We start from the raw sequence: 56,469 nt of genomic DNA, 5'->3' as shown, positions 1-56,469 counted from the left end.
CCATCGAACTCAACGAACAAAACCTGACCGCACTCTTCAATAACGCGTTGTGATCCCAATAGGCCCGGCAGATTGTCTGCCGGACCGAACTTCAGTAGAACAGAGGGCGTCCATCGCATGACCGGATTTATTGGAAAACAATAATAATTCACAAAAAATCAAATATTGTCACAAAACATTCATAATTTTTGTGGCTTTTTAAATGAAACTGTGTTGGGATTCTAAAATGGATCACGATAGCGATAACATCCCCCATCGGGGTCGCGAATTGCTGGATGTGCTGGCAAGGCTGGGCGGTTCGGCGCGCAATACCCAGATCGCGCAGGTCATGGATGTTTCCGAGGAAACTGTGCGCCGACTGGTTAAAGCACTGGCGCAGAAAAACATGGTAGAGCGGGTACATGGGGGAACGTTTCTTTCCCGTGCGCAGGACACGCCGATGTTTTCCGGCGCGTTAGAGCAAAACGCCGAAGAAAAAACGCTTATCGCAAATAAAGTCAGCCAGATGATCGAAGATGGCATGGTGCTGTTCATTACGGTGGGCTCGACAACGACGCATATTGCCGAACAGTTGCGCGATCTGAAGAACCTGACTGTGGTCAGCAATTCGTTGTCAGTTGTCGCCTCGTTGGCCGATCACAACGGAACACGGGCGATCCTTGCCGGGGGCGAGGTCATTCGATCCGAGCGCGGCAGTTTCGGTCGAGCTGCCGAGGAACTTGCCTGTCAGTACAGCTATGACGCCGTGATATGCGGGGCTGATGCGCTGTCGCTTTCGGGCGGCGTGTTGGCCTCAAACCCGCGTGAGGCTGAACTGACGCGCGCGTTGCGTCACAATACCCGGCGCATGATTGTCGCCACCGATCACACGAAGTTCGGTGAAAGAGCAGCCAACGTGTCCTGCCGATTTGATCAGATTACCGATTTGGTGACCGATATTGCCCCGCCTGAAACCTTCACCACTGCATTGAAGGATGCTGGGGTCACAGTCCATGTCGCCGCGCGGCGTGGCGATAAAAAGAATAAGAAAACCGACGTTGCCGCAGTCAGCTAATCGGTTTCACAAACAAAAAAACGAAATTGACGTTACCGTAGGGAGAAAACATGAAACAGCTTCTGATGTCAGGTGTGGCCTTGGTCACTCTGGGGGGAACTGCCTGGGCGAATTGTCCGGCAGCGACAGTTGCAGATATGCAGGGTGTATCTGACGGCGCTTATCCGCAGCAATTCGATCTGGCAGAATTTCAGTCGGCAGCGGGCTGTACACTGAGTTTTGCCGAGAACCCGGGAATCGCGGATCTGAATGGAAAAATCCGCGGCAATGGCGACTTGCCCGCGCTGGCGGATCGCCTGCCAGCCGAGCCTCTGATCATCGTACCCTATGACTCGATCGGCCAATACGGTGGGGTTCTGGATGCACTGTCCAATGCCACCGAAAGCGGAACGTCCGATTTTCTGTCCGTGCGCCATGTGAACCTGTTCCGCTATTCCGACGACCTTCAGACCCTGGTGCCGAACGTTGCCAAGTCCTGGGAATGGAACGATGATTTCACCCAATTGACTGTCCATTTGCGCGCGGGTCACAAGTGGTCGGATGGCGCGCCGTTCACCGCGGCGGATGTTGTGTTCTGGTACGACAACCTGATGATGGACACCAATGTCATTGCCGAAGCCAAGGATTACGCATTGGCTGGTGGTCAGCCGATGACGGTTGAGGCGCTGGATGATACCACGGTACAGTTCACTCTGGCCGCGCCCAAGCCGGGCCTGACCGAGACGTTCTCGTTCACCTATGTGCAGCCCTACCAGCCCAAGCATTTCTTTGAAAAGTTCCACCCGGCTCTGGATGAAAATGCGGACGCCAATGCGCAGGCTTTGGGTTATGAAAACGGTTATGAGCTGATAAAGGCCTATTATGGCAACTCGGACTGGATGGATACTCCGTCACCGATGCTGACAGCAGGAGACAAGTTGGCCGGTCTGCCCAAAGACGCCATGCCAACCCTTGAAAGCCACATCCTGGTGAAAGAAAGCACCGAAGGGCGCCACTATGTCGCCAATCCCTATTTCTTCCAGGTCGACACGCAGGGTAACCAACTGCCCTACATCTCGGAAATGGATGAAACATATGTTCCGGATGAAGAAGTGCGTAACCTCAAGCTGCTGAATGGCGAGGTGGACTACAAATCTCAGGGTGTGAACCTGACATCGGCTCCGGTTCTTTTGGAAGGTCAGGAAAGCGGCAACTACACGTTAGAAGTGAAGCCCGCGATCGGTTATCCGGTACTGACCTTCAACGTGACTGCCGAGGATGAGGCCAAAAGGGCGCTATTCAATGACATCCGTTTCAGAACGGCCATGTCGGTTGCGATGGACCGCAATCAGTTGAACGAAGTTACTGCCTTTGGATTGGGTGAACCGACACAGTATATCGGCTTCTCGCCGCGGCCGGACTTCATTGATGCAAAATGGGCAGAGTACGAGGCTGGTTTCGATCAGGATCGTGCCAATGCTTTGCTGGACGAGGCCGGTCTTGTCGATCAAAACGGTGACGGTTTCCGCGATCTGCCAAACGGTGACCCGCTCGTGCTGGACTGGCAGTTCTCGACGCAATCCGCATCCGCTCAGCTGGTGGAACTGATCGCTCAGAACTGGAAAGATGTGGGCGTCAACACCGCGATCAAGGAAGTTACCTCGGATGAATTCCGCGCAGCGCAGTCGGCCAACACGCTGGACATGGGGATGTGGCTCAAGAGCCAGCCCGCCGGTTCGGTTCTGGGCGACGGTGAAATCTGGGTGCCGCCATTCGACGGCTACTTCGATGTTCGTACCGGGATGCTCTGGGCTGAATACCTCAGCTCGAACGGTGAAAACGGTGTGGAACCGCCCGCATGGGTTGCTGATCTGAAAGCTGCTCTGGACACATACCAATCCAGCGCGCCTGGGTCAGAAGCATCCGTCGCGGCTGCTCAGAAAATGGTTGAGATCATGACCAGCGAACTGCTGTTCATTGGCACGGTCAACTCACCTGCGCCGATCTACCACTCGAACAATCTGCAGAACTTCACCGAGTTCAAGACGCAGTCTTACGAGTTCTATCGGACCTATCCGTACCGCCCCGCGCAGTGGTGGCTGTCGGAATAAGCCGATCCTCGATCTGAGACGACGGAATGGGGCGTTCGCGCCCCGTTCCAAATGCTAGCCAGGAACAAAGACATGCTCCAATTCGCTCGCTTTGCCGCCACGCGTGCGGTGATGGCTGTGGTCACTCTTGTATTGGTATCACTCATCGTATTTTCGCTGATGGAGCTTGTACCGGGCGATTGTGCCGAACGCTATCTCGCCTACAAAAACACCCAAGGTTCGGCCATCACTCTGGCGGACATCGAGGCAGAACGGGCCCGCCTGGGTCTGGATCGCCCGTTCCTGACACGCTGGGCCAGCTGGCTAAGCGGCGCGTTCCGCGGGGATTTCGGCGAAAGCTGTATCCTGCGCGTAAATATCGCGCAGCTTTTGGGCGACAAGTTCTGGATTTCACTTTGGATTTGCCTTGGGTCGTTGACGCTGGCGTATATGATCGCGCTGCCTGTGGGCATTATCTCGGCTGCTTCCAAGAATGCAGTTCTCAACAATTCGCTGCGCCTGATCAGCTATCTGGGTCTGGCCATGCCCAACTTTCTGCTGGCGCTGATGGTGATGCTGTTTTCCACCATCTATTTCGGTGAGACACTCACCGGCCTGTTCAGCCCGGAATATCGCGAGGCCCCCTGGTCATGGGCCAAATTCGTGGACCTTCTGAAACATGCCTGGCTGCCCATTTTCATTCTAGGCTGGTCAGCGACTGCCTTCGCCTTGCAGACTGTCCGCGCGCTGATGTCGGATGAGATCGGTAAGCTGTATGTCACCGCTGCTGCGGCGCGCGGCATCTATGGCCGCCGCCTTTTGTGGCGCTATCCTGCCCGTCATGCGCTTGGACCAATCGTCAATTCACTGGGCTTTGACCTGAACCGCATCTTTAACGAGCTGCCCATTGTCGCCCTGATCCTGACCCTAACCGAGGCGGGATCGCTGCTGCTGGAGGCTTTGGCACGATCAAACGACCAGCAATTGGCTGGCGCCATAATCTTCCTGCTGACAGCCGCCATCGTCACGCTGAACTTCGCCACAGATATTCTGTTGGCCGTGATTGATCCGCGCGTGCGCAAAAGCATTCTGAGGTAAGATCCATGTCTGCAAAAACCGCCACGAAAATCGACGATCAAAAGGCCAAGGAAGCGTATTTCACGGCGTCGCAAAGACAGCTGATCTGGGCCAGGTTCAAAAAACAACGCGCCGCGATGATTGCCGCCACCGTATTGGTGGTGCTTATCTTGTCGGGCCTTTTTGCGCCGTTCCTGTCGCCTTACGATCCAACTGTCGCAGGCCGGGATAAGGACTATCTGAACGGGGCACCTCAGATTCCGAAGTTCTGCGACAAGAACGGCTGTTCGATTCGTCCGTTCTTGCACACGGTTACCCGCGAACGGTCCATTGCGACCAACTTTCGCTGGGTCGAAAAGATAAACGAGGATGAGCGCCGCTATATGCAGTTCTTCGTGCGGGGCGACAGTTACAAACTATTCGGGTTCATTCCGGGCAACATCCACCTGTTCGGCATGGATCAGGGTTACGTCCATCTTTTCGGCACCGACAGTGCGGGTAAGGATATCTTCTCACGCACGCTGCACGCGGTCTGGACGTCGCTTCAAGTGGGGACGTTGGGTGTGGTGATCTCGTTTGTGTTGGCTTTGATCATTGGTGGGGTGGCTGGCTACTATGGCGGGGCCATAGACAGCGTGATCCAGATGATTACCGATGCGGTCAGAACTGTGCCATCCATCCCGCTTTTCATGGCGATTGCCGCATTTATCCCACCCGAATGGTCAGCCGAGACCCGGTTCTTTGTTATAACCCTAATCCTCGGGCTGGTGGGGTGGCCAACCTTGGCCCGGCGGGTGCGGACCCATCTGCTGACCGAGCGCAATCAGGAATACGTTTTAGCCGCCCAATTGTGCGGCGCACCCGCCAGTCACGTCATAAGACGGCATCTTCTGCCAAGCTTTACCAGCTATATCATCGTCGATCTGGTCATCTCATTCCCTTATGTGGTTCTGTCGGAAACGGCTCTCAGCTTTATCGGGTTGGGCCTCAAGGACCCGGTGAATTCATTGGGTGTCATGCTGCAGAATGTGACCAAAGCGGATGTTTTGCTGAATTATCATTGGTATTTCATCCCGGTTCTTTTCTTCATCGCGCTTGTCATGGCCTTCGTCTTTGTGGGCGACGGGCTGCGTGATGCGGCCGATCCCTATTCGGAGACCCGTAAATGAGCCTGATCGACGTCGAAAACCTGACGCTGCAATTCAAAACCGACGAAGGGCTGATCACCGCAGTCGACAACGTGTCATTCTCGCTGGCACCGGGCGAAGTCATGGGCCTTGTGGGTGAAAGCGGCTCGGGCAAATCCGTGACGGCGAAATCGCTGATGAAGCTTAATCCGGGCAATGCAGTCTATGCTCCGGAAAGCCGCATCACGCTTCATCTGGACAGCGGGCCGGTGGATGTCCTTGCCCTGCAACGCCCGCGAGATATGGAAGTCGTGCGCGGTGGTGCGATCAGCATGATCTTTCAGGAACCGATGGCCAGTTTTGCACCTGCGATGACCATTGGCAGCCAGATGGTCGAGCAGCTGTTGATTCATACCGATATGTCCAAAAAACAGGCCCGTGAACTGTCGATCGAAATGCTGGACCGAGTCGGTATTTCCGATGCGTCCACCCGGTTCGGGCAATACGCATTCGAAATGTCGGGCGGCATGCGTCAGCGGGCGATGATAGCCATGGCTCTATCGACCAAACCGAAACTGCTGATCGCGGACGAACCCACAACAGCATTGGACGTGACGATCCAGGCGCAGGTCATCGACCTGATGAAAGATTTGGTGGACGAATTTGGCATGGGAATCATCTTTATCACCCACGACCTTGGCGTGGTTGCCCAGACGGCGGACAAGGTGGCGGTGATGTATCTGGGCAAGATGATTGAACAAGGCCCGGTCCGCGAAGTAATCCGCAACCCCTATCACCCATATACCCAGGGGCTAATCGACGCGTTGCCACAGCTTGACGATCTGGACAAGCCGCTGATGCCGGTGCCCGGGGACATTCCATCACCTCTGGAACGCCCCGAAGGTTGCGTTTTCCATACCCGTTGCAGCAAGATCGTTGGCGATGTCTGTAAAACGATCGTTCCGGGCTGGTCAGACACTGGCGAAGACCATCGCACAGCCTGCCACCTTTGTGACCAGGGACAATCCGCATGAGCAACGACAATCTGATCGAAACCCAAGACCTGTCGGTTGGATTTCCTGTTGGCGGGAAGATCTTCAACAAAAGCACCCTAATGGCAGTGAACGAAGTTTCCCTTTCTATCCCCCGCGGCTCGTTCTTTGGAGTCGTGGGCGAGAGCGGCTCGGGCAAGACAACCTTTGGTCGCGCTCTTTTGAATGCGGCACCAATCACCAGTGGCTCTGCCCATTATGATGACGGAGAGGTCAACTATAATCTGGGCAAGCTGGCCGGGGCCGACCTGAAGGAATACCGCCGCCGCGCGCAGCTGATATTTCAGGACCCTTATGCGGCTCTGTCACCGCGCATGACAGTGCGCGACATCATTGCTGAACCGCTTGAAGTTATGGGTCTGTGCAACTCGCGCGATGAGGTGGACGAGCGTGTGCGTGAAATCGCCGGATTGTGCCGACTTAATCTGGAGCATTTGCGCAGGTTCCCGCATGCGTTCTCCGGCGGTCAGCGTCAGCGTATTTCCATTGCCCGCGCGCTGGTGTCCAAACCCCGGTTTGTGGTGGCAGATGAAAGCGTTGCGGCGCTGGATGTATCCATTCAGGCCGACATCCTGAACCTGTTGAAGTCACTACAGGATGAGATGGGGCTGACCTATCTGTTTATCAGCCATGATCTGTCGGTGGTCGCCCACACCTGCGATCATGTCGCCGTGATGTATCTGGGTCAGATCATGGAAAGTGCTCCGACGCGCCAACTGTTCCAGTCGCCGCGCCACCCTTACACCAAAGCCCTTTTTTCAGCGATCCCCTCTCTGGACCCGGATGATCGGGGCAAAGCGCAAAAACTCGAAGGTGAGATTCCTTCGCCTACCAATCGCCCCAGCGGCTGTCAGTTTCATACCCGTTGTCCCTTTGCCACCGACCAGTGCCGGCGCGAAGAGCCGCATCTGGAGACCTTCGAGGCTGGCCACGCGGTAAGCTGCCACCGATGGCGTGAGTTAGAAATGGCGGATTAACCCTGATCAAAGGATATGAATCCCCGATTTCAGTCCGCAAAATCGCTGAACCTGTTGTGTCAGTTGGATTACAAAACCGCGTTCAGGAATTGTTGCGTGCGCTCTCGTTGCGGATTTTCATACAACTCTTTTGGCGATGCCTGTTCTACAATCGCTCCGCTGAGGAAAAAACAGGCCCGGTCGGAGATGTCTTTCGCAAATCCCATCTGGTGAGTCACCATCAACATCGTCAAATTGTGCGCATCCAGCAGTTTGCGGATACCGTTGGTCACTTCGCCGATCACCTCGGGATCCAGCGCCGAAGTCACCCCGTCAAACAACATGACCTTGGGACGCATGGCCTGAGCACGTGCAATGGCAACGCGTTGCTGTTGGCCACTAGACAGGCGCGAGGGATGTTGATCGCGCTATTGCGCCATTCCCACTGTCTGCAGCAGCTCCATCGACTGCTCTTCTGCTTCTTGTTTCGGCAAGCTAAGAACCTGAACCGGCCCTTCCATGCAATTTTGCAGCACCGTCATCTGCGGGAACGAGTTAAAGCGTTGAAAACACGTCCCACTCTAGCTAGGAATTCTTCTGATATCAGCAGGGTTTAACGACACCAGGACGCCACCCTTTTCCATATGGGTCAACGGTTCGCCGTCCAAATAGATGACTCCGCCATTGATGGCTTCCAGCGTCATCAGCATCCGTAAGACTGTGGTTTTGCCTGACCCGGACGGCCCGATGATTGTCACTGTCTCGCCTGCGTCGATATCCACGTTCAGATTATCGAGCACAATCGGACTGCCATAGCTTTTGCGCATGTTCTGAAACCGAACCATCGGGATACTGTTGCCCTCCGGACGCAACGGGTGTTAGCCCATGTCTTCGGTCATTTTTCTCATTCCTATCTTATGGCGCACCCATTTTTTCGAACAGGGTGATCAAGTATGCGGTGAGCATCAGTTTGGCCACACCGATCACGGACAGTATGGGCGTGTCCCTGAAAGTACCCACCAGATAATTCCCCATGCTTGAAATCGCCGGCGGCAGCTCGTGGGGTATGGTGATACGGCGATAGGTTTGCATAAACGGCATGTTGATAGCCGTTACTGACTCCCACTGGCCTTTTGGCATGCTTTCAATACCGTCCGATAAACTTGGGACAGGTAGGCGGCATAGTGAATGCCTATGGCGATCAAGCCCAATGTCCAGGGGGACAGGTTGATACCGAACTGCGGCCCCACGTAGAAGAAAAAAACACCTGCAGCAGAAGCGGTGTAGAGCGGACAAACTCGACCACTTCACGCAGATTGTCACGGTCCAGTTAAGGTGTGCGTTCGCCAGCACCAGCAAAAACCCAAGCACGACTGCAATTGCGCACTCTCACCCCGCTGCAAGCAGTGTTTTTCCTGTCGCATCAATGAAACGCGGCAGCAGTTCCCAGGTCCAATCCCAACGCCATTCCACGGGTCAGGCCCTCCCGATCTTGTTGGGCATGGTCCGCTCGAAATACCGCATGAAGGGTGTGATTAGGAACCGGGCGAATACGTAGTAGATGATCAGGGCGGTGCTGAAACTCTGAACCGACAAGAAGGTTGAATTTTTGATCTGGCGAACCTCAAACATAAGGTCTGTCACCGAAATCAGCGCGACCAGCGACCCTTCCAGCCGTCGCCCACCATAGGTCTCGAGGAATTCGAGATAAGGCAAGCGCCGCTCGCTTCGTTTCAATTCACGGGGTGAAAGTTACAAAAGCCAACGCCCTGCCCGACAAGGCGCCGGTGTTTCGCAATCAGCTAGACCGCTGTCTGGGGTCACCTGTTAGAGCAGGCCCAGTCGGCAGTTGTATCATCGGGAATGTTGAAGGCTGCGTAATCGAATTCTTCCAGGCCCTGCATCATGTCATCGCTGCCGGGGTAACCGCTTGGCTCGGGCTACGTTAAATTCCGCGCGGAAAGCATCATCGTCAGGATGGAAGCCAATTCCAACGCAGTTGAAGATTGCCTTGGGCAGGGCGTTCTGATCAGTTGCGTCGATGCCTTCGTTCTTTTTGGACAATTCCAGAGCTTCGAGCGACGTAATCACCCCGGCCGATACCCGTCCGGATTTAACAGCCGCCGGGACTTCGGTGATGCCCGGCAATTGCATGATCTTGTCGTCCGGTATGCTAGCGGCCTGCGCCCGCGCCACCTTGGCATAGCTCGCAACGGCGGCCATTGTGACACCGGCATCGCGAATGGCATCATAGGTATCCAGGCCCTCAGGATTGCCTTCGAGGACAATGAAGGCGACGCCAAACTCACCGATCGGCTCCGAAAAGTCGATATTGGCGCAACGTTCATCCAGAATATGCATACCTCTGGTAATTACATCGACCCGTCCAGCCATCCGGCTTGGGATCAGTCCGGCCCAGTCGGTGACCACAGGTTCGATTTCATTTTTGGGTTTCCTTACTGTTGGATTGACTGGTCAGACAAAACGATCCGCCTTTGGATACGTCTGCCCGCCTGACGCGCAGTGATCTGCGTTCTTAGGCCGTGCCGGGCGCCGTATTGCACCGCCTATATGGCTCGCAGGTCTGCAATCCCGGCGATGTCGTGCAATTTCAACTTAGTGCTTCAATCTTCTTCCATATCGACCGGCATGGTGTTGAATGTGTCGATCCGGCAGGAACCGCGTTACGGGCGATAACCTCGGCGACATGCCCTGGTAGGCTCAGCTTGGCTTCTTGGTCCATGTCCATTCCTTTCGGCATGAGGACCTTCGACAGTGTGGCGCGTCTGATTCGAGTGATTTGTCCAATCATGAAAGGATCGTAATTCTGATTTGCGCAGCATCTTCGCTAAGTAAGTAAAAATTTGGCGCAAGCTTCTCTCATCTGATTACGAATTTCGCACTTCAATTCTGAACTGCAATGATGCCCTCGTATTCCCAAAGGCCCGGTCAACCCCAATTGCTTTTCAGAAGGAACTGATTTTTGAAGTTCATTAATCCAGTCATAACTTCAGCCGACCCGATATCTTCCTGACCATAAATATGCCTGGACAGCATGCTAAGAAATGTACGCCGATCGTCAGCCACAATCTCGATCAGCAGGTCATAGTTTCCACTAACCCATACGACATAGACAATTTCTTCCAGTGCAGACAACCGCGCGGCAACGTCTTCGGGTCGATGTCCTGCCGCGATACGAATACCGACCATGGCTTCGGTCCGGTACTCGGACGCACCGGAATCTGTCACAGCTATAATGCGCAAGCTTCCACTGGCTTTCATCGCGTTGACCCGGTTTCGGATCGTACCTTCGGACACGTTGAGGTTCTGAGCAATTTCCGCGAAGGGGGTTCGGCCATCTTTTTGAAGTTGCCGTACAATATCCTGATTTAGCCGGTCATTCAGAGATGCCGCCTCTCTTTGTCGAAGACCAGTACTGGTGGTTTGATCGGACTTTGGCTTCTTGTCACTTTCCCGTGCCATCAGGTGCTCCACTTTTCTACTTATTTCACAATTTACTACGAATTTCGTAATTATTGCAGCAAAAATTATCGTTGACGTAGATTATTTCGCAATCAAAGTTCGAATTATGCCGAGTCGCAATTCTGCGACCCGGGAAGCTCCAGCGCCTGACCAAACGGGAGGAAGCCAAACATGTCATCCGTAGCAGTGAAACCGCAGGTCAAAATCTTTGCAGGGAATTTCAAAGGATATTCACAATCCAATCCGGCCGCGATCGACGAGGAAATCGCACGCGTTGGTCCGGGTACTCCGGCTGGGGAATATCTTCGCCGCTTCTGGCATCCGGTGCATGTTACCAACGATCTGGGAGATCTGCCCAAGGCCATCACAATCCTGGGCGAAGAACTGGTTCTTTTCCGCTATGGCGAAGACAAGCAACAGATCGGCCTGGTACACAAATACTGCCCACATCGCCGCGCATCCCTGGAATATGGTAAATGCGAAGACCGGGGCATTCGTTGTTGCTATCATGGCTGGCTGTTTGCGCCGGACGGTGAAATTCTTGAGGCCCCGGCCGAGGATCAGACCGCCCGCGCGGTCGAGATGGTCAAGGAACGCACACGTCTGGGAGCCTATCCGGTCGTCGAGTATCGCGGCCTGGTCTTTGCCTATATGGGCCCTCCCGAAAAGCAGCCCGATTTCCCGATCTACGACGCCTTCGAACACGAAGGCATGACCAGCGCTCCTTACAAAGCACCTTATATCTGCAACTGGATTCAAGTGCAGGATGCGATCATGGATCCGACCCATACGACATTTCTGCACAGCCAAAACAGCCATCCGCAGTTTTCCGAAGGGATGATGGCCTCGGGCGAGTTGAAGTTCTATGAGCGATACGAAAACCACTTTCTGGGGACGTCTACGCGCCGTATCGGGGAAAACGCCTGGGTCCGAGCGAACGAACTGGTCCTGCCAAACTTCACCCAAGCTGGATCGGCTTATGCCGCCGACGGCACGGAACAGCGCTATTTCGGGCGATCCTGTTTCACCCGCTGGGTCGTGCCGGTGGATGACGAAAACACTATCGTCTACGCTTGGGCAAATTTTGGCGACCGCTGGGATCCGCATGAATACAACACCAAGGAAGGTCACGAGATGATCGAACAGGGTGAGGTTCTGGATCGCACGCCGGAAGAGAAACAGCGTTATCCGGCGGATTCCGAAGCTGTTGAAGGGATGGGGCCTATATCAACCCATAAGGGCGAGAACCTGATGCCCACGGACCGCGGTATCTCGCTGTATCGCCGCCGGGTACGCAAAGCGATCCGTGATCTGGAAAACGACGGGATCGAGCCGCCCCAGCCCCTGCGTCACGGTCCCAATTCAGTGCGCACCTACGGGCAGGACACCGTGCTGCATCTGCCCCCTATCCAAGGGCAGGATGACAGCGCGTACCTGCTGAAGATCGGTGAAGCGGTGATGGAGATGCAATTCGAGCACGAAGACTGGTGCGACGAAAACCGCGATACAGCGATCGTCGAAAGACTAAAGAAAATGGAAGCCAACGGTATTGGGTGAACTCCCCGTGCTTCCTCCGCGTGCCTGGTGATCTTTGGGCCGTAGAGGTTTTTTTACTAACTCTGAACAAGGGACGTACCATGACAGTGAAAGTTCACGTCAAAAACAACCGTTGGGCCGAAGGATCGTTTCCGAACACGCCGGAAGGCGAAGAGGTGTTTACAATTACGCGCGAACGCTTTGACACCGCTCAGACGCAACACCCTGACGTGGTCGGCAAGCTTGATCCGTTCATCGACTGGGATACGGACAATTGGCAAAACTCAATGGCAGATGCCGAGGTTCTGCTAACCTGGAATATGCCAACCGAAAATCTGACGCAGGTCGCGCCCAACCTGAAATGGATTCACTGTATTGGTGCCGGGGTCGAGCACATGTTGCCTATGGACTGGCTGCCTGACAGCGTCACCCTGACCAACAACAAAGGCGTTCATGCGGCCAAAGCCGGTGAGTTTGGGTTGATGGCGATCCTGATGCTGCATTCGCATATGCCCGCCATCGTCACCAATCAGCGCAAGGGGCTTTATGAATCGCTCTATTGCTCACCCATTGCGGGGAAAACTGTGGTTGTTCTGGGCACCGGATCTCTGGGCGGGTCGGGCGCGAAGATGATCAAGCCTCTGGGGGTCAATGTCATTGGCGTCAATCGCTCAGGCCGCGATGTCGAGGGTTGCGATCGTTGCGTACCGACAGCTCAACTGGACGAAGTTCTGCCGCTGGCGGATTACCTGCTGATCGCCACGCCCGACACACCGGAAACGCGCGGTTTGCTGGACCGTCGGAGGCTGGATCTGATGAAGCCCACGGCAGGTATTATCAATATCGGCCGCGAGGCGGTGATGGACTATGACGCGCTTTGCGACAAGCTGGACGCAGGCAGTTTGGGCGGCGCTATCCTTGACGTGTTCGATCCCGAACCCATCGCAGCAGACTCGCGGCTTTGGGATACGAAAAACCTGATCATAACGCCGCACGTGTCGGCGGATGACGGGGACGCTTATATCCCCCTGACCCTGGGGTTGTTCTTTCAGAACATGGAACTCTTCCTTGCCGGCAAGCCGTTGCTGAATCCCATTGATCCCAAACTTGGATATTGAGGAGCGCATAATGAATATCGGATTCATCGGAATGGGAGTCATGGGTGCGCCGATGGCAGGGCATCTGGCAGATGCGGGCCATAATATCTTTACTTGTCTTAACCGCTCCCCCTTACCCCAAACGTTGTCAGGCAAAAGTGTCGAGGTGGTGAACACACCCGCCGAGGTTGCCGCGCATTGCGATACCGTGATCATCATGGTCCCGGACACACCGGACGTTGAACGTGTGATCACCGGGGAAAACGGTGTCCTGATCAACGTGCACAAGGGGTCGTTGATCATCGACATGTCGTCGATCAGCCCAATTGCAACCGCAGCCTTGGCACGGGCAGTTAATGAACAGGACAGCCTTTATGTGGATGCGCCAGTTTCGGGCGGCGAAGTGGGGGCCAAGGCTGCCAGCCTGACCATCATGTGCGGTGGACCACAAGAAGCGTTTGACCGGGCCAAGCCTCTGTTTGAGCTGATGGGCAAGAACATCACTCTGATCGGCGAACACAACGGCGCGGGCCAGACCTGCAAAATCGCCAATCAGATCATCGTTGCCCTCAACATCGAAGCCGTGGCCGAGGCGCTTGTCTTTGCCTCCAAGGCGGGGTGCGATCCGGCAACCGTGCGCGAGGCGCTGATGGGCGGGTTTGCCTCATCCAAAATCCTCGAAGTTCATGGGGAACGTATGATCAAGCGGACGATGGATCCCGGCTTTCGCATCGAGTTGCATCAAAAGGACCTCAATCTGGCCTTGGCATCTGCGCGTGCTTTGGGTGTATCGCTGCCGAACACGGCTACGGCACAAGAGCTGTTCAATTCCTGCAGCGCCAATGGCGGCGCGCAAGATGACCATTCCGGCATGGTCAAAGCGCTGGAGCGATTGGCCAATCATCCGGTCGCAAGCTGACGGTTGTTCAAGATTTAGAACCTTGCCAGAGTCCAATCGACATGGTGTCTGGATCGCGCATTTTCCCGATGCTTGGGTGTCAGAGGTTGGGTTTCATGCCGCCGCCATGGCGTTGTCGCTGGTTCGGCATCTTATGGTTTATGACCGCTCCGTCCGCGAAAAGCGCTGGAATGACGGAGAACCCGGCCTCCTGCACCACACACATGATATGACCTTTGGTCTGTTGGGCTGTTGCCGCATCGTTTAGCAGCCGCTCGCAAGGCAGCGGCCCGTTTTTGCAAAATGATTGCCTATGATCCCTGTATGACCGCCGAGGCCTTCCCCGACTGGATTGGTCGGGTCGACAGCAAAGAGGCGCTGATTGAATGGGTTAAGAAACGTGATCACCTATGCGAATTTTGGTCGACCGTATCTTTGTCGTCGAAGGAACGAAACAGCCATGAGAGATCTTGATACATCCGTCAGGTCACCACGCGGCACGAACAAGGCTCGGCCTATAGCGCGCCCGACGAATTCCGGGATCGAGGCCTGGCCCCTGCCCCTAAACCCGGGCCAGACCCCAATGCAGTGAACAAGATCGCCGGAAAGCTACGAACAGCACGTTCACCATGATCGTGGTGGGCGGCGGTGCAATCCCTGCCTCGAAACAGGTACTGGACCTGGCCAAGCGGTTGGACGCACCCGTCATCAACTCTCGCGCGGGTAAGGGTGTAATCCCGGAAGACCACCCTTTGTGTTTGGGCTTTACTCAGGCCTTCGACCCGGTGCGCGAGCTGTTACGCGACGCGGATGCCGTGCTGGCCATCGGCACCGAATTCGCCTAGCCTAACCGGTATTTCACCGAAGATTGCCCGATCTACGGAAGGCTGATCCGCATTGATATCGATCCCGGGCAGATCATGCATTATTCCAAACCATCCGCTGCTTTGCTGAGCGATTCAACGCTGGCGGTCGAAGCTATTCTGAAAGCGTTGGAAAACCATAATGGTCCGCAGCACGACCAACTGGCTGCGGAACTGGTGGCCGACACAAATGCCAAAATCCGCAGTGACTTGTGCATGGAATCTCCAAACCACAAAAAGGCGCAGCAGATCATTCATGATGTTTGACCAGAAGTCACAATTATCAGCGCCAACGCCTCACAGGTCTGCTATTCAGGCCTGTACCACTATCCCATGAAACATCCGAACCTATTTCACTTCTCCGATGGCTACGCCGCCATGGGGTTTGGTGTTCCCGTCACCATCGGCGTGAAAGTCGGTGCGGGCGATAAGCCCGTGGGTTGCATTACCGGCGACGGGTCGTTTCAGATGACCTATGAAGAACTGGCCGCTGCGGTCGAACAGAAACTGTCCAAGCCCACCATTGGCTGCACAATCTACTACCCGGAATTCAAAAAGATCGCCGAAGCCTTCGGGGCCCATGGACGCCGCCCGCAAAGTGCCAACGAACTGCGCGAAGCGCTGGAATTTGCCCTGCAGGCAGAGAGGTCCACCATCATAGAAATCAACGAAAAAGACGCCTGGTTACAATAATCGACCGGGTTCGGGATTTTGGAGTTTAGGTAGGATCACGAACGCAAAGACATCCAACATCAGTCTGTACAAGAAAGCGCTGATGCGCCGCAGCGATCGGCCCGGGTTGATTTATCTTGGTTGCTGGCTTGGCCTGCTGGCCATAACCGGCACGCTGGTGATGCTATCGATGGGAACATGGCGGATGATCCCGGCCCTTCTGATTTATTCCGGACTCTTTGCGGTCTCTGCCTATGCGCTGTCCCACGAGTGCGCTCATGAAACAGCCTTTCAGACCCGCTGCATCGCCGCTATTCCCATGCCAGTCATCACACCCATACGCGGATCGAAGGTGAAGACAATCAGATGCATTATGCCCCGATTCCGCTGACATTTCTGGGTTGGGCCGAAGAAATCCTTGGGCTGGGGCTGTATTGGCATCAGGCAAGAATGTTTGTCCTTCTTTCCCTGAGGAAACTCTCTGAGGACAAAAAGCGCGTCACACCCGAAAGCGAGCCGCCGTGGAAGCAACGCAACACGCAAATCTATGTTTCGATTTACCTCGGTTTTGTTGCCATCAGTATTCGGTTCGGCTGGCTGTGACCCCATTGGCTGTTCGTGATCCCCCGCGTTCTGGACGGACCTATCATGAACGCATTCATCCTGATGCAGCATGTTGAAATAGCCTAAAATCAGCCCAACAACCTGCAATCCACGCGATCCTTTCAGACCAACTGGTTCTTTCAGTTCCTGTACTTCAACATGAACAACCAGATCGAGCATCACCATTACCCAACCGTTTCCTTCCCCGCGTTGCCAGACCTGAGTGAGGCCATCGCTGGCCAACAGCCCAACCCGGATGCCGGCTTTCTCAGCACCCAGTGGGAGGTTCTGAAGATCACCATCCGTCGTTCACTCGGACGCGATGATCGCTCGACCATAATCCGTTAGACCTTTGCGGACAGCCCAGCAGAAGAAGACAAGGCAGAGCAATGGCTTGACGCCTGCGCAACCGATGACATCGACGACGAGGGCCTGATCACACTTGATCTGGATGGACAGTTCCTCGCCACCTACAACACTCCCGATGAGTTCTTTGCCACCGGCGGAATGTGCACATACGAAGACAAGCCATTGGGCGATGGGCTGGTGATGGACGGAGTGATCGACCGGTGGGTCAACCAGATCGCGCCATCAAATCCGTAAAGGAAATTCTGTGTATGAACTACGCCGTGGCCGAAGACGGCATGTGGCGAATACGCGAAGCGCTGCGACCCAGAATAACCGAAATCGAACTGTGATCGCATCTGTGGAAGGCAATTGTCGAGGCTGGCGGTGACTGGATCGATGGGCGCTTGCTGGCAGCCGGCGGCCGACACAATCCTTGGTTACAAGAGGCCTCGGACCGCATCATACGTTCGGACGAACAGGTGGTGTCCGATATCGATATGATCGGCCCATTCGGATATTCCGCAGGTGTCTCGCGCACCTTGTTTTGTGGCTCTGGTCGACCCAGTGACGAACAGCGCACGCTCTATTACTGCGCCTATAAGGAAATTCAGCACAATCTGGAGCTGATGACGCCCGGCATCACTTTCCGAAAAGTTATGGAAAAGGGCCACATGCATCCGGAACAATTCCAGGATCAACAATATGCCGGTCTGGCCCATGGTATCGGAATGTCCGACGAATGGCCCTGCATTTATTATCCACAGGTTCAAGCTCTGGCTTATGATGGCGCACTTGAACCGGGACTGGCAATTTGCGCGGAAAGCTATGTCGGTGCGGCTGGAGGCTGCGAGGGTGTAAAACTGGAAGAACAAGTACTGATTACTGAGGACGGCTATGAATTGCAGTCCAAACTCCCCTTCGAATCCAACCTTCTGGGACGAAAAGTCCGACCAAAGAACGCGTTACGCCTTTTATTCCACCACAGTCGGAATTGGCGTGGCGACCGGGTCTTTGGTGAAATAGGCGATGCGTTCTGAAAGGACGCCACTGTCATCAAACCGAATAAGCGCAGATCCCTGTAGATCGGTGCCGGTCACACGCCGCCAACACCACGCGGTTGCGGGATTTGTATCCGAGATGGTCAAATCGGAATATTGCAGGAACGGCGATGGCACGCTCCCATTGGCTAGCTCGGCCCCGGCCGCTTTGAAGTCTTCGACAAAAGCGATGAATTCCGTGCGTCCGATTCTGCCGGTAGCGGGATCGTCGTAAAAGAACGTGGCAGCCGTCGCGCAAGGCCCTATAGGTAAATGTTGAAAGAGGCTGAGAGTTCAGCCTCTTTTTCTTTTTGCTCCGATTGAGACGATGGAAAATTGACACCAACTAACAGGCATTGGATTTTGGTGCAGCGAAAGACCTCACAACGCGAGAGCGGCCGACATGGAGGTAGTTGGAAAAAGGCATTACCTTCAAAATTGAGTATTGAAGCCAGCAAAGATCTGCCATTTTGCCTGCCCTGGCCCTTTGCTCGCAACTGAGTACTGCGGCTCGACAAAGACGTTGTAGGTGATGTCCTTCTTTTTGAATACTTTCCCGATACCCAAGCCGATTGGCACATTATAGCTGTCCGATTCAAAGTCGTAGGTCATTATTGGCGCTGACCTTAGGTATGTCCCTCCACCGAGTTGGTAGAACAGAAAAGGTTGAAAAGCTCCGATATTTACATCCTTTGCATCACTGTCTCCGGCAAAACTGGCTTGCCAAGTCAGAAGGTAACCGTATTGGAATATCGGTGACGACGCGTTGAACAATACGTTCGCGATACCGGCTGACCATTTTTTAGATCCAGACCCATCCGTCGAGCCTGTTGGCGCGGTTAATTGAGGACCAACACCAAAGCTAACAGCCGGATTTCCAATATCTATAAGGTAAGCGGCAAAAACGTTGAGGTCACCAACGCCCGTCGTTTTCCCACTTTGTGCCGGGAATGAATTTAAAGGCAAAGAGGCCCTTAGAACCCAATTTGTGTTCCCCAAGCTCAAAGGTTGCGCATACCTGAGCCAAAACTGATTGCCAGTTTGGTCCGTTCCGGAAATATCGCCGATATAATAGTTCTGAACGTTGACCGCTTTGAAATTTGCCAGCGGATTATTCGCCTGAGCTGCTGCTGAGGCCGCGTCGTTCTCCTGTGCAACCACAGGATTGCCTGTTGCCGTAGATACTCCCAGAAAGACGAAAAGGCTAAAGAAGAACCTGGCAAGGAAATTCCGGGTCGAAGTTACACTTGTACCTGAAGCCTTCAGATTGGTCTGCAATTTGCTACTCCTTAACCCACTCGACTGCGTCATCGAAATGGTCACCATCGAAAAACTGGGAATCAACGCCACCAATCCGTTTACCGAAGCGTTCCGCCATCTTTTGCCAAGAACTATTTCCCACGATTGAGACTTTTCGGAGCTTAGCAGAGTGTTCCCTGATCAAGCTTAAGTGGGCAGAAACCGACGAAAGACCTTCCCAGCCCTGAAACTCACGCAAATCCAATAACAGGTTGAAATGGTCTAAGTCTTTCAAATGAGAATTGATGTCCTCATCCTTGTTTCTGTAAATTTCAGGATCAAGCTTACCCATCAAACCTATATGCAGTACTCCGGGACTGAGTTCCTGAATGTGTATCGAACCCAACGATTCTCGCAGCCATCTGCGTGCATCTTCTTGTTTAGATGGATCGAAAATCCTGACAGGGCATGGTGTAAATGGAGCTATCACGCTAACCGTTGCACGAACCCAGCCGAGCTGCGTTACAACCGCCACTCGGTCAAATCCGTGCCAGTGGCTCAGGCCGAGCTTCAAGTCAGACCAAGCGCCTCCAAAGTCGTAGGAGAGATCATCCTCGCATCCGACAAGCAAACGAATGTAGTCATGCTCGCAGAGGGCTTCGACAATCCCTGGCGTCAGGACGGTTTCATAATCATGAGCAATAACTTTGCCGCTCAATGTGACTTCCAGTTGATTTGAATCTTTAAGATTTTCAAGTTGTATCAAGGTAAACTCCCTTGGACGTTAGCCTGCATCAAGAACCACAATCTGAAATGACTTTCGGGGCCGGTTGTTAACGGTTTTACATCACGCATAGCCTGACTTAAGTGCGCCGGGCCCAGTTGGCGGGGTCAATCTGATGCTTCCGCCAAGACTTTGTTCCAATCCTTTGCCATATCCACCACGATCCAATCTTCCTTGTCCGCTAGCGGCATGACTTTTTCAGTGTGCTTGTCATAAGCGAACTCTCGTTCTGCGTCGGTGTGATGCACGAGGATAGACATCCCCCCTCTCAGCGCAGTGTTTTGCAGCATCTGCTGATCACCGTTTGAATTTCCTGCTGCCAATATGGGTGTGCGACCGATAACTTTCTGGATAAGGCGGGGTTTACCATCCCAATTGTTTAAGTGATCCACCCGATAGGTTCGTACGAGCAGCGGCTCGTCGTTTTCGATCACGAACTCCTCACGGACGGTGGTCCCGAAAACGCGTTCGGGTGGTATGTCGTAGAGGTCTTGGGCAAGAACCCTCAGGAAGGCACCCTCGTCTGCGGTGAATATGTAAACTGTGAAATCGTTGGCTTTCAAAAAGTCTATCAGTTCAACCATCGGCTGGTAGGTCAACTCATCTATTCCAACACCTAGCTCGGGGTGCTTGAAACTATCGGCAAAATCCCGAGCCCATTTCGCATAATCATCCGATGTCATTCCACCAAACGGAGCAGCAAATAGCTGGCTTGCGAGCGTCTCGTATTCTGAAGTTGCGTATAGCTGTTCGAAGTATCCAAAATCCTTGTTCGCGACGGATTTCCATGGCTCCCGTGTCAACAAGGTTTGATCGGCTTCTATTTGACGCTTCATTTCGGAAAAAATTGCGTATGCGTGAGTGTAAAGCGGCTTTTCAACCCAAAGAGTGCCGTCATTGTCAAACACTGCGATGCGGTCTTCCGAAGGCACAAACTTATCGGACGTCTCATCCGATACAGTCGTAACAAAGTCGATTATCTCAGATTTCGTCGCACCGTCGTTCCAAGACTTCAAGGGGGCAGCGAAGGCTTGTGTGCTGGCGATTACCAGACAAGCGGATCCAAAGGCTGCTCTGATCAACCAGTGTTTTGACATATGGATCCCTTTCAGAAGCAAATGTTAAGGCGCTTTAGGAAGGCGATTGAAAGCCGGATAAGGAATTCACCCTCAACTTTACATTTTGGAGTTTGTCGAGGCGCCGCATAACGACGCCCCAACCATTTGCGTTAATTGCCAGTTGGAAGACTCAGCGAAAACCCGTCTTTTTCCAGCTGATCCCTCACAGTCTTGAACCGGTGATACTCGGTGAGCGTAATCGGGCCAGAATAAGACTCGCTCTGCACCGGACGAGGTGGATACTCAATGTATGTCTTTACCACGCGCTCAAGTTCGCCCATCAGTGTCGGAACAGTCCAGGTGTTCTCACGCCCGGTTGTCATGAAGATGTCATATCTCTCCATCGGATCCTCCCAAAGGTTGAACACTTGTGGAACTGTGGCGACGTAACTCTCGGCACCGCGCCATCCCAATTCGGCGGCTGGGGCCTCGGAACCGGCCCGTGCGCCGTTGTCTCCACGTATGTTGAACACGGCCTTCCATTCGTTGACGCGCACCGCACCTGGCGAAAGTTCGTTCTCGGTGAAGTATGCCCAGGAATTACGCTGTGGCTCAGCTTCACCAAACAGGACAGGCGCCATGTCGATGCTGTCAAAAATTGTGGGTTGACCATCGCGATCCTCGGTCGGCAGTGGCACTCCAGCAAGGCTAGCAAAGGTGGCCATCAGGTCAGTACCGCCGGTAATGTCGCTCGATTTCGAATCCGGCGCAATTTTACCTGTCCATTTGGCAAAGAACGGTACGCGGTACGCCCCTTCACGGTCAGTGCCTTTGGTGCCACGAAACGGTGTCATGCCGGCATCAGGATGCACATCCTGCCACGCGCCATTATCAACAGTGTAAATGATCAGGGTATTTTCCCCAATTCCGAGATCTTCCACCTTGTCGAGGATCTGACCAGTGTGGAAATCAAGCTCGACCACCTTGTCGCCATACTTGTTCTTTACCGCCGACTTGCCCACAAAATCAGGCGACGGCAGGTTAGGTTGGTGGTTCGCAGCCCAGTTGATAGACATGAAGAATGGCTTATCCAGACCGGCAAGACGCTCCAATTCTGCTACCGCCTTTTCCGCACCAACCTTGTCCAGCGCAGCCAAATCAGCAGTCGTCATGTCTTCGATAGTCAGCACTTCCTTGGCAGGATCTCCGGCCACGCCTTCAAAAACGCCAGTGGTGTTCTCTTTGTAAAATGCCCTCTGATCATCGGACATCTGCACATTCCAGTCGTCCAGCGCATAGGTGTACGCATTTAGGTGATAGAGGAATGTGTTTTCCATCTTGTCGTAGCCATGGGCTGTCGGCATGGCGTAATCTGCTTCTCCGAGGTGCCATTTTCCCATGAAGTAAGTGTTGTAATCAGCCTGCTTCAAAACAGACGCAATAGTCCATTCTGCCGCCGGCAGTCCACCGCCCTGACCCTGAAAAGCAACCGTCGTCATGCCCGAGCGGTTCGGGAAACGCCCGGTCTGCATCGCTGCACGCCCCGGTGTACAAGAGGATTGAGCGTAGAAATCTGTGAACATCATCCCTTGCTTGGCCATTTGATCAAGATTGGGTGTGTCCATGCCGCGCGCGGCGCCTCCATGATAGGCACCAAGGTCCCAATACCCAGTATCGTCAGAAACGATCATAATGATGTTGGGCTTGCTGCCGTAGGTCGACAAAGACGTCGGATCGAAATCCTGAGCCGTCGCGGAGATCGCGAAAGTACAAAACAAAGCAGCCAATGGTGTGACAGCTTGGTGAGGTTTAATCATGTTTGTCTCCTACTTCGGGTAAAAAGTATTAAAGTTGTGAAACCGCGCTTTTCTAAAGGTTTTGATACAGTGCTAAACTGAACACACTACGACCTATTCCGAATAGTCCTCCTATACTTTTGGATACTTCAACCTGTCGGGGCGCCGTTTAATCACAACGAACAACTAGTCGATAGGACACCAAACTTTGGATGATCCCAGCGATCATCCTCGGTAATCTCTGACGTCGTTTTTAAGCCTAAATCAACGTTTCACTTTTTTGAGTGATTTAACCCACGAATAGCGCTTGCTTTACCCGAATAAAAGTTTCGCCGCCTCATGTTCAACGAAGGCTGTCAGTGGAAAACGGCAGAGAACCAACAACTCACATTATGTTATTGCGATTCAATTATTTGTCAAATTTCCCTCTTGTACGAACCCAGAAATAGACTTCGTCAAACGTGGAGGAGAAAGAACTGGGCCGACTACTACAGAAAGCGGAGAGATATTTTGGTACGAAAATTTTCGACCGCTCAAATGCTAAAGTAAACAGCGGCTTTGCGCTTGACTAGATCAGAAACTGAAGAGATCCCGATCATACACAAAGCCCTTTGCAATACCGAGCTTCATAGCTGGGCTCTTGTGTTCTTTTACCATGAGGTCGGTGTAGTTATGGGCAAACCTCAGGATATCCACCAGCTTCATGACCATAACCGGATTGTAGTACTGCTTGTAGTACCACAGGCTTTTGCGGCCCGAGGTTGACAAGCCACGCTCAAATCCCATGACCTTGGTCCGTGCCCGAGCGTGATACATGTCTACCGGATGCGTTCCCGCCCGAACTGCGAACTGGGCCATCTGGGCATAGTCTAATCGTGTCGGGTCAGTGCGGAAAATCACCCGCTTATGCGGCTCATTAATGAAGTGGAACGGATAGTGAATGCCGGCCGTTTCAGACTGACCGGTATGATCCATTAGGAGCTCCCTGATATCGGAGAGTGCCATATTGCCAAAGGAGGCTTCCAAAAGGTACTCCATGGCGCCGTCCTGTGGCCTGGAGACAGCCTGATCACCACCTCCAGGCAAGAACCCTGCCTGACGCATCAAATACTCCACGCGCTCTAATTCCCTGTTACCATCAGCCACAAACCCCAGGCGCCGCGGATGGCTTTCATTCTTTGCCATGGTGACGTCTGCAATCCGCACCACTCTCTTCTGCACTTCATTTTTGAACACAGCCAAAAAGGCTGAAGAGACACCCGTATCGCGGTCAACTGAAAAGTTCAGCAGCCGATACTTCCGACCGATCTTCTTCTTGAGCAGCATGATATGCGCAAACTCGGCCGCGTCTTGTCGAACCCTAGCGGCCATCTCAAGGAGCCTGATATCGTCATCAAGCTCTCTCGGCTTTTTGTTACGGTGCCACCTACTTGATTTTGGGTTGGTCGCCTCGTGTCGTTTGCAAATGTACTCGATGTACTCACTGGCAAACCAAATCCGAGCGTTCTCCCGCATAGAACGAGGCTTGTCTTTGTCACCGACAATGTCCATCGCCTTTTCGACGGCAAGCGGGTGAACGTCGGGATCAACATCTGTTGTAGATGCGATGACATACTTGCTATCACTGTGGACGGTGCACATGTGGCGCACTTCTACAAGTTTACGAATACCTTTGTCGGGCCAATTCACCTGAAGGATTTGTGTGTCCGTGGCGAAGTGAGGACAGTCACCTTCAAAAACTTCGGGCAGTCGCTTCTCCCGATCTGCTGCAAAGGCTTGGCATTGCTCATGGATGAAGTCGATCTTTGAATAGACTTCCGGAAGTGATGTATCGAGTAATCGTGAGATAGCTGAAAGTGTCACGCCATTAACCAGCGATCTAAAGACTTTACCATTTAGATCGCTACGCTTTTGTCGCCTCGTTGAGCGACCAATCGAAAAGGTCTTCTTACACGCTTTGCACTGATATCTTGGATCTCCTTTGGCCGTCGTACCGAACTTTCGATACCGGCTCGGCATGAGCCCAACGGTCGCTCCATGATTGCTACATGCAACACTCGGACAACTTTCACGTTTTGTTCTTCTATTCAGGCGGGAGAGCCTTGCGTATTCTTCCGCCAATGCCTTGTTGGATTTGAGGATGCTAGACCGTCCGCAACTTGGGCAAACATAGGTGCGCTGATCTCCGGATCCGGAGACCTTGCCCCGCGCCAAATTCGAACCAGGAGTAGCTGGTCGGCCGCGCCCATCTCGTGGGTCAGGTAATACGCCGTAAAGGTCACAAAGTGGATTGCGGCAAAAATTGACTGAGAAACCTCCAGGCAGGCGAGGAAGTCGAGTTCTCATTTTGTTCGCAGATTTTTGCGAAGCCTTCTTGGGTTCCGGCACGTCACAAGCTCATATTTCTAAACGAAAACGACCAGCAGCCTAACTGCTGGTCGGTAGCTCGTCAACATTTACCTATAGTGGCTTGGCCGTCGCGTCCAGGCTCTTTTGGGCGTCACCCGTGCGCCATCCCTCAAGGTAAACCTCAAGCCATTGATGTGCTGTCACCTTTTCCCTCCATGACACAGAGCATCTGCTGTTGCGCGGGATTTTATCGATTCCTGAAAGCCAAAACCCGCGAATTACTGAATCACTCTAATTTTGGAGCACTTTTTACTCCTTTACTTCTTCTAATCTAAGTTTTGTTGCGAATTACTATGTTTTTTGTTCATTATTTTGAGGTTTCATCATACGATGCTCAAATAATCCATGGAATTGGCAAATTGCGCGACATGGATACGGGAAAGATATCGTGAGCGAACTGACCACCAAAACAGCAACACCGAGCCACGGTGCGAAAACGGAAACTGACGCCGCGCGTCCAAGCCGTCGCAGAAGGGTTTTCGAGTTCAAGCGGGACATACCGCAGGCTTGGTCGATCGGCTTGGGCATTTTGGTTTGGGTACTGTTTTTCGGCCTGTGGGAACTGGCTGTCTTACTGGAATGGACCAACCCAATCCTGTTACCCGGCCCCGGCAAAGTCGTCTCTGCGCTTTATACGCTGTTTGTCGAAAACAGTTTTTTCAATGATATCCTGATCAGTGTCTGGCGTGTCGTACTCAGCTTCGCACTGGCCTGCGCTGTCGCCATCCCGCTGGGCATCCTGATGGGCACCTTCAAAGTGGTCGAGGCATTCTTTAGTCCATTTGTCTCAGCCTGGCGGTATCTGCCTGCCCCATCATTCATCCCGCTGTTGTTGATGTGGTTTGGCGCCGGAAACATGCAGAAACTGTCCCTGCTGTTCATTGGCGTTGTGTGGTTTCTGATCACCTTGATCATGGACCACGTTAAGGCTGTTCCGTCAGATCTGATCCGCACGGCCATGACGCTGGGCGGATCGCGGATACAGATTTTGCGCACGGTGGTCGTACCCGCGTCTCTGCCAAATATCATGATCGCAATGCGCCAGATGCTGGCGGTTAGTTGGACCTATCTTGTAATCGCCGAAATCACCGCTGCCGACGCAGGCATCGGCGCAATGATGATGCGCGCCAAACGGTTCCTGCATGTCGATCAGATCATGGCCGGAATTCTGGTGATCGGCATTCTGGGTCTGATGTTCGACTACCTGCTCAGGCAACTATATCGGATCGCCTTCCCCTATCTTGAGGAAAAATCCTGACGCCCAAAACACGCCCGAAGGTGCACAAACAACAGGAGGAGATAACTATGAAACTCACAAAGCTGCAGTCCGTTGCTGCAGGCGCGCTTATGGCTCTGATGCCAGCATTTGCGCAAGCGGCGGAAGATGTGAAGATATCAGGTTTCACTTGGCCCGGTTACGGGTTCTGGTACATCGCTATTGAAAAGGGTTTGGCCCCCGATCTGAATATCGACTACCAGGCAATCGAAGACCCCTATGAGAGTTTCAATCTGGTGGCGGCCGATCAGATGGATGTGGTCAGCTCAACCGTCGAATTCACTCCAGTTGGAATTGCAAGCGGCTTACCGATCAAGCTGGTCGCCTTTGGCAACCTCTCCTACGGTACAGACAAGATTGTTGCGGCACCCGGCATCAACAACGCCGAAGATCTGGTTGGGCAGGAAGTTGCAGTTCTTGAAGGCGGTCTAGCCCAGATATTCGTCGCAATGTGGTTGGAACAAAACGGGGTACCGTTTGACGCGGTGACCTATCGTAACATTATCGCTGACGACGCCTTTGCGGCGATGATCGGTGGCTCGGTTGCCGCATCCGAGTTTTGGGAGCCTTATGGGGCTAACACATTGAAAGCGCTGGAAGGGTCCAGTGTTTTGGCCCAGTCGCGCGAACCTTTCTGGCTGCAGCAAGGCGTTATCGCCGACGGGTTGTATATGAGCGACAAGTTCGTGACTGAACGCCGGGATACCGCCAAAAAGACGCTACAGGCGCTTTATGATGCGATTGCCTGGTGGCAGGAGAACCCCACCGAGGGCAACCAGATCATCGCCGACGGCATGAAGATGAGCGTGGCCGACGTGGAACTAGTTCTTGGCAAAGATGGCAGCCGCACGGATGGTGGTCTTTACGTCTATGACTTCATCGAAGCGGCGCAATTTTGTGGCGCGGCGCCGGGGAACCCACCGTTTGACCAATCCAACGGACAGATGACCGACCACTGGAATCTTATGAGTGAATGGTGGGTCAAGTTCAGTCTGATTGAACAGGTCAGCCCACCGGAAACCGGCGTTGAATGCGACCTGCACCGCGAGTTGTACGAAACTGGCTATCGCGGCTGAGCAATCCCCGGGTGGAGAATCCGCCCGGACCAACCCCTTGACCACCGGGAATTAGCATGCCGTTAGACGACACCATCCTGACCGCGCACAACGTCTGCAAGACCTTTGGCGGCAATCACCGTGCGGTCGAAGCGCTGCGTGATGTGACTTTCTCGGTCGAGCGAAACGAGCTTTGCGTTTTGCTTGGTCCGTCAGGATGTGGAAAATCTACTTTGCTGAATATCGTCGCAGGGCTGGAAGAACCGACAAGCGGCATGGTTCAACTGGACGGGCGCGAGGTTCTTGGCCCCGCGCGCGAACGCGGTATGGTCTTTCAAAGCTATACCTCATTCCCATGGTTGACGGTTATTCAGAATGTCGAATACGGCATGAAACTGAATGGCGTTCCCAAGGAGGAACGCCGTGCCCGCGCGGAAAAGTTCCTGAACCTTGTGCATCTGACACAGTTTCGCGATGCCTATCCCAAGACCCTTTCCGGTGGCATGAAACAGCGCGTGGCCATTGCGCGGACTTTGGCAAACCAACCCGAAATTCTGCTGATGGACGAACCCTTTGGTGCGCTGGACGCTGAAACACGTTGGCACATGCAGGAAATGTTGCTGGAGATTGTCGAGACAACTCATACCACAATCCTGCTCGTCACCCATGACATTCAGGAGGCTATTTTCCTAGCAGACAAGATCGTGTTTCTTTCAGCCAATCCCGGCCAGCTGAAAACCATTCTGAATCTGGACTTTAAAAAGGGCGTCGACCTGCACAGCAAGGAAGAGCTGATCGCCCTGCCCGGCTATCCGGAATGCGAACGTGAGATCACTGCGCTGATGCGCTCGGCGGCCGGGCAAAACCAGGACGAAATGTAGACCGGCTTAAATTTTGGAGCGCGGTTCCCAATTGCGTTTGAGCAGGAATTGGTTCTTGAAGTTCTTCAAACCCAGCATCACCTCGGCGTCCACAATATCCTCGACGCCGTGTATGTGGTCTTCAAGGAAACTCGCAAGATCGTCTGGTTCGTCGCACACCAGCTCGACCATCAGATCAAACCGCCCCGTGACCCACAGAATATAAACCACGCTGGACACCTCACCCAACCGTTCCGCAACCATTTGCGGGGTCGTGCCTGGCGCCACCTTCAGGCAAACCATCGCATCTGCCTTGTACTCTGACGCCGTGGGGTCCGCGATAGCAACGATACGCAGTAGGCCCGCTTCTTTCATGGCGTTGACGCGGTTTCGTACCGTTCCCTCGGACACGCTGAGCTTCTGGGCGATTTCCGAAAAAGGCATACGCCCGTCCAGCTCAAGCATTTGAACGATTTCGCTGTTCAAGCGCTCTTCCACCGAATGCGTACCTCGCTGACGCGTGGGTTTTTCGGCTTCTGACTTGCGCGATAAGTTCACAATGTTTCCTTTAGCTGCGTCAGGCATACGGGCTCATTAACTGAATTCTGATCATAAAGTCGAACCAGCCAGAACATCAAACCGATTTACCACGAACGTCAGTTGTGGTGCGGGTTTACATCGTATCCTGGGCTTCGCCCCAATTACCGTGAAGACACAAGCAGGCGGCATTTGCTTGCACCCCCACCCCTAGCGCGCAGACGCCCATACAAAACTTGTCATTGGCTTCAATGCGTTCATTTAATTCCGCAACCGTGACTTTCACTGCGATGGTGTTTTGTTGAAAGTGTAGAAGCTTTTCAATTCCAGCCATCCCCTTTGGACTATCCCTGCAAAAGCTCGCGAATGTTGTTGTCCAAAGCAGCAGTGAAACCCGGATCGTTACCCGGGTTGGCTGCGCAATGACCCCAGGGCGAGTCATAGGGGCGGAAATCAGCATTCGGCATATACTGCGCTTCGATGGCATTATCCGCGGGCGGGAAATACAGGTCTTGTGTGCAGGCCATCAGGATTGCGCGGGCTTTGATCGCCCCGAGTGCTGCTTGGAAATCTCCGTTGTAAAGTGGACCCGCCGAGATATCACCGGCCTGCCACGTCGCCAGCTTGGCCAGCAGGTTGTTAGCATCCCAGCCTTCAACATGGTCGACCTCCCAATCCACCAGAAGATCTTCGATCGTCTTGAAACCAAGTTGTTTGTACAAACCTTCTCGGTAGAAGGTCTGCGAAAAGGCCCAGCCTGCATAGACCCGCCCGAACGCTTTCAGGCCCGCGACCGGAGGGCTGTCGTAATCTCCTCCGTTCCAGTTCTGATCGGCGCAGAGCGCAGCTTTGACACCCTCAAGGAACACGAAATTATGCGGAGAGGTTTTGGCCGAGGCACAAAACGGCAGGATCGCCTCGACCATATCCGGATACTGTGCCGCCCATTGATAGGATTGGCAGCCAGCCATCGACCAGCCGGCTACAAGCGCAATCTTTTCAATACCCAGATGGTCATGGATCAGCCGATGCTGCGCGGTGATATTGTCCCACATTTGTACCAGCGGAAAGTGTGGACCGTCCTGTGGCGCCGGGCTGTTGGATGGCGACGAGGAACGACCATTTCCGAAAAGGTTGGGACTGACAATGAAATGCCGCGCCGGATCAATCGCCCGCCCTGCCCCAAAGAACCCCTCGTTGCGGGAATTAGTGCCGGTGTAGAAGGTCGGCAGGACGATCACATTGTCTCGTGCCGGGGACAGGGTGCCGTATGTCTGATAGGCAAGTTTGGCGTCTTTCAGGACCTCACCTGACAACAACGGAAAATTACCGAGTTCGAATATCTGGAATTCTTGGGTCATAATGGTCTCTGCAGCTTATAGAAAAACGGCCCCGGTGAACGTCGGGGCCGTCTGTATTTTCGTCAGTAGAGCCGGAGGTATTCCTGCACTTCCCAATCCGTGACGGATTGGTGATATCGTTCCCACTCGTCATTCTTATATTCGAGGTAGGATTTCCGCATGACCGGGCCCATCACGTGTTTGGCCATGTCGTCCCCGCGCAGCGCTTCGATCGCATTGTACAGCGTGCGCGGCAGGCGGCGAATGCCCAGATCGGACAATTCGGCCTCGGTCTTGGAATACAGGTCGAAATCGGTGGGTTTACCCGGGTCGATCTTGTTCTCGATCCCTTGAACCGCACAGGTCAGATGCATCGCCATAGCCAGATAGACATTCATCGTCATGTCGCAGGCGCGGTTTTCGATGCAATGGCGGCTTTGCGGCAGACGGAACTGGGCCGAACGGTTGTTGAACCCATAGGTGATGTTTGTCGGCGCCCAGGTCACCGTACCACCTTCAAAGCCGCCTACGCGCGGAACCAGACCGTTATAGGAATTAACCGTCGGGCAGGTGATTGCGGTGATCGCTTCGGCATGTTGCATCAGCCCGCCTACAGCCCAGCGGCTTTCATCACTCCACTCACCATCGGGGGTTTCAAAAATGTTCTCGCCGGGGCGGCTTTCATGCTGCATCGACATGTTGATATGCGCGCCCGAGCGCCAGTCGCCCACGGTTGGCTTCGGCATGAAGGTCACGAACATACCATGCTTTTTGGCCACTTCCTTTAGCACGATACGCAGGAACGCCAGCCGGTCCGACATTTCCAACATGTTGGTATAGTGGAAATCGAGCTCAAATTGGGAATATGCGCCTTCGGCCACAACGTCATGCAGGTTCCAGCCCAACCCCTCGATGATGTCGATCATGTCCTTGAGGAATGGCATTGAATCGACCGAGTATTCGACATCATAGCCAAAGGCCTGACGACGCGGGCGTAAACCATTCGCCGGATCGTCATCGAATGCTTTTACCGGCAGGCCGTTCTCGTCGTATTTCATGACGATGAACTCGGGTTCAACCCCTGCGTAACCGGTATAGCCCTCTTGCGCGGCCTCGTGCATCGCGCGCTTCAGCGCCTGGCGCGGGCAAACATTGTAAGGCGCGTCTTCCCAGTAAAGATCCGAGAAGATGATGGCCATCGAGGTGTCCCACGGGCAGATATAAACCGCATCCAGATCCGGCACCACGACCTGATCGCTGTCGGCGGGACTGAGTTCTGGGACATAGGAAATCGAGTGTACCGCGAATTGCGGACCCTTGCCCAGACACAGCTGTTCAAAATCGCTCATCGGGACGGGTTTGGTCTTGGGAATACCATGCAGGTCGATCCAGGCGCCCATGACATATTTGACGCCAGCGTCTTCCAGTTGCTTTTTGACGGCGGGTATTTTCGGCCGGTTGCGTTCGACCGCGTCTTGAAAGCTTTCGTAGTAGATTTTGCTGTTTGGGTTATCCTTGGGCATTTGGCTTCCTCCTGTCAGGACGCCACCCGAGCTCTGACCTCAGAGTCGGGCGGTCTTTAATGTAGGCAGCATGTTGGCCGCCGGGGGAAAGCAAGAGCGCCGGCTTGCAGAAAACACTCGGGCGCTTACCTTCTGGTCATTGCGAGCTGTTAGCCCGCCACAAAATCATCGGGATCAATACCCGGCACCTGGGTGATCCCAGCCAGTTGTTTCCAGTTGTGGGGATAGGCGGCATAGAAGATCACGCAGCGATCATCAGCCTCGTATGAGATGTGATTGTCCTTGGGTATGAACAGAACATCACCGCGGTCGCAGATGTATTCCTGACCTTCGCAGACCAGTCGGAACGTGCCTTCCAGAACATAAATGATCTCGTCACAGGTCAGGTCCCATGGAATCTTGATGTTCTTGAGCACATTGATGCCACCGCACATCGTATCGCTGAACGCGCTGGTCACCATGGGTTTGATATAGGTGTCGCTGTCGCCTTCGCTGATTTTGTTGTAACGGTCTTCGACAAGATCCCATTTCATAAGTTTTGGTGCGTTTCCCATGGGTCAGGACCCTTCCTTGGCCAGATGTTTCAGAATGCTTTCGTTCAGTTCGACCTTGTAACCGTCCGGGTCTTCGCAAAACGCAATGACGCGGGTGCCGTTTTTCATCGGTCCCGGTGGGCGCGTGATGTTCACGCCAGCGGCTGCTAGGTCTTCGCAGGCTTTGTAAACATCAGGGGTTTCGATGCAGATATGGCCCCAGCCATTGCCTTTTTCATATGGCTCTTCCTGATCCCAGTTGGCCGTCAATTCCAACGTCGGCGACTCGGCCTCGGGGCCGTAGCCGATAAAGGTGTTGGTGAACTTGCCTTCGTGGTAATCCGTACGCCGTAAAACCAGCATCCCCAGAATTCCGCAGTAAAACTCCAGCGATTTCTCCATATCCATCACACGCAGCATGGTGTGAGCCAGCCGAAATCCGCTGTTGATGCTATCGCTCACGCTATTCTCCTCTGTTCGATTGTTCGACGGTGGTCACATCCTGTGCCACCAATTCCTGAAAGGCGCGGACGCTGTCTTCCCAGGCCGGGGACAGCACGCCACCTGCCTCGGACACAGTCGAAGCCCGACCCAGTTGCAGCCGCTCCGTCATCTCATGATCTTCCCTGTGCACATCCCACCAAAGCTTCTTCAGACCTTCGATCGCCTCTGGCGTCAGAGTCTGACCTTCGGTGGTATACAGGGCCCGCTTTTGCATCATCGTGCCGGGGCCCGTAGGGATATTCAGGTAAACGCCCATCTGATCCGGGAAGTACCGCCCCAGAATGAAATTCGGATAGAGCGTCAGATAGCGCGAGCTAACGCCCAAGCTGCCTGCTGTGCCGATCTCTTCCCCCAGATCAACTGCGCTGCCCAAACAATTGCCATCAACGATCGTATAGTGATCTTCAAGCGGCTGATCTGTGGTTGAGGCGTGCACGAATTGAACGTGGTAGGGCTCGATGAAGTTCTCCATGATGAACTTCCAGTTACAGGCGACCTCGCCAAAATCGAGTGTTCCGATACAGTTGACATTGTCCCAGTCGATCCCGTCCAGACGGGCCTGCATGGTGGCGGAATACGTATCAAATTCCGTGGCCGTTCCATCAAGATTAACAAAGATCCAATCGTTCCAGACATGGGTACGGACCGGCACCAGACCATTCTTTGATTTGTCGAACCCGTCCGCTTCATGCTCATTGACGCCGCCAAAGTGAGGCGCCGCGCGCAATTGGCCATCCAGATCATAGGCCCAGGCATGATAAGGACAGCGGATAAGCTTGCCTACATTCTTTGGCGCATCGACCAAAGTCAGACAGCGGTGGCGGCAAACGTTATGAAAAGCCTTGATCTGTCCGGTCATATTGCGAACCAACAACAGAGGATGTTCAGCCACAGTGACCGGAACGGCATCTCCTGCCGCTTGCAACTCATGAGCGAAGCCGACGCAAATCCAGTTGCGGGTGAAGACAGAGGCGCATTCAGCCCTCCAGAATTCCACATCCTTATAGGCATCCGCGGGTAAGCCGCGCTTTGGGGTAGTATCTTCATAGAAAGACTCAAGCAACGTGGTAATTGCATTCATCGTTCAGGTTCCTGACGCAGAGTGTTGAGATCAGCACGACAGCCAGAGTGTAAGTGTGTTCCTGACTGCTTGCACAGCAGTGAACTGCGAAAAACGCATCCTGTCTATATATTTTTACGAATCCATTACAATGTTTATGGTTTTTCAGAATTTATTCACCGATATGGAGTGTGTTCAGTAATTTTTTCGAAGATTCGTGATCAAAAAAATTCACGATTCCTGACTTTCGCTACGAATCGATCCGTATTCAGATAAATCTTGTTGTCGGGGACCCAGAGGTTTTCACTAGCGATAAGCCAAAAGCCTGCCTCAAACCCCGCATATAATATCCTGCGAAAGGCAGCAGGTTCAAGCCGACCACGCCTGAATAACCAAGGCGCCCCAAACCCACCGTAGCAATCTTTCATCTTGGTCCGTCCAGTGCCTTTCCACCTCGGCGACAAGGCCCAGGACAGCTCCGATTACGGCGGCAAGCAACGCTCGTGGCATTCGAAGATCAAACACGATCGGATGTAACGGCGATATGTCACCGTCGGCCAGCCCGGTGCCCAGAACCACCGCCCTAAAACCGTCTGTCGCCGGAATTGAGGTGGTTCCATAAACAGTCGAAATCAACAAGAGGGCGGCCAAGTCGGCCCATATCAGTTGAGGCCCGGATGCATGGCAGCGACCATTTTCAAAATCGCGTCGATTTTCGCCGGTCCTGGGGTCAGTTCCTCATACCGCAATCCGATCCAGCGCTCGTTTATTACGGCATCGGTCTGAGACATGACCGGATGGTCTTGCAGGAACTTGAACGTGTCTTCCGCTCCGTTTCCGGTCTGATAATCTAGCAGCACCAGAAACTCTGGATTGGCAGGGGCCACTGCCTCCCACGATGTACGCCCCCAGCTTGTATACATGCCATCGGTCACGCTCTCGCCACCCGCAGCAGCAATCATCGCGTCGGGGATGGCAAATTTACCCACGGTAAAGGGCGCATCGGCCGGACCGTCCAAAAGGAAAACGCGGGATTTGGGCAAATCGGCGGTCTGTGCCTCGATCGCTGCCAGCCGTTAATTCCAGCCATCGACCAACGCGCTTGCCTTGTCTTCAACATGCATGACCTGCCCAAGTCGCAGGACATCGTTGAAGAGCAGATCCATGCTGGCCTCGGAGCGGTCGTGATCCAGATGCACTTAGCTTTCGGTCAGGATCATTCTCTTGATGCCAAAGGGAACCAACGTATCCGTGGTCACATCTCCGCCCGGCTTCATCCCGTAGTGCCAACCTGCAAGGAAGAGGTCAGGCTCAACTGCCACGAGGTTTTCAACCACGGGGTATTTCGGTGCAAGTTCGGGGGTATCGCCCCGCAACGTATCGAAATCCGGGCTGGTCTTGTACCAGCCAGAAATGCCGGTCAGGCCAACGATCTTATCCTGCAGACCCAATGCAAAGGCCATGTCTGTCATGTTCATGTCGTGCACGACCTGACGTTCAGGTTCGGTTTCGAACACCAGCGACGCACCGCATTTATCGACAGTGACATCGTGTGCCATCGCACCGCCCGCCGTGGCCACAACCAGCGCCACGGACAAGGTGTATTTCATAGGAGAAGGCTCCTTGGATTAAGTTGAAACAGTGGTTTTTTGGATGTCCGGCGCCGGAATCGTTCGGCCTTCGTGATGAAAACAAAGGGAATCAACACCGAACGTGTCACGGACCCTGTCCGGGGTCAGCACCTCTGCCATAGGGCCAAACCCTGTAAGCCTGCAGGATGTCATCAACGCCACATGGGGGGCGAATTCCGGACTCATCACCAGATCATGGACGATCATCACCACAGTGATCCCCAACTCGACCACCAGGGACAACTTCCGCCCGCTGATTGTCCTAGACCAAAAGACATGTCACCCGAGTCGTCATGCAACTGCCATACGATCGAACTGCGGATGTCTAAATCACAAGACAAGCCTCTTGATGAACCGAGGGTTTAGCCAATCACGCTGAATGGGGAAGACCTATCCATCACGATCCCGGCCAGCTTTGACCACGCAACAGCGAAGCATATCCGGTCCCCGAAAAAATTCGAATTGACGCGCATATCTTATTTCGATATTTCATGAAATATGATAGATATGATTTCAAACCAGCTTGCCATCCTGGGCCATCCGCATCGCATTTCCGTGTTTCGCATGTTGATGCGGCGTTATCCCGACACCGTTCCGGCGGGTGAAGTAGCAGACGAGCTGGGCATCAAACCCAGTACACTGTCGAACTATCTGAACGCCCTGCAGCGCTCGGGACTGGTGACGCAAGAAAGGTCAGGAACATCTCTGCGCTATTCGGTCAACATGAAGAACGTGCAGCACATGCTCGGGTTTTTGTTGAACGATTGCTGCCGTGGCCGTCCCGACATCTGCATGCCGTCCGAACAAGGAAAAGGTGCAATGACGGACCGGAAATTCAACGTACTCTTCATCTGCGTCGGAAACTCGGCGCGCTCTATTTTTGCCGAGACCTTGCTGCGGGACATCTCCGGAGACCGGTTCAACGTCTATTCCGCCGGAACCAGGTCGTTCTCGGAACTGAACCCCATCGCGGTACAAGTTCTTGAGGATAAGGGCCACGACACCTCGGCCCTGCGGTCCAAAAGCATATCTGAATTTTCGGGACCTGGCGCACCCGATTTGGATTTCGTCTTTACCGTTTGCAACAAGGCCGCGAACGAGGAATGCCCCGCCTGGGACGGTCAACCGATCAGTGGCCATTGGGGGATGAATGACCCGGTTACGGCCACGGGCACGGAAGCCGAAAAAAGCCTGGCATTCCAGAACGCATATGGCGCGCTCAAGCGCAGGATCGAAGCGTTCACATCTTTGCCGGTCGAAAGTCTCGACCGGATCGCATTGCAATCTGCTGTCGATGACATCGGCAGAACGCCTGTCGAGGAAACACAATGACGACCTACGCACTGAACGGTCTGGGCCGAATGGGAAAGCTGGCCCTTAAACCATTTCTGGAAAAAGGCGCCAAGATCGCCTGGATCAATGACGCGGTAGGTGATCCCGAAATGCATGCGCACTTGCTGGAATTCGACACAGTCCACGGTCGCTGGGACGCCAAATTCGAACATGACGCCGAAAGCGTCACGATCAATGGCACGCGCCTGCCTTTTATCGGCACCAAGGACCTGAACGCTCTGCCACTGGACAATGTCGATGTGGTGATCGACTGCACGGGCGTATTCAAAACCGAAGCCAAGTTGGCCCCGTACTTCGAGGCTGGCGTGAAAAAGGTTGTCGTCTCGGCCCCGGTTAAGGACGGCCCAACGGCAAATATCGTCGTTGGTGTCAATGACAAGACTTATGACCCGGCCCTACATCAGATCGTCACCGCCGCCTCGTGCACGACCAATTGCCTGGCGCCGGTGGTCAAGGTGATCCACGAAAACCTGGGCATCCGCCACGGCTCGATAACCACCATCCACGACGTGACTAACACGCAAACCATCGTGGACCGTCCGGCCAAGGATCTGCGCCGCGCACGCTCGGCTTTGAATTCATTGATCCCGACCACCACCGGCTCAGCAACTGCAATCACACTGATTTATCCGGAACTCAAAGGACGGTTGAATGGCCACGCGGTGCGGGTGCCTTTGCTGAACGCTTCGCTGACCGATTGCGTATTCGAAGTCGAACGGAAAACTACCGCCGAAGAGGTCAATGCCCTGTTCAAAGCTGCCGCCGAGGAGGAGCTGAAGGGTATCCTGGGCTATGAAACCCGGCCCTTGGTGTCGACCGATTATACCAACGATGAACGCTCTTCGATCGTGGATGCGCCTTCAACCATGGTAGTGAATGGGACACAAGTGAAGATCTATGCCTGGTACGACAATGAGATGGGCTATGCGCATCGACTGGCAGACGTCGCCCTGATGGTTGGGGCCAGGCTGTGACCCAGAGACCCGAGGGCCTGTCGGCTTATATCGCGGTTACGGCAGCCTATTGGGCCTTTATGCTGACCGATGGAGCGCTGCGTATGTTGGTGCTACTGCACTTTCACTCGCTGGGCTTCTCGCCTGTGCAACTGGCCTATCTCTTTGTTCTATACGAGATCGCGGGGATCGCGACCAACCTGACGGCAGGCTGGATTGCGGCGCGGTTCGGATTGACCTCGACGCTTTATGCAGGTCTGGGGCTGCAAATTATGGCATTGCTGGCGATGACGCAGCTTGATCCGAACTGGACCATCGGGATGTCGGTGACCTTCGTGATGATGGTACAGGGGGCCAGCGGTGTGGCCAAGGATCTGGCCAAGATGTCGTCAAAATCTTCTGTTAAACTGCTGGCGCCGAGCGAAGGCGGTGAGCTGTTTCGCTGGGTTGCGGTGCTGACCGGATCTAAAAACGCTGTGAAAGGCCTGGGGTTTCTGCTGGGTGCGGTGTTGTTGGCAACGCTGGGGTTTATGACCGCCATACTGGTCATGGCCGCCGTTCTGGCATTGATGTTGATTGCGGTGATACTGTTCATGCCTCCGGGTCTGCCCAAAGGGCGCAAAGGAACAAAGTTTTCGGAGGTGTTTTCGAAATCCGCGAATGTGAACTGGTTGTCGGCAGCGCGCGTCTTTCTGTTCGGTGCCCGAGATGTGTGGTTCGTGGTAGGTATCCCAATCTATTTCTATGCCGTACTGTCAGATGGCACGACAGATGGAAATCGTGCGGCCTTTTTTATGATTGGCAGTTTCATGTCCGTCTGGGTGATCCTTTATGGCGCGGTTCAGGCCAGCGCGCCGCAAATTCTGCGCGCCAGCGAACGCACCGACGGGGATCTGATCCACGCTGCCCGCAGCTGGGCCGTAGCGCTGTTTTGCATACCAGTCGCACTGACGGTTGCTGTGCTGTTATCCTCGGGTCCTGAAACCTGGTTAACCGTCACGTTGGTTCTGGGTTTGCTGGCGTTTGGGGCACTCTTCGCCATCAACTCAGCACTGCATTCTTACCTGATCCTGGCGTTCACCAAATCGGACCGGGTGACGATGGATGTCGGGTTCTATTACATGGCCAACGCGACCGGGCGTCTTGTGGGCACCCTCCTGTCCGGATTGACTTATCAGATCGGAGGCCTTCCCCTGGTTCTGGGCACAGCTGCTGTTATGGTTGCGCTTGCCGCATTGACGTCAGGCAAGCTGACCGATCACACCCGAAAGGCTTACTCGTGATCTGCGCCTACAAATAAGACGAGCAGAACTGTTATTATCCAATACCTGCCTCGCCAAAGAAAAATGAACAGGCTATTCAACCATTTGCCTCGTTCTGGCGGACAAAACGATCCATATTCGATGTGAAAGATCAGATCAAACGACCGCAGATGCCGGACGGAGCCTTTAAGCACCGGCTTTCAAAACCGCATCATAACTCATCGGGCCATCGGTCAAATCGCCATTGATCTGGTCGATCAGAACGATCGCGTTCTTGATCATCGGGCCCGTCAAGTTCATGCCCAAAAACACCGCGACAAGTACAGGCTTCTTCTTCCTCTTCTAATCGCTCTACAAGCCACACGAAGGCAACTCACCAAACCATGCCCAAGTCCGATAGATGTCTTTGAACCCGCCCCGGATAGTCAGACACAATTGCATCTACACGCAGGGCGATCATTTTAGCGATATCTTCTGGCTCGTTGACTGTCCAAACGGCAACACACAACCCTAAGTCTTTGGCCAGTTCGACGTTCTTGGCCGTCACATCCGCGTAATATGGACACCAAAGTGAGCCACCCGCTTGCTTGACCAGATGCGGAATGTCATCGCGACGACCGCGAAAATCCGGACAGACCGCTTTCGAGGAATCCTCTCCTACATCATCCGCGTTCTCTGGTAGCTGTGTCAGGTACGAAGACGGCATGTCAGGGGCTTGTCGCTGACATGCCTCCAAAAGATTCCAGTCGAAACTGTGCAGTACCGCGCGAGAGGACAGATCCCTGGCGCGAACCTCTTGCAGAACTCGCCCGACTAATTTTTCGCGGTATCGCGTGTCATGGGCCAAGTCAGGGTCCGACTTCAGTTCCAGCATCAGACAGGCATCACCGTTTTTTGGGTCGCTGATCAAATTCAGCAAATCCATCAGCCTTGGAACACGAACACCGTCCATTTGGGCCTGATCCGGGAAGCGGCGACCATAGGCGGAATGCCCGTCTAGTCGCCCGATATCGAATTCCTGAATCTGCTCAAAGGTAAGAGAGGAAACTTTCGGCTCTTCTCCGGTCAAAAACAGCCCTTCGGCATCGCGAAAGCTAGGCGCGTGCAGCCGGTGGTTGTGAGTTATGACCGGTACATCGTCGGCCGTAAGGACAACATCAAACTCAAGAAGCGGAACGCCGATGGACAGCGAAAAATCAAAGCCGATCAAGCTGTTTTCTGGCAAAACACCGCGTGCCCCTCGATGACCCACAACCCGGATCAGGTTTTCACCGCCACGAAAAGCGTCGACTTGCGGGAATATCATCAGCTTTCCAGCCTTTTTCCCGTCGAATGATCAAACAAATGTATGTTCTCTGCAGCTACCGAAAACCGCATGTTCGGATGGCGGCCTTCGATTGGGTGCACGCCAGAAAGGCTGATCGTAATCGCGTCGCCAGACCCCAAGAGCTGACCGTGTAACAATGTGTTTGCCCCTAATGGCTCGGCCATCTGAATTGCAGCTTCAATCGAACCATTGTCATCATGCATCAGATGTTCCGGTCGGATCCCCAGCTTTACCGCAGTATCGGGGCCTTGGGATGAGCCGACCTCAATTTCACCGACTTTGAGCATCCCGTTTTCACGCTGGGCATCAAATACATTCATCGCGGGGCTGCCGATAAACTGCGCCGCAAACAAAGTTTTCGGCGTTTCATAAACCTCTAGCGGGGTCCCGATCTGCTCGGCCACCCCGCCATTCATCACGATCATCCTGTCCGCCATTGTCATGGCTTCTACTTGGTCATGGGTGACATAAAGCGATGTGATCCCCAGCTTTTCCTGGAGCTCACGAATTTCCAGGCGCATCTGGACCCGCAGCTTGGCATCCAGGTTCGAAAGCGGTTCATCAAACAGAAACACCGCAGGTTCACGGACAATGGCGCGGCCCATCGCGACCCGCTGACGCTGCCCGCCTGAAAGCTGTCTGGGCTTGCGATCAAGCAAGGGTTCAAGCTGCAACAGCTTGGCCGCCTCGGTCACCTTCTGGTCAATCTGGTTCTTGGGAAGGCCCGCGATCTTCAGTCCGTAACCCATGTTCTGGCGTACGGACATATGCGGATAAAGCGCATAATTCTGGAACACCATCGCGATGTCGCGATCCATTGGCTCTTTCTCGTTCGCCCGTTCCTCACCGATCCGGATTTCCCCAGAAGTAGCGGTTTCCAGCCCAGCCACCATCCGAAGTAGTGTGGATTTACCGCAACCTGACGGGCCCACGATAACAATGAACTCTCCGTCAGAGATATCGACATCAATACCATGGATCACATCCGTCGGACCAAAGCTCTTTTTGACATTTTCTAAGGTGACTGTCGCCATTTTTTATTTCTCGCTATCGACAAGGCCGCGGACAAACAGCTTTTGCATTGACACCACCACGATGACCGGCGGGATCATCGCCAGAATGGATGTCGCCATGATTGTCGGCCAATGCGCAAAATCATCGCCGGACGGGAACATCTGCTTGATACCCATCACGATGGTGTTCATTTCAGGGTCGGTGGTGATAAGCAGCGGCCAGAGGTACTGATTCCACCCGTAGATAAACAGAATGACGAACAGCGCCGCGATGTTGGTCCGGCTCATCGGCACCACGATGTCGAAAAAAAACCGCATCGGGCGAGCGCCATCCACGCGGGCAGCTTCGGCCAATTCATCCGGGATCGTCAGAAAGAACTGTCGAAACAGGAACGTCGCAGTTGCCGAGGCGATCAAGGGAAAGATCAACCCGTAATAACTGTTGAGCATGCCGAACCCGGCCACAACCTCAAAGGTCGGAACGATGCGCACCTCAACCGGCAGCATGAGCGTCAGGAAGATCAGCCAGAAGAAGGTCGTACGGCCGGGAAACTTGAAATAGACGATCGCAAAAGCTGAAAGCAACGAGATAATGATTTTGCCCACTGCGATGCCAATGGCCATCACCAGACTGTTGAACAGCATCGTCGCGACGGGCACGTTTATCCCTGAAAACAGCGCCGCCTTGTAATTCACCCAGAACTGATCGCCCGGCCATACGGGCATGGGCGGCGATACAATATCAGCCTGGGTCACGGTCGAGGCCACAAAGGCCAGCCAGATCGGAAAGAAGATGATCAGAACGCCAAGGATCATGAAGGCATGGGTCAGCCAGATGCCTGCGCCGCGTTTCTCGACCATTCCGTGTTGTTGGGCCGCCATCAGTAATGCACCCTCTTTTCTACGTATTTGAACTGGATCACGGTCAACAGGCCCACGACGATCAACAGGATGACCGATTGCGCCGAGGATGAGCCAAGGTCCTGTCCCACAAACCCGTCCGAGAAGACTTTGTAGACAAGGATCGTCGTCGATTGCTGCGGGCCGCCCCCGGTGATCGTGTGAATCACTCCGAAAGTTTCGAAGAAGGCATAGACAACGTTCACCACCAGTAGGAAAAACGCCGTCGGAGACAACAGCGGTAAGACAATGGTAAAGAACCGGCGCCAGAAGCGCGCGCCGTCAATCGCGGCGGCCTCGATCACCGACCTTGGGACCGACTGCAGCGCGGCGAAGAAGAACAGGAAGTTATAACTGATACGCCCCCAGGCCGAGGCGACAACCACCAACCCCATAGCTTCGGTGCCATTCAGAACGTGGTTCCAATCATAGCCGAGTTGTCCAAGGTACCACGATACGACCCCGACGCGCGTGTTGAACATGAAAAGCCACAACACACCCGCAACTGCAGGGGCGACAGCATAGGGCCAGATAAGCAGCGTCCGGTAAACACCCGACCCCTTGATCAGCCGGTCGGCAATGACGGCCAAAAACAACGCCGGGATCATCGAGCAGAGCGTGACCAGCGTCGAAAAAATCGCCGTTGTTACAAATGAAGCGCGGTAAAACTTGTCGCTCAGCAAAAACTCAAAGTTGCCTAAACCGACGTACTGCGAAGACAGCCCGAAGGGATCAGGAATGAACAGAGACTGCCAAACGGCTTGCCCGGCGGGATAAAAGAAGAAGACAGCGGAAATGATGACTTGCGGAGCGATCAACGCCAACGGCAAGAGCCAGCCGCGAAAGGTGACGCGTTTTTCCATCCTGATGCTCCACCGAGAAAAAGGATTGCGGGCCCTTCAGAGCCCGCAATGGTTTTTCGTAAGTTACTGGTTGGCGGATTCGAACCGGCGCAGCAGCGTGTCACCGCGTTCTTTTGCACTGTCCATCGCTTCTTGAGCGGTTTTTTCACCGGACCATACGGCCTCAAGCTCTTCGTCGATGATGCCGCGTATTTGGTCGAACGATCCCAGGCGAAGACCTTTCGAATTTGCGGTTGGCTCTTTGGTTGTCATCTGGATCACGGCGATGTCGGTGCCGGGGTTCTGTTCATAGAATCCAGCGGCACGGGTCACTTCACCTGCATCAGCCGTAATCGGAAGGTAACCGGTGTTCTGATGCCAGTTCGCCTGCACATCAGAAGAGGACAGGAAGCTCAGGAATTCACCGACGCCTTTGTACTCTTCTGCTTCATGACCTTCCATCACCCAAAGCGACGCTCCGCCGATAATGGTGTTCTGCGGCTCACTGATGACGGCCTCCCAATAGGGCAGCGGCCGCACATCGAAGTCGAATTCAGCTTCAGAACTGATACCGGCATAGCCGGCCGAGCTTTCGGTGAACAACGCACATTCGCCAGCGCGGAAGTTTGCCCCGCCCTCGTTCCTGCGACCAGTATAAATGAACTTGCCGTCCTTGGCCCAGTCACCCATGGCAGTCAAATGAGCCACCTGAGCAGGACCGTTCAGCATCAGTTCAGTATCCAGACCGGCAAAGCCGTTATCCTGCGATGCGAAGGGCACATCATGATAGGCTGACAGGTTTTCAAGGTGAATCCAGCTTTGCCATGCAGTCACCAACGGGCAATCTTCCCCACCGGCTTTCAATTGCTCTAGAACGTCGCCGACTTTTTCCCAAGTCGACAGATCCGTGTCAGGGTCAACACCTGCCGCTTCGAATGCGTCGCGATTGACCCAAAGAACTGGAGTAGAGGAGTTGAAGGGCAGAGACAGCATGTCTCCGTCCGTCGTCGTGTAATAGCCTTTGACCGCACCGATATACGCATCAGGATCAAAGGACGCACCGCTTTCGGCCATTACTTCGTGAACAGGCTTGATCGCGCCCTCCGCCGACATCATCGTTGCGGTGCCAACCTCGAAGACCATAAGGATATGCGGCTGCTCACTTGCGCGGAATGCAGCAATGCCAGCGTTCAGCGTTTCCGAGTAATTGCCCTTGTGGCTTTCGACCACGACAAACTCATCCTGACTGGCGTTGAATTCTTCAACCTGAGCTTTAACAAGCTCTCCAAGGCGGCCGGTAAAGGCATGCCAGAACTGAACTTCAGTCTGCGCCATTGCAGCCACAGGGGACAAGGCGGTTGTGACGGCGAGAGCGCCGAGAAAATTCTTTTTCATGATTCCTCCCATGCATCAGGTTCGATGCTTCGTTGAATACCGACCGCAACGCGTAATCGGCACACATGACGATTTCACGACGTTAACGTTACAAATTTATAATTCAAGCATTTATTTTTTGGAAAAAACATAACACTACATTATAAACATACTGAACCAAGAAGGAATCTGGTTTCAAAATGAGTCAAACTTTGAGAATCCGGCAATTGGAAGCGCTTATGGCAGTTTCCACGAATGGCTCGGTTACGGCAGCCGCCACGGATCTTGGAGTAAGCCAGCCTGCAGTCAGCCGCCTGCTTTCCGATCTTGAAAAATCACTTGGGTTTCAACTTTTTGACCGGCGTGAGGGTCGATTAATACCAACGCAAGAAGTTCGCTACCTACAACCCAGCGTAGAACGCGTGCTGGAATTGATGAGGCAGATCGCGGATGTCAGCCAAGATATCACGCAACGAAAGGCCGGGCATATCCGCGTAGCCTGCCTGCCCGGATTTGCCACCAGTCACCTGCCGGAAGTTGTCGCCAATTTTTTGAAAAATCGGCCGGGCGTTACATTGACGATCGAACCGGACAGGCCAGAACGTATCCTCGAATGGATGATTGGTGACCAATATGATTTCGGAATCACGGACAGCTTTAACGGTCATCCGGCGGTCGAAAGCAGGAACATCGACGTCCGAACAGTTTGCGTGTTCCCCAAGGGGCATAACTTGGAAAACCTCTCCGCGGTTACTCCAGCGGACCTTGCAAATAGTAAGATTATTCACACGCGACGCGATAGTGACTTTTTCGGACGTCTTTCAAAAGCGTTTCAGAACGCCAATGTCGAATTGAACTCCCATATCGAAGTCAGGCAGTTCACGGCAGCATGTGAATTGGCGGTTAAAGGTGTCGGCGTTTCCGTCGTGAGCGAACTGGACGCCGTTCAATACACAACGCGGGGATTATGCTATCGTCCGTTCAAGCCATTTTTGCCGCACACACTCTCATTGGTACGTCCAATTTTGAAACAACCGTCACTGGTGACGCTGGAATTCATTGAACAGTTCAGTGAGAGTTTAAGCCCGTTCAAAGTAAAATAGGCCAGTCGAAAGACACAGGATTGCTGGAACCGGCCAGACCGCCGCATAACCATACGTTCCCCTATTTCCTACAACCAGTTGAGTTTGGGACCAAAAAAGTCAGCGTCAGGAACAATCGGCATCGGCACCACGTTATGACGGGCGATGCCATATAGGGCCGGTCGCAATGCTGGAATTTTCGAAACTGAACTCAAGGATGCCGTCGTCGTCCAGTTCACTCTCTCGGTGGATCTCCTCATTCGAGCACTGCGGCAATTGGTATTCGCCGTAATCATCTTGCGGCGTTCCCTGCGACGATTAAACAGGAAGTGTTGCGGCGCCAGACTATTCACACCAAGATTGAAAAGTGCGCGCAACCGGACTGTCCTTTCACAGTCAGTCTTCGGTTTTGTAATAGCCAATCACATCGTTTTCGGTCGTCGCTCCCAAGCCGTTAAGCAAGCGGTTAGAGTAATTGAAGTAGGCGCATACCTGGTTAACCTCCAGAATTTCTCCGTCAGTACACCCGGCAATTTTCAGGGCTTCAAAGTCCGACTTCACCATACGTCCAACGTCTGTCGTCAGCTTGGCGGCGTATCGCAACAGAGCCAATTCCTTGCCCTCGAACTCATTCTCGGGGCGATGCGCCTTGAGCGCGACAAAAATGCGGTCACTGCGTGGCTGATCTTTCAACAGATTCCGCACATTCATGAAGTGGTGCGTCAGGGAATAACTACAGTCGTTCAAGATCGAGGTGTAGCTTGCCACGATTTCAAGAAACCAGAATGGCAGCTGATTGTCGTCGGAATGAAGCACAGAACGATAAAGCGTAACATGCCCATTCATTGTTTCAGGACGTAAAGAATGTACGCGCATCACAGTATCAACGGTTCCATGGGGCGTGCGGGCTTTGTCCAAAAGATCTTTCAACCGGCCTTCGGCATGTTCATCAGCAATCATTTCGATCCAAGCGCTCATTACCAGGCCCTCTGTTATGTGCAGTTCAAACTTATGAGCAAAGGCGTCGAGCGTGTCAGTAAAAAATTTTCCCCGGACGACATTTTTTTGTGGATCACAGAGATGTGAAGCATGTATTTTGCCAGCCGAGGGCGTGTAGGAGTGTCATTGTGATCGGTCCAAACCATATTGCCGGGGCTGAAAACCTGCTGTTCAGATGTGGCGGGCTGACGACGGACGACCATCTTCTCATCCTTCGCGAAAGCGCCGAGCATGACTATTACGACGCTGATATCACGGACATTATCGTGGAATGTGCGAAGCAGCACGACATTAGAACCTCGGTTCGAACCATCCCCTTCGATCCACTTAAGGCGCACCTGTCGAGCGATCTGATAACCGAGATGAAATCGGCTGACCGCACGCTGTTTTTGTCTCGCACCGGAGATCAGATTCGCTTCAATGCTGAAATGGCCGATATTCGCCCAATCATGTCCTATGCGCTGGACGCCGATATGTTGGCATCAGGGTTCGGGCGCGCGAACTACGATGGTTTTGTCGCCCTCAAGGGCGCGGTGAATACGGCATTGTCGATTGCATCGAAAATCCATGTGACCTGCCCTTTGGGAACAGATTTTAGTGGCCCCGGTGCTGCATTTGCAAAGAACGCAGCGGCGGATGTCAGTGTAACGCGGTTTCCGATGTCGGTGTTTGCACCGGTTCCTGTGGCCGGGTTTTCCGGGGTCGTCATGCAAGACGGTTTTTTGGTTGGAACCGGGTCGAGGTTCTACGAACCCTACGGCTGTGAATTGAATGAGCCGTTGGCCGTGCAGTTCGACTGCAGCAGGCTGATCGGATTTTCCGGCCATCCAATGGATGTGCATTGTGCCCAGATGCACTATGAGAAAGTCGGCAAAATGTTCGATCTGGATCCTATGACCATGCATTCATGGCATGCTGGCATCCATCCGGGCTGTGCATATACATCGCCTGCTTTTGAAAACTACGAGCGATGGAGCGGGTCGGCATTTGGCAATCCCCGTCTGCTGCATTTTCACACTTGCGGTGACTACGCACCGGGCGAAATCTCGTTGAATGTGCTGGATCCGACGATCCGCATTGACGGGGTAGCTGTATGGAAGGACGGCGTCTTCCGCCCCGAGAAGATCCCCGGAGGCGCTGAAATCCTGGCCGCCTGTCCTTGCATCAAATCTGTTTTCGATGCACCCGCGCAAGAAGTAGGGCAAGGCGCGAACGGCAGATTATCTGCCCGCTAAACCTCAGCGTCGGTCAGCTTGGCAACCCGTGCCCGGAACCGCATGGCGCCGGCATCCAGGCCCAGATTGATGTAACCGCTTTTACGACCTGCCATCCCTGTCTGAACATGTTCCAGCACTTCTTTGTCTTCGTTGAATGCCATGATCGCGCCTTCGAACATGCGTTGTGACATGGCTGTGTCATCGGCGTGCATATTGCGGTGTTGGAACCAGAAATAGCGAGAGGTCTCAGCATCGACCGGTGTTATGAAATTGTATGAGATATTGACGAAAGCGTTGGGTGACAGTGGTTGATCCGCCCCGCCTTCGCCAACCGGCGTGTAAACGGACATGTTGATTGCGGTTGACGGCAATCGGCACTCGTAATGCTGTTTGCGATCACAGCTTGGGCCGAAGGGAAGGATCGGGGCATAGTATGGCGGCGCTGGTTCATCCTTGATCCAGCGCGAGACTATGACGCCCTCTTCGGTTTCTTCAATATCCAGTGGCCGGTTGTCAGTTCCGGCCCCAGCGAATGAGGTCAAATGCACCCAGGCCACGTGGCTGGGGTCCAGCAGATTGTCGATGATGTAGAGGTAGTGACAGGCCATTTCCATCGCGCCGGTCTGTGTCTTGCCCCACGAGGGATTGTCGAAATTAGGGATACTAATAATGTCGTCCGTGTCGGCCTGGCCCGAATCTCCCATCCAGAGCCACAGAAAACCCCAGCGATCCTCGGCCGGATAAGCATGAACTGCAGCGCGGCGGGGCGGGTTGTCCAATTGCGTTGGCGCGCTGACACATTCTCCACCGCAGCCAAAGGTTAGCCCGTGATAGCCACAGACGACATGGTCGCCTTCAATCGTGCCGCGCGACAAAGGCAGTTTTCGGTGCGGGCAGGCATCTTCCAGCGCAATAGCTTTGCCTGCTGTATCGCGGTAAATCACAATGTCTTCGTCCAGCATCCGAACAGCACTGAGACTTCGTCCGAAATCTTCGGAGCGACCGGCAACATACCAGCTGTTGCGAATAAACCCCTTGGCACCGGCGAGATCAGGACGCATGCGGTTCACTCCGAAAACACGTCATAGGCCTTGAGCGCCTTGGCGCTATAGGCATAGGACGGCCCACCGCCCATATAGGTCGCCATGGCCAGCGCCTCGCACATTTCTTCACGGGTGGCGCCAAGACGGACCAGTGAGCGTGCGTGAAACCCAATGCAGCTGTCGCAACGGGTGGCAATTGCAATGCCAAGCGCCATGAATTCCTTGGTCTTCTCGCTCAGCGCGCCATCGGTTTTGGCGGCTTTTCCCATGATGCCAAAGCCGCGCACGGTTTCTGGCACCTCTTTCGAAAAGGCGCCAATGTTCGCCTCGGTTTCGGCCAAAAAGTCTTTCCAATCCATGTGTTTTTTGCTCCTTATCCGCGCTCGTCCGCACCCATGCGGCGCTCCAGCCACCGCACACCTGCGCTGATGATCAGAACCAGGATCAGGTATTCGAAAATCAGCAGCGTATAAATTTCCAGCGGGCGGTATTCAGTCACCACCAGCTCATTCGCGCGGCGGGTTAGTTCCTGCATCCCGATGACACTGGCAAAAGCGCTCATCTTCACGATGTAGATGAACTGGTTCGCCAGTGGCGGCAGAATGCGCCGGATCGCTTGCGGCAGGATCACATAGCGCATTGTCTGCACGTAATTCAGCCCGATTGTCTGCGCCGCCTCACGCTGACCACGGGCAATGGATTGGATACCGGCCCGGTAGATCTCGGCCGTAAACGCACTGTCGGAGATCGCCAAGGTTATGATCGCGCCCCAAAACGGATCAATGGGAACGTTCAGACCCATCGACTGAAACACGATGGGCAGGCCGTAGAAGACCCAGAATAACATCGGCAGCAAGGGGATGGCGCGAACGAACTCCACATAGACCCGGTTAGTCAGCCGCCAGCCGCGTTTTTCCGACAATCCAGGAAGTGCCACCATCAACCCCAGCACAATCGACAACACCGCCGCGATCAGAGAGATTTGGATCGTGGCCCACATGCCCGAGATCAAGAACTTCACATTGGTCCAACCCGTCTGCGTGGTCGGGTCGATCACATACCATCCCCAGGTCTGAGACGACGAACAGCCCGCCAGCATCAGGAAGGGTACTATCAGGAAAAGTTTCTTCATCTCCCCCCTCCTCAGTGTTGCAGAATTTGGCTGAGGAACTTGCGGCACCGCTCGGATTGCGGGTTGGTGAAAAAATGCTCGGGGTGCCCCTCTTCGACGATCTCACCGGCATCCATAAAGATCATCTTGTCAGCAACCTTGCGGGCAAAGCCCATTTCATGCGTGACGACCACCATCGTCATCCCCTCTTGGGCAAGTTCGACCATGACATCCAGAACCTCCGAGATCATCTCGGGATCCAGCGCCGAGGTTGGTTCGTCAAACAGCAATACGCGCGGTTCCATACAAAGCGAGCGCGCAATGGCGACCCGCTGTTGCTGACCGCCCGATAGCTGGACGGGCCGTTTGTCGGCCTGATCGGGAATGTGAACGCGATCCAGGTACTTCCGGGCTTTCTCTTCGGCGTCCTTACGGCTGAGACCTCGCGCCTTTATCGGGCCAAGTGTCAGATTTTCCAGAACGGTAAGATGTGGAAACAGGTTGAACTGTTGAAACACCATGCCAACTTCGGACCGAATGGAGGCAGCCGATTTCGGATCATCCGTCAATTCGACGCCATCGACCCGAATTGTGCCTTGCTGGTGTTTTTCCAGTTGGTTGATACATCGAACCACGGTCGACTTGCCGGAACCGGACGGGCCGCAAATGACCACTCTTTCACCGTTTTTCACGGTGAGGTTAATGTCTTTGAGAACATGGAACGTGTCGAACCACTTGTTAACGCCCGCAAGCTCGATGGCGGCATCTGACATTGGCTGACTTGCCCCTTTTATTCCCGGTAGAATATTTTCTTGAGATTAACTTTGGGTTTGCGGTTAAATCAATAACGAACATGGCAACAAGACCGAAACATCACCAACAGGAGAAGTAGATGAACAATTTTTGCAAAGCCGCTGCCATAGCGGCGATCGGATTGATCGTGTCGGGCGCTGCTCAGGCACAATCGGCATTGAACGAAGTTCTGGATTCCGGCGTCCTAAAGGTCGGCACGACTGGTGACTGGAATCCGATGTCGTTGCGTGATCCGGCGACAAACAGCTACAAGGGATATGACATCGACATCATGAACGAGTTGGCCAGTGATCTGGGTGTTGAGGTCGAATATGTCCCAACCGATTGGAAAACACTGGTAAACGGCGTTGTCGCGGGCAAGTATCACCTGACGGGGTCTGCCTCGATCTCTCCGCCGCGCATGAAGGTCGCAGGGTTTTCGGACAGCTATATTGCTGTTGAATTGTTCCCCTACACAATCAAGGATAAGGCAGACAAGTTTGATGGCTACGAGTCCATTAACCAACCGGGCGTCACAGTAGCCACGACCTTGGGCACAACATTTGAAAAACGCGTACGCGAATGGTTCCCGAACGCTGAAATCAAAGTGGTCGAAGCCCCGGCACGTGGCTTTCAAGAAGTGATCGCAGGACGCGCTGACGTGTTCATCACGTCGAATATCGAGGGATCTACACTTGAAGCCAAATTCCCAGTGGTACGTGTCAAAAACGCCGGCCCCCGCTCACCTTCGCCAATTGCGATGATCCTTCCGCAGGGGGATCAGGTCTGGATCAACTACGTAAACAACTGGATCGAGGTTAAAAAAGCCCAAGGCTTTTTTGAACAGAACCGGGAAAAGTGGGGGCTTTGATCCCACTAAAACTAGAGCCCGGCCATTTTGGCCGGGCTTTTCAGGTTCCGCCGATTATGGCTTTGGCCACAACCGTCACAAACTTGACCTTTGGCGTTTTCAGCTCAATTGGCCCGTGTGACACATTTGAATCAAAACTCAGACTGTCACCGGGACGCATGTGGTAAGACGCATCGCCACAGCCATAGACCATCTCCCCATCCGTGACATGGATGAATTCCACGCCCTGATGCTGATACAGTGGACGGGCATCCAGAGGGGCCTCCAACGTGACGCTAAAGCTTTCAAAACTGACATGTTTTGCTTCGGCCCGACCGATTAGCTTGTAGCTGTGCCCATAGCCACTGCCCAGCCGTTGAACGGTAACACCTTCGCCGGCAGCAACGAACGATGCGTCGGAACGCTCCACTGTCGCCGCAAAGAAGTTTATCAGCGGAACACCGATACCCTCGGCCAAAGCCTCCAATGTCGCCAAAGAGGCCGACACCTGACCTCGCTCAATCTTGGAAATCATTGCGGTCGAAACACCCGAACTTGCGGACAATTCCGACAAAGTCAGTTCCGCAAGACGCCGATGGGTTTTGACAGCTAAACCGATCAGCTGGTCCAGGGATTTCTTTTTCAACTCAAGGGCTGGTGAATCTTCCATTGGCTCAGCCTAATGCTGTCGTGCAAAAAGGAAAAGAACACTCTGTGCCATAAGCCAAAGGGACCGCAATGAAACTTGACGACATGACGTGGTGCGAAGTCGAAGCCCGTATCGAACAAGGGGCGGCAATCCTGCTTCCGGTCGGTTCGACGGAACAGCATGGTCCCATGGGCCGGATCGGGACAGACACGATTTGCGCAAATGCGGTTGCTTTGGCCGCATCAGAGATGTGCGACGCCATCGTAGCACCCCCTATCGCCTACACCCCTGCCCTGTTCAATGCCTCATTCCCCGGAACAATCTCTGTCTCAGATGCAACATTTCAGAACCTCGCCCGCGAGGTGATTGAGGCCTGCCTCGATCAGGGGTTTTTGGGGGTCTTCGTTGTGAACGGCCACGGGGCTAATCTGGACCCACTCGAACGGATCGCGAAAGACCTACCTGCGAGCAAGCTCAGGATACGCAGCTGGTGGGAGCCGAAAACGGTCAACGAGATGCGCGCAGAGCTGTATGGCGCATGGGAGGGAATGCATGCGACGCCTTCCGAAGTAGCCATCACACAGGCTCTATTAGGTGCAATCCCTCCGGGTCAGGCTGCGGAACCACCCAAACCACTAAGTGCCGAGTTTATTCGAGCGCATTCCAGAGACCGGCATGGGCCACCCCACGAGCATCGCGCCGAATTTCCCGACGGTCGCGTTGGGTCCCACTCGGCTTTGGCGACACCTGAAGCTGGGCATCAATTGCTGCAGGCAAGCGCCGCGGAAATTGCGCAGGAATACACCACTTTCCTGACTGAAGCTCTTCGGGACGCTTGAAAGCGCTCGGTCGCGGAACCTGTTTTCACTTATGGTGCCGACGGGACGTTGAGCATTTTACTAACGATTTAGGTTCTGGCTGCAAAACCGATGCTCCAGACTAGATCATCATCGACGAAAGTAAGTCCAAATACGTGACTAAATCTGTTGAAAAGGCTCGCAGGAATTTTGAACGCCTGTTCTGCAAATGAGCACGTTCAAACTACTCGCGCCGGATGAGTTCGGTTTTTTTCGACGTGGATAGTTTGCATCGATTGGACATCAACTCATTCAAAGATACCTAAATCCAACGCGCCAATGTCGCAAATCCTAACAAGATGTGCGCTCTGACCGACAGTCCCAAACCGCCAAACTTGGTTTCTTCCGCAGATCATCACGGTTCCGGATCATTCCTTAGGAGGAGACCCATATGTCTGCGAATGAAGACAACATACGGCAGCCCGGCTTGGTGCTGGCGCTAGTGCCAATAGTGCTGACCTTGTGTGTGCTTGGGCTGCAGCTATTCTATTTCGGGGACTTTACCCCGCACATCCCACTGGCATTCGGGATTGCAATCACCGGCATCGTTGGCCTCATGTTGGGGCACAAATGGCCCAGCATCGAAGAAGGCGTGTTCCACGTCATTAATATCTCTCTGCCGTCGGTCTCGATACTGATCACAGTGGGCATGATCATCGGTGTGTGGATTGCCAGCGGTACGGTCCCGACGCTGATTTATTATGGGCTCAAGATATTGTCGCCCGAACTTTTCCTTGCCGCTGGCATGCTTCTTTGCTCCATTGTTTCTGTTTCACTGGGCACTTCGTGGGGAACGACAGGCACGGTCGGGCTGGCGCTGATGGGGATCGGTGCGGGCTTTGGTATTCCTATGTATTGGACGGCAGGGGCAGTGGTCTCTGGCGCATTCTTTGGCGACAAGATCTCGCCTTTGTCGGACACGACAAATCTGGCTCCTGCCGTCACAGGGACCAATCTGTTCGATCACATTCGGAATATGCTTCCTACGACGGTACCGTCGATGCTGATCGCGCTGGTGATCTACTTTGTTGTCGGCTTCACGTTGATAGATACGTCTCAGGTTTCGTTTGACCGAATTCACGCAATTACGACCGCGTTGGATGATGCGTTCTGGATTTCGCCGATCATGCTGTTTCCGGCTGTTCTGGTCATCGTGTTGGCGGTCATGAAGCAGCCTCCGATTCCATCGCTGTTTGCAGGAGCTGTTGCGGGCGGCATCATGGCTATCTTCTGTCAGGGGGCTGGGTTGCATGAGACGTTCACCTTTGCCAACAGCGGATACTCGGTCGATACCGGTGTTCCGGAAATCGACCCGCTGCTCAACCGCGGCGGTATTCAGTCGATGATGTGGACGATCTCGCTGGTGTTGCTGGCCCTGGGTTTCGGCGGGGCGCTTGAACGCGTGGGCTGCCTTCAAGCCATCATCAAAGTTGTCATCTCTAAGGTGAAAACGTTCGCAGGCATTCAGACCTCAGCCATTCTGACATCTGTCGCCACCAATACCGTTGCAGGCGATCCATACTTGTCCATCGCACTGCCGGGCCGGATGTATGCGCCAGTTTATCGCGCGATGGGCTATTCCCCCTTGAACCTCTCCCGTGCGGTTGAGGAAGGCGGAACACTGGTATCCCCACTGATCCCATGGAATGCGGGCGGCGCATTCGTCATCACGGCACTTGGCCTGGGCATCGCGGACGGTAACTTCGAAAACTTGCTGTATATTCCGCTCGCCTTTGCTTGCTGGCTGTCGCCTGTGATCGGTATCATCTATGCCATGACAGGACTTTTCTCACCCAAGGCAAGTGAAGAAGAGATCCGCTCTTGGGAGGAAAGCGGCGAACCTGTTGCGCAGATGAGCGCCTAACCAGTTTGCACCAACACTCAAAGGGTGTTGGTGCCCTTCATCCGCCTTGGTCGATGCTGGGAGGAGAAAAAATGAACCCGAGAAACTTTGTCCCAAAGGGCGCGGCCAGCTATCGCATAGATTATGATGGGTCGGCCAAGGAAATCTATTTTCTGCTGCTGCCAAAGCTGACCATGCTGGCCTTTAGTGCCGCGGTGGAACCTCTGAGGATTGCCAACCAGGTTACAAACAAGGAACTGTATAAATGGTTTCTGATCACCGAAGACGGAAATCCGGTTACCTGCTCAAATGGGATTGAAATTACACCGGATTTTGCCCTGCGTAATCTTCCGCGTTCGTCGCGGCTTTTTGTCTGCTCAGGCATTGAACCAACCGAAAGCACAAACCCGAAAGTCCTGTCGTGGATCAGCCGCCAGAAAACCTTTGGTTGCAATCTGGGTGGTATTTGTACGGGTGCATTTGCCCTTGCCGAGGCTGGGGCTCTGACCGGGAAAAGGTTCACATTGCATTGGGAAAATCACCCGGCTTTCGTCGAACACTTTCATGACTTGGAGCCCTCGGCAAACCTGTATGAAATCGACAACGAGCTTATGACATGCGGTGGCGGCAATGCCGCAACTGACATGATGTTGGACATGATCGAGTCCGATTTCGGAAACGACCTGGCAGTCATCGTTTCAGACATGTGCATCCATTTTCGGTCCAACAACAGTAAAACGCTTCAGAAGTCAGCCTTCTCAGTGGCCTTGGGCAGTCGCAACCAGTACCTGATCAACGCCATGCAGATCATGCACGAAAACTTGGAAGAACCGTTGGATATCTCTGAAATAGCAGAAGCAGTACAGATATCTCGTCGTCAGTTGGAGCGGCTCTTTCAAAAATATGTCGAAACTTCGCCTGTACAGTTTTACATCGAACTGCGCGTTGCAAGGGCTTACGCATTGCTCAGCGAAACTGAAATGGCGGTTGCTGAAATTGCGGCGGCCACGGGTTTCAGCAGCGCGACCCAACTTACGGTACGATTTAAAAAACGCTACGGCGAAGCGCCAACTTCCTTCAGGAGAGGGTGGTCAGAAAGGCGTGAATAATATGAGTTTGACCAGTAGTGGAAATGGACGTCAAATTCTTTCGTGGCACGCAGCGCGGCGACAAGGGCATCTTCGCTCAGATAATGGCCGGTCTTGCTGCCGATCATGGCGAAGAGAAAACCGTCATGATCGACGCGACCTACCTGAAGGCCCATCGGGCATCTCATCTCCGCTCCTTGGCGATTACGATGAGCCAGAAACCCTCTCTTATCAAATCGACCTAAACTGTCTCAATGGCGCTGACGGCAGACACACGCCCGGATTCCAACCGTTTCAGCAATTCGCCCACCTGGCAGGATAAACTGCTCAACAATTCCACTGATGCTCTGCCATCTCTAAAGTCTGCGACAGAACCACCTCGGGGTTCTGTTGCAGAGTTTAGAGGGCGACGAGCTATTTCAGTGATCGCTTCGGAG

62 protein-coding genes and 2 pseudogenes are annotated in these 56,469 nt (G+C 53.9%); 31 read left to right on the top strand and 33 right to left on the bottom strand.

All coding sequences use genetic code 11. From position 1 onward, the window contains the following. Positions 1-226: 226 nt before the first annotated feature. The 6 genes from RUE5091_RS21025 (at position 227) to RUE5091_RS21000 (ending at position 7,356) form a co-directional block, all read left to right on the top strand. Positions 227-1,054 carry a DeoR/GlpR family DNA-binding transcription regulator gene (locus RUE5091_RS21025; protein WP_058283899.1) on the top strand — a complete coding sequence of 276 codons (828 nt, stop codon included), beginning with the start codon at positions 227-229 and terminating at the stop codon, positions 1,052-1,054. 50 nt (positions 1,055-1,104) lie between these two features. Next, positions 1,105-3,144, top strand: coding sequence for an ABC transporter substrate-binding protein (locus RUE5091_RS21020; protein ID WP_058283898.1), 2,040 nt, complete (start codon positions 1,105-1,107; stop codon positions 3,142-3,144). Positions 3,145-3,216: 72 nt separating this feature from the next. Next, positions 3,217-4,221 carry an ABC transporter permease gene (locus RUE5091_RS21015; RefSeq protein ID WP_058283897.1) on the top strand — a complete coding sequence of 335 codons (1,005 nt, stop codon included), beginning with the start codon at positions 3,217-3,219 and terminating at the stop codon, positions 4,219-4,221. A gap of 5 nt (positions 4,222-4,226) precedes the next feature. After that, entirely contained in the window at positions 4,227-5,369 is a 1,143-nt protein-coding gene (locus RUE5091_RS21010; protein WP_058283896.1) for an ABC transporter permease, read from the top strand. After that, positions 5,366-6,361 carry an ABC transporter ATP-binding protein gene (locus RUE5091_RS21005; protein WP_058283895.1) on the top strand — a complete coding sequence of 332 codons (996 nt, stop codon included), beginning with the start codon at positions 5,366-5,368 and terminating at the stop codon, positions 6,359-6,361. Before RUE5091_RS21010 ends, RUE5091_RS21005 begins: the two co-directional genes overlap by 4 nt. Further along, positions 6,358-7,356: an ABC transporter ATP-binding protein gene (locus tag RUE5091_RS21000; RefSeq protein ID WP_058283894.1), complete on the top strand. Its 999-nt coding sequence runs from the start codon at positions 6,358-6,360 to the stop codon at positions 7,354-7,356. The genes RUE5091_RS21005 and RUE5091_RS21000 overlap by 4 nt, the downstream gene beginning before the upstream one ends. 68 nt (positions 7,357-7,424) lie before the next feature. Here RUE5091_RS21000 and RUE5091_RS23715 read toward each other — a convergent pair. The 6 genes and pseudogenes from RUE5091_RS23715 to RUE5091_RS20975 form a co-directional block, all read right to left on the bottom strand. Beyond that, positions 7,425-7,745 (bottom strand): annotated as a pseudogene (locus RUE5091_RS23715) (ATP-binding cassette domain-containing protein); the annotation flags it as partial. A 171-nt stretch (positions 7,746-7,916) separates the two neighbouring features. Then, a complete protein-coding gene (locus RUE5091_RS23705) occupies positions 7,917-8,180 on the bottom strand; it encodes an ATP-binding cassette domain-containing protein (protein WP_243470845.1) in 264 nt (87 codons plus the stop codon). Positions 8,181-8,250: 70 nt separating this feature from the next. Then, complete coding sequence (locus RUE5091_RS23780) at positions 8,251-8,646, bottom strand: ABC transporter permease subunit (RefSeq protein ID WP_279385388.1); 396 nt, start codon at positions 8,644-8,646, stop codon at positions 8,251-8,253. Positions 8,647-8,811: 165 nt separating this feature from the next. Continuing rightward, the gene (locus tag RUE5091_RS20985; protein ID WP_058283892.1) at positions 8,812-9,051 is read right to left on the bottom strand and encodes an ABC transporter permease family protein; all 240 of its coding nucleotides are present in this window, start codon (positions 9,049-9,051) and stop codon (positions 8,812-8,814) included. 192 nt (positions 9,052-9,243) lie between these two features. Beyond that, on the bottom strand, positions 9,244-9,765 hold the full coding sequence (locus RUE5091_RS20980; RefSeq protein WP_165590816.1) for a transporter substrate-binding domain-containing protein: 522 nt from the start codon (positions 9,763-9,765) through the stop codon (positions 9,244-9,246). A 519-nt stretch (positions 9,766-10,284) separates the two neighbouring features. Next, on the bottom strand, positions 10,285-10,818 hold the full coding sequence (locus RUE5091_RS20975; RefSeq protein ID WP_082643767.1) for an Lrp/AsnC family transcriptional regulator: 534 nt from the start codon (positions 10,816-10,818) through the stop codon (positions 10,285-10,287). A 171-nt stretch (positions 10,819-10,989) separates the two neighbouring features. On the opposite strand from RUE5091_RS20975, the gene RUE5091_RS20970 reads away from it, so the two are divergent. The 12 genes from RUE5091_RS20970 (at position 10,990) to RUE5091_RS20930 (ending at position 17,872) form a co-directional block, all read left to right on the top strand. Next, a complete protein-coding gene (locus RUE5091_RS20970) occupies positions 10,990-12,375 on the top strand; it encodes an aromatic ring-hydroxylating oxygenase subunit alpha (RefSeq protein ID WP_058283890.1) in 1,386 nt (461 codons plus the stop codon). Positions 12,376-12,455: 80 nt separating this feature from the next. Then, complete coding sequence (locus RUE5091_RS20965; protein ID WP_058283889.1) at positions 12,456-13,472, top strand: D-2-hydroxyacid dehydrogenase; 1,017 nt, start codon at positions 12,456-12,458, stop codon at positions 13,470-13,472. A gap of 10 nt (positions 13,473-13,482) precedes the next feature. After that, entirely contained in the window at positions 13,483-14,370 is an 888-nt protein-coding gene (locus tag RUE5091_RS20960) for a 2-hydroxy-3-oxopropionate reductase (RefSeq protein ID WP_058283888.1), read from the top strand. Between the two features lie 22 nt (positions 14,371-14,392). Then, positions 14,393-14,617: a Rossmann-fold NAD(P)-binding domain-containing protein gene (locus tag RUE5091_RS23145; protein WP_131726352.1), complete on the top strand. Its 225-nt coding sequence runs from the start codon at positions 14,393-14,395 to the stop codon at positions 14,615-14,617. A 361-nt stretch (positions 14,618-14,978) separates the two neighbouring features. Further along, positions 14,979-15,194: a hypothetical protein gene (locus RUE5091_RS20955; protein WP_058283887.1), complete on the top strand. Its 216-nt coding sequence runs from the start codon at positions 14,979-14,981 to the stop codon at positions 15,192-15,194. A gap of 75 nt (positions 15,195-15,269) precedes the next feature. Next, positions 15,270-15,479 carry a hypothetical protein gene (locus tag RUE5091_RS20950; RefSeq protein WP_058283886.1) on the top strand — a complete coding sequence of 70 codons (210 nt, stop codon included), beginning with the start codon at positions 15,270-15,272 and terminating at the stop codon, positions 15,477-15,479. 12 nt (positions 15,480-15,491) lie between these two features. Next, positions 15,492-15,905 (top strand): thiamine pyrophosphate-dependent enzyme, encoded by a 414-nt coding sequence (locus RUE5091_RS20945; protein ID WP_306347880.1) that lies wholly within the window; start codon positions 15,492-15,494, stop codon positions 15,903-15,905. Positions 15,906-15,987: 82 nt separating this feature from the next. Next, positions 15,988-16,275, top strand: a complete 288-nt coding sequence (locus RUE5091_RS23140; protein WP_131726351.1) for a fatty acid desaturase family protein — start codon at positions 15,988-15,990, stop codon at positions 16,273-16,275. Then, complete coding sequence (locus tag RUE5091_RS23135; RefSeq protein ID WP_131726350.1) at positions 16,251-16,487, top strand: hypothetical protein; 237 nt, start codon at positions 16,251-16,253, stop codon at positions 16,485-16,487. Before RUE5091_RS23140 ends, RUE5091_RS23135 begins: the two co-directional genes overlap by 25 nt. 102 nt (positions 16,488-16,589) lie before the next feature. Continuing rightward, the gene (locus RUE5091_RS22780) at positions 16,590-16,835 is read left to right on the top strand and encodes a fatty acid desaturase (protein WP_082643766.1); all 246 of its coding nucleotides are present in this window, start codon (positions 16,590-16,592) and stop codon (positions 16,833-16,835) included. Positions 16,836-17,056: 221 nt separating this feature from the next. After that, entirely contained in the window at positions 17,057-17,185 is a 129-nt protein-coding gene (locus tag RUE5091_RS23775; protein ID WP_279385386.1) for a hypothetical protein, read from the top strand. Positions 17,186-17,239: 54 nt separating this feature from the next. After that, positions 17,240-17,872 (top strand): M24 family metallopeptidase, encoded by a 633-nt coding sequence (locus tag RUE5091_RS20930; RefSeq protein WP_058283882.1) that lies wholly within the window; start codon positions 17,240-17,242, stop codon positions 17,870-17,872. A gap of 432 nt (positions 17,873-18,304) precedes the next feature. Here RUE5091_RS20930 and RUE5091_RS20925 read toward each other — a convergent pair whose 3' ends face one another. The 5 genes from RUE5091_RS20925 to RUE5091_RS20900 all read right to left on the bottom strand — a co-directional run bounded on the left by RUE5091_RS20925 (position 18,305) and on the right by RUE5091_RS20900 (position 24,612). Next, entirely contained in the window at positions 18,305-19,150 is an 846-nt protein-coding gene (locus RUE5091_RS20925; protein ID WP_207383760.1) for a hypothetical protein, read from the bottom strand. Between the two features lie 4 nt (positions 19,151-19,154). Further along, positions 19,155-19,877 carry a SpoIIAA family protein gene (locus tag RUE5091_RS22775; protein ID WP_082643764.1) on the bottom strand — a complete coding sequence of 241 codons (723 nt, stop codon included), beginning with the start codon at positions 19,875-19,877 and terminating at the stop codon, positions 19,155-19,157. A gap of 125 nt (positions 19,878-20,002) precedes the next feature. Continuing rightward, a complete protein-coding gene (locus tag RUE5091_RS20910; RefSeq protein ID WP_058283879.1) occupies positions 20,003-20,992 on the bottom strand; it encodes an HAD family hydrolase in 990 nt (329 codons plus the stop codon). Positions 20,993-21,123: 131 nt separating this feature from the next. After that, entirely contained in the window at positions 21,124-22,770 is a 1,647-nt protein-coding gene (locus RUE5091_RS20905; RefSeq protein ID WP_058283878.1) for an arylsulfatase, read from the bottom strand. 552 nt (positions 22,771-23,322) lie between these two features. Continuing rightward, complete coding sequence (locus RUE5091_RS20900) at positions 23,323-24,612, bottom strand: hypothetical protein (RefSeq protein WP_058283877.1); 1,290 nt, start codon at positions 24,610-24,612, stop codon at positions 23,323-23,325. Between the two features lie 934 nt (positions 24,613-25,546). Between RUE5091_RS20900 and RUE5091_RS20895 the strand changes: the two genes are divergently transcribed. From RUE5091_RS20895 to RUE5091_RS20885, 3 genes are read left to right on the top strand one after another with little or no spacing between them, the layout of a single operon-like run. After that, on the top strand, positions 25,547-26,416 hold the full coding sequence (locus RUE5091_RS20895) for an ABC transporter permease (protein WP_207383759.1): 870 nt from the start codon (positions 25,547-25,549) through the stop codon (positions 26,414-26,416). Positions 26,417-26,463: 47 nt separating this feature from the next. Then, positions 26,464-27,510 carry an ABC transporter substrate-binding protein gene (locus RUE5091_RS20890; RefSeq protein ID WP_207383758.1) on the top strand — a complete coding sequence of 349 codons (1,047 nt, stop codon included), beginning with the start codon at positions 26,464-26,466 and terminating at the stop codon, positions 27,508-27,510. A 56-nt stretch (positions 27,511-27,566) separates the two neighbouring features. After that, positions 27,567-28,370, top strand: coding sequence for an ABC transporter ATP-binding protein (locus tag RUE5091_RS20885; protein WP_058283876.1), 804 nt, complete (start codon positions 27,567-27,569; stop codon positions 28,368-28,370). 6 nt (positions 28,371-28,376) lie between these two features. Here RUE5091_RS20885 and RUE5091_RS20880 read toward each other — a convergent pair whose 3' ends face one another. The 11 genes from RUE5091_RS20880 to RUE5091_RS20835 form a co-directional block, all read right to left on the bottom strand. After that, positions 28,377-28,934 (bottom strand): Lrp/AsnC family transcriptional regulator, encoded by a 558-nt coding sequence (locus tag RUE5091_RS20880; RefSeq protein WP_082643763.1) that lies wholly within the window; start codon positions 28,932-28,934, stop codon positions 28,377-28,379. A gap of 88 nt (positions 28,935-29,022) precedes the next feature. After that, positions 29,023-29,220, bottom strand: coding sequence for a hypothetical protein (locus tag RUE5091_RS20875; protein ID WP_058283875.1), 198 nt, complete (start codon positions 29,218-29,220; stop codon positions 29,023-29,025). 10 nt (positions 29,221-29,230) lie between these two features. Continuing rightward, on the bottom strand, positions 29,231-30,247 hold the full coding sequence (locus RUE5091_RS20870; RefSeq protein ID WP_058283874.1) for an alpha/beta fold hydrolase: 1,017 nt from the start codon (positions 30,245-30,247) through the stop codon (positions 29,231-29,233). 62 nt (positions 30,248-30,309) lie between these two features. Then, complete coding sequence (locus RUE5091_RS20865; protein WP_058283873.1) at positions 30,310-31,749, bottom strand: glutamine synthetase family protein; 1,440 nt, start codon at positions 31,747-31,749, stop codon at positions 30,310-30,312. 149 nt (positions 31,750-31,898) lie between these two features. Beyond that, complete coding sequence (locus RUE5091_RS20860) at positions 31,899-32,303, bottom strand: cupin domain-containing protein (RefSeq protein ID WP_058283872.1); 405 nt, start codon at positions 32,301-32,303, stop codon at positions 31,899-31,901. 3 nt (positions 32,304-32,306) lie between these two features. Beyond that, positions 32,307-32,744 (bottom strand): lactoylglutathione lyase, encoded by a 438-nt coding sequence (gene gloA / locus RUE5091_RS20855; protein ID WP_058283871.1) that lies wholly within the window; start codon positions 32,742-32,744, stop codon positions 32,307-32,309. 1 nt (position 32,745) lies between these two features. Continuing rightward, positions 32,746-33,867: an aromatic ring-hydroxylating oxygenase subunit alpha gene (locus RUE5091_RS20850; RefSeq protein ID WP_058283870.1), complete on the bottom strand. Its 1,122-nt coding sequence runs from the start codon at positions 33,865-33,867 to the stop codon at positions 32,746-32,748. A gap of 348 nt (positions 33,868-34,215) precedes the next feature. Beyond that, a complete protein-coding gene (locus tag RUE5091_RS20845; RefSeq protein WP_243470847.1) occupies positions 34,216-34,482 on the bottom strand; it encodes a hypothetical protein in 267 nt (88 codons plus the stop codon). Between the two features lie 26 nt (positions 34,483-34,508). Continuing rightward, positions 34,509-34,889 carry a TroA family protein gene (locus RUE5091_RS23695; protein ID WP_243470842.1) on the bottom strand — a complete coding sequence of 127 codons (381 nt, stop codon included), beginning with the start codon at positions 34,887-34,889 and terminating at the stop codon, positions 34,509-34,511. A gap of 156 nt (positions 34,890-35,045) precedes the next feature. Then, positions 35,046-35,456 (bottom strand): TroA family protein, encoded by a 411-nt coding sequence (locus RUE5091_RS23690; protein WP_243470841.1) that lies wholly within the window; start codon positions 35,454-35,456, stop codon positions 35,046-35,048. An 18-nt stretch (positions 35,457-35,474) separates the two neighbouring features. Then, the gene (locus RUE5091_RS20835; RefSeq protein WP_058283868.1) at positions 35,475-35,720 is read right to left on the bottom strand and encodes a hypothetical protein; all 246 of its coding nucleotides are present in this window, start codon (positions 35,718-35,720) and stop codon (positions 35,475-35,477) included. A 255-nt stretch (positions 35,721-35,975) separates the two neighbouring features. On the opposite strand from RUE5091_RS20835, the gene RUE5091_RS20830 reads away from it, so the two are divergent. The 3 genes from RUE5091_RS20830 to arsJ are packed head-to-tail and all read left to right on the top strand — an operon-like array spanning position 35,976 to position 39,066. Further along, complete coding sequence (locus RUE5091_RS20830; RefSeq protein WP_058283867.1) at positions 35,976-36,809, top strand: arsenate reductase/protein-tyrosine-phosphatase family protein; 834 nt, start codon at positions 35,976-35,978, stop codon at positions 36,807-36,809. Continuing rightward, positions 36,806-37,804: an ArsJ-associated glyceraldehyde-3-phosphate dehydrogenase gene (locus RUE5091_RS20825; RefSeq protein ID WP_058283866.1), complete on the top strand. Its 999-nt coding sequence runs from the start codon at positions 36,806-36,808 to the stop codon at positions 37,802-37,804. Before RUE5091_RS20830 ends, RUE5091_RS20825 begins: the two co-directional genes overlap by 4 nt. After that, positions 37,801-39,066 carry an organoarsenical effux MFS transporter ArsJ gene (gene arsJ, locus RUE5091_RS20820; protein WP_058283865.1) on the top strand — a complete coding sequence of 422 codons (1,266 nt, stop codon included), beginning with the start codon at positions 37,801-37,803 and terminating at the stop codon, positions 39,064-39,066. Before RUE5091_RS20825 ends, arsJ begins: the two co-directional genes overlap by 4 nt. 352 nt (positions 39,067-39,418) lie before the next feature. Here arsJ and RUE5091_RS20815 read toward each other — a convergent pair whose 3' ends face one another. The 5 genes from RUE5091_RS20815 to ugpB form a co-directional block, all read right to left on the bottom strand. Then, the gene (locus RUE5091_RS20815; protein ID WP_058283864.1) at positions 39,419-40,351 is read right to left on the bottom strand and encodes a glycerophosphodiester phosphodiesterase family protein; all 933 of its coding nucleotides are present in this window, start codon (positions 40,349-40,351) and stop codon (positions 39,419-39,421) included. Then, positions 40,351-41,406 (bottom strand): sn-glycerol-3-phosphate ABC transporter ATP-binding protein UgpC, encoded by a 1,056-nt coding sequence (gene ugpC, locus RUE5091_RS20810; RefSeq protein ID WP_058283863.1) that lies wholly within the window; start codon positions 41,404-41,406, stop codon positions 40,351-40,353. The genes RUE5091_RS20815 and ugpC overlap by 1 nt, the downstream gene beginning before the upstream one ends. Before the next feature lie 3 nt (positions 41,407-41,409). After that, complete coding sequence (ugpE, locus tag RUE5091_RS20805; protein ID WP_058283903.1) at positions 41,410-42,246, bottom strand: sn-glycerol-3-phosphate ABC transporter permease UgpE; 837 nt, start codon at positions 42,244-42,246, stop codon at positions 41,410-41,412. A gap of 20 nt (positions 42,247-42,266) precedes the next feature. After that, a complete protein-coding gene (ugpA, locus tag RUE5091_RS20800; RefSeq protein WP_058283862.1) occupies positions 42,267-43,148 on the bottom strand; it encodes a sn-glycerol-3-phosphate ABC transporter permease UgpA in 882 nt (293 codons plus the stop codon). Positions 43,149-43,211: 63 nt separating this feature from the next. After that, complete coding sequence (gene ugpB / locus RUE5091_RS20795) at positions 43,212-44,522, bottom strand: sn-glycerol-3-phosphate ABC transporter substrate-binding protein UgpB (protein WP_058283902.1); 1,311 nt, start codon at positions 44,520-44,522, stop codon at positions 43,212-43,214. Between the two features lie 179 nt (positions 44,523-44,701). Between ugpB and RUE5091_RS20790 the strand changes: the two genes are divergently transcribed. Beyond that, positions 44,702-45,604: a LysR substrate-binding domain-containing protein gene (locus RUE5091_RS20790; RefSeq protein WP_058283861.1), complete on the top strand. Its 903-nt coding sequence runs from the start codon at positions 44,702-44,704 to the stop codon at positions 45,602-45,604. A gap of 375 nt (positions 45,605-45,979) precedes the next feature. Here the strand turns inward: RUE5091_RS20790 and RUE5091_RS20785 are convergent, their stop codons facing one another. Further along, complete coding sequence (locus RUE5091_RS20785; RefSeq protein WP_058283860.1) at positions 45,980-46,561, bottom strand: carboxymuconolactone decarboxylase family protein; 582 nt, start codon at positions 46,559-46,561, stop codon at positions 45,980-45,982. 149 nt (positions 46,562-46,710) lie between these two features. Between RUE5091_RS20785 and RUE5091_RS20780 the strand changes: the two genes are divergently transcribed. Beyond that, positions 46,711-47,817: a hypothetical protein gene (locus RUE5091_RS20780; RefSeq protein WP_058283859.1), complete on the top strand. Its 1,107-nt coding sequence runs from the start codon at positions 46,711-46,713 to the stop codon at positions 47,815-47,817. Here the strand turns inward: RUE5091_RS20780 and RUE5091_RS20775 are convergent. The 4 genes from RUE5091_RS20775 to RUE5091_RS20760 are packed head-to-tail and all read right to left on the bottom strand — an operon-like array spanning position 47,814 to position 50,726. Then, a complete protein-coding gene (locus tag RUE5091_RS20775) occupies positions 47,814-48,860 on the bottom strand; it encodes an aromatic ring-hydroxylating dioxygenase subunit alpha (RefSeq protein WP_058283901.1) in 1,047 nt (348 codons plus the stop codon). The genes RUE5091_RS20780 and RUE5091_RS20775 overlap by 4 nt on opposite strands. A gap of 5 nt (positions 48,861-48,865) precedes the next feature. Further along, positions 48,866-49,201: a carboxymuconolactone decarboxylase family protein gene (locus RUE5091_RS20770; RefSeq protein WP_058283858.1), complete on the bottom strand. Its 336-nt coding sequence runs from the start codon at positions 49,199-49,201 to the stop codon at positions 48,866-48,868. Between the two features lie 14 nt (positions 49,202-49,215). After that, positions 49,216-49,974 (bottom strand): amino acid ABC transporter permease, encoded by a 759-nt coding sequence (locus RUE5091_RS20765; protein WP_058283857.1) that lies wholly within the window; start codon positions 49,972-49,974, stop codon positions 49,216-49,218. Between the two features lie 11 nt (positions 49,975-49,985). Further along, positions 49,986-50,726, bottom strand: coding sequence for an amino acid ABC transporter ATP-binding protein (locus RUE5091_RS20760; RefSeq protein WP_058283856.1), 741 nt, complete (start codon positions 50,724-50,726; stop codon positions 49,986-49,988). A gap of 119 nt (positions 50,727-50,845) precedes the next feature. On the opposite strand from RUE5091_RS20760, the gene RUE5091_RS20755 reads away from it, so the two are divergent. Continuing rightward, the gene (locus RUE5091_RS20755; protein WP_058283855.1) at positions 50,846-51,616 is read left to right on the top strand and encodes a transporter substrate-binding domain-containing protein; all 771 of its coding nucleotides are present in this window, start codon (positions 50,846-50,848) and stop codon (positions 51,614-51,616) included. A gap of 40 nt (positions 51,617-51,656) precedes the next feature. On the opposite strand, the gene RUE5091_RS20750 is transcribed toward RUE5091_RS20755, so the two are convergent. Then, positions 51,657-52,265 (bottom strand): helix-turn-helix domain-containing protein, encoded by a 609-nt coding sequence (locus RUE5091_RS20750; protein WP_058283854.1) that lies wholly within the window; start codon positions 52,263-52,265, stop codon positions 51,657-51,659. Between the two features lie 68 nt (positions 52,266-52,333). On the opposite strand from RUE5091_RS20750, the gene RUE5091_RS20745 reads away from it, so the two are divergent. From RUE5091_RS20745 to RUE5091_RS22970, 4 genes and pseudogenes are all read left to right on the top strand, one after another. Beyond that, positions 52,334-53,083 (top strand): creatininase family protein, encoded by a 750-nt coding sequence (locus RUE5091_RS20745; RefSeq protein WP_058283853.1) that lies wholly within the window; start codon positions 52,334-52,336, stop codon positions 53,081-53,083. Between the two features lie 409 nt (positions 53,084-53,492). After that, on the top strand, positions 53,493-54,965 hold the full coding sequence (gene nhaC, locus RUE5091_RS20740; RefSeq protein WP_058283852.1) for a Na+/H+ antiporter NhaC: 1,473 nt from the start codon (positions 53,493-53,495) through the stop codon (positions 54,963-54,965). A 71-nt stretch (positions 54,966-55,036) separates the two neighbouring features. Continuing rightward, entirely contained in the window at positions 55,037-56,053 is a 1,017-nt protein-coding gene (locus RUE5091_RS20735) for a GlxA family transcriptional regulator (RefSeq protein ID WP_058283900.1), read from the top strand. Positions 56,054-56,112: 59 nt separating this feature from the next. Further along, positions 56,113-56,226: pseudogene (locus tag RUE5091_RS22970) on the top strand (IS5/IS1182 family transposase); the annotation flags it as partial. Between the last annotated feature and the right edge of the window lie 243 nt (positions 56,227-56,469).

It is taken from the genome of Ruegeria denitrificans, assembly GCF_001458295.1.
GTDB lineage: Bacteria > Pseudomonadota > Alphaproteobacteria > Rhodobacterales > Rhodobacteraceae > Ruegeria > Ruegeria denitrificans.
The sequence above is the reverse complement of the archived record's forward strand: the minus strand, read 5'-3'. Positions and strand labels throughout refer to the sequence as shown.

What these genes read in the sequence shown, in the direction of transcription:
- RUE5091_RS21025 (WP_058283899.1), top strand. Translation starts at nt 227, where the DNA reads ATGGATCACGATAGCGATAACATCCCCCATCGGGGTCGCGAATTGCTG.
- RUE5091_RS21020 (WP_058283898.1), top strand. Translation starts at nt 1,105, where the DNA reads ATGAAACAGCTTCTGATGTCAGGTGTGGCCTTGGTCACTCTGGGGGGA.
- RUE5091_RS21015 (WP_058283897.1), top strand. Translation starts at nt 3,217, where the DNA reads ATGCTCCAATTCGCTCGCTTTGCCGCCACGCGTGCGGTGATGGCTGTG.
- RUE5091_RS21010 (WP_058283896.1), top strand. Translation starts at nt 4,227, where the DNA reads ATGTCTGCAAAAACCGCCACGAAAATCGACGATCAAAAGGCCAAGGAA.
- RUE5091_RS21005 (WP_058283895.1), top strand. Translation starts at nt 5,366, where the DNA reads ATGAGCCTGATCGACGTCGAAAACCTGACGCTGCAATTCAAAACCGAC.
- RUE5091_RS21000 (WP_058283894.1), top strand. Translation starts at nt 6,358, where the DNA reads ATGAGCAACGACAATCTGATCGAAACCCAAGACCTGTCGGTTGGATTT.
- RUE5091_RS23705 (WP_243470845.1), bottom strand. Translation starts at nt 8,180, where the DNA reads ATGGTTCGGTTTCAGAACATGCGCAAAAGCTATGGCAGTCCGATTGTG.
- RUE5091_RS20975 (WP_082643767.1), bottom strand. Translation starts at nt 10,818, where the DNA reads ATGGCACGGGAAAGTGACAAGAAGCCAAAGTCCGATCAAACCACCAGT.
- RUE5091_RS20970 (WP_058283890.1), top strand. Translation starts at nt 10,990, where the DNA reads ATGTCATCCGTAGCAGTGAAACCGCAGGTCAAAATCTTTGCAGGGAAT.
- RUE5091_RS20965 (WP_058283889.1), top strand. Translation starts at nt 12,456, where the DNA reads ATGACAGTGAAAGTTCACGTCAAAAACAACCGTTGGGCCGAAGGATCG.
- RUE5091_RS20960 (WP_058283888.1), top strand. Translation starts at nt 13,483, where the DNA reads ATGAATATCGGATTCATCGGAATGGGAGTCATGGGTGCGCCGATGGCA.
- RUE5091_RS20955 (WP_058283887.1), top strand. Translation starts at nt 14,979, where the DNA reads ATGATCGTGGTGGGCGGCGGTGCAATCCCTGCCTCGAAACAGGTACTG.
- RUE5091_RS20950 (WP_058283886.1), top strand. Translation starts at nt 15,270, where the DNA reads ATGCATTATTCCAAACCATCCGCTGCTTTGCTGAGCGATTCAACGCTG.
- RUE5091_RS23140 (WP_131726351.1), top strand. Translation starts at nt 15,988, where the DNA reads ATGCGCCGCAGCGATCGGCCCGGGTTGATTTATCTTGGTTGCTGGCTT.
- RUE5091_RS23135 (WP_131726350.1), top strand. Translation starts at nt 16,251, where the DNA reads ATGCATTATGCCCCGATTCCGCTGACATTTCTGGGTTGGGCCGAAGAA.
- RUE5091_RS20910 (WP_058283879.1), bottom strand. Translation starts at nt 20,992, where the DNA reads ATGTCAAAACACTGGTTGATCAGAGCAGCCTTTGGATCCGCTTGTCTG.
- RUE5091_RS20905 (WP_058283878.1), bottom strand. Translation starts at nt 22,770, where the DNA reads ATGATTAAACCTCACCAAGCTGTCACACCATTGGCTGCTTTGTTTTGT.
- RUE5091_RS20890 (WP_207383758.1), top strand. Translation starts at nt 26,464, where the DNA reads ATGAAACTCACAAAGCTGCAGTCCGTTGCTGCAGGCGCGCTTATGGCT.
- RUE5091_RS20885 (WP_058283876.1), top strand. Translation starts at nt 27,567, where the DNA reads ATGCCGTTAGACGACACCATCCTGACCGCGCACAACGTCTGCAAGACC.
- RUE5091_RS20880 (WP_082643763.1), bottom strand. Translation starts at nt 28,934, where the DNA reads ATGCCTGACGCAGCTAAAGGAAACATTGTGAACTTATCGCGCAAGTCA.
- RUE5091_RS20875 (WP_058283875.1), bottom strand. Translation starts at nt 29,220, where the DNA reads ATGGCTGGAATTGAAAAGCTTCTACACTTTCAACAAAACACCATCGCA.
- RUE5091_RS20870 (WP_058283874.1), bottom strand. Translation starts at nt 30,247, where the DNA reads ATGACCCAAGAATTCCAGATATTCGAACTCGGTAATTTTCCGTTGTTG.
- RUE5091_RS20865 (WP_058283873.1), bottom strand. Translation starts at nt 31,749, where the DNA reads ATGCCCAAGGATAACCCAAACAGCAAAATCTACTACGAAAGCTTTCAA.
- RUE5091_RS20860 (WP_058283872.1), bottom strand. Translation starts at nt 32,303, where the DNA reads ATGGGAAACGCACCAAAACTTATGAAATGGGATCTTGTCGAAGACCGT.
- RUE5091_RS20850 (WP_058283870.1), bottom strand. Translation starts at nt 33,867, where the DNA reads ATGAATGCAATTACCACGTTGCTTGAGTCTTTCTATGAAGATACTACC.
- RUE5091_RS23690 (WP_243470841.1), bottom strand. Translation starts at nt 35,456, where the DNA reads ATGAAATACACCTTGTCCGTGGCGCTGGTTGTGGCCACGGCGGGCGGT.
- RUE5091_RS20830 (WP_058283867.1), top strand. Translation starts at nt 35,976, where the DNA reads ATGATAGATATGATTTCAAACCAGCTTGCCATCCTGGGCCATCCGCAT.
- RUE5091_RS20825 (WP_058283866.1), top strand. Translation starts at nt 36,806, where the DNA reads ATGACGACCTACGCACTGAACGGTCTGGGCCGAATGGGAAAGCTGGCC.
- RUE5091_RS20815 (WP_058283864.1), bottom strand. Translation starts at nt 40,351, where the DNA reads ATGATATTCCCGCAAGTCGACGCTTTTCGTGGCGGTGAAAACCTGATC.
- ugpC (WP_058283863.1), bottom strand. Translation starts at nt 41,406, where the DNA reads ATGGCGACAGTCACCTTAGAAAATGTCAAAAAGAGCTTTGGTCCGACG.
- ugpE (WP_058283903.1), bottom strand. Translation starts at nt 42,246, where the DNA reads ATGGTCGAGAAACGCGGCGCAGGCATCTGGCTGACCCATGCCTTCATG.
- ugpA (WP_058283862.1), bottom strand. Translation starts at nt 43,148, where the DNA reads ATGGAAAAACGCGTCACCTTTCGCGGCTGGCTCTTGCCGTTGGCGTTG.
- ugpB (WP_058283902.1), bottom strand. Translation starts at nt 44,522, where the DNA reads ATGAAAAAGAATTTTCTCGGCGCTCTCGCCGTCACAACCGCCTTGTCC.
- RUE5091_RS20790 (WP_058283861.1), top strand. Translation starts at nt 44,702, where the DNA reads ATGAGTCAAACTTTGAGAATCCGGCAATTGGAAGCGCTTATGGCAGTT.
- RUE5091_RS20785 (WP_058283860.1), bottom strand. Translation starts at nt 46,561, where the DNA reads ATGAGCGCTTGGATCGAAATGATTGCTGATGAACATGCCGAAGGCCGG.
- RUE5091_RS20775 (WP_058283901.1), bottom strand. Translation starts at nt 48,860, where the DNA reads ATGCGTCCTGATCTCGCCGGTGCCAAGGGGTTTATTCGCAACAGCTGG.
- RUE5091_RS20770 (WP_058283858.1), bottom strand. Translation starts at nt 49,201, where the DNA reads ATGGATTGGAAAGACTTTTTGGCCGAAACCGAGGCGAACATTGGCGCC.
- RUE5091_RS20765 (WP_058283857.1), bottom strand. Translation starts at nt 49,974, where the DNA reads ATGAAGAAACTTTTCCTGATAGTACCCTTCCTGATGCTGGCGGGCTGT.
- RUE5091_RS20760 (WP_058283856.1), bottom strand. Translation starts at nt 50,726, where the DNA reads ATGTCAGATGCCGCCATCGAGCTTGCGGGCGTTAACAAGTGGTTCGAC.
- RUE5091_RS20755 (WP_058283855.1), top strand. Translation starts at nt 50,846, where the DNA reads ATGAACAATTTTTGCAAAGCCGCTGCCATAGCGGCGATCGGATTGATC.
- RUE5091_RS20750 (WP_058283854.1), bottom strand. Translation starts at nt 52,265, where the DNA reads ATGGAAGATTCACCAGCCCTTGAGTTGAAAAAGAAATCCCTGGACCAG.
- RUE5091_RS20745 (WP_058283853.1), top strand. Translation starts at nt 52,334, where the DNA reads ATGAAACTTGACGACATGACGTGGTGCGAAGTCGAAGCCCGTATCGAA.
- nhaC (WP_058283852.1), top strand. Translation starts at nt 53,493, where the DNA reads ATGTCTGCGAATGAAGACAACATACGGCAGCCCGGCTTGGTGCTGGCG.
- RUE5091_RS20735 (WP_058283900.1), top strand. Translation starts at nt 55,037, where the DNA reads ATGAACCCGAGAAACTTTGTCCCAAAGGGCGCGGCCAGCTATCGCATA.